Genomic DNA, 55,476 nt, shown 5'->3' with positions numbered 1-55,476 from the left:
GCTCATTTCGGCCTGTTTGCGCGCCGCCCGTTCTTGCGGAGTGGCGCAGGCGCTCAGCAGCAGTGCTGCCGCCAGTACGATGGTTGTACGCATTGCGATCTCCTTTTTTTGCGTGAATTACACTGGTTTCGAGCTTAGCGCAAGAATCAGAACACTGCTCGATCCGGCCCAATCGGACACGCCCCAGTTCGCCAGGCGAACCGCAGAAAATCGCACTGACGGCTTTCTCGGGCATGGTTTTTCTGGCAAGATCGTCCGTACAATATAAACAATAGCAGGGGGAGCGATGCGGCCAGCCCGCTGGAAAAGCTGGACCCGGCGGCTGGCATTCGCGTTGGCAGGGCTGCTCTTGCTGATGATGCTCGCTGCCTGGCTGCTGCTGCGCGCCAGCCTCGCGCAGCGCGACGGCGAGCGCACGGCACGGGCACTGGTGGCGCCGGTCACGGTCGCGCGCGATGCGGCCGGGGTACCCCTCATCCGCGGCAACAACCGCTTCGATCTTGCCTACGCCACCGGCTTCGTACACGCCCAGGAACGCTATTTTCAAATGGACTTGCTGCGCCGGACCGCGGCCGGCGAACTGGCCGCGCTGTTCGGACCGCGCGCGCTGCCGCTCGACCGTGCGCGCCGCCTGCATCGTTTTCGTGCGCGCGCCGTGCGCGTGCTGGCCTCGATGCCGCCGCAGGACCGCCTCTTCGTCGACAGGTATGTGGCCGGCGTCAACGACGGCCTCGATGCGCTCGGCGTGCGTCCTTTCGAATACCTGCTCACCGGCAGCGCGCCGCTGCCCTGGCGCGCCGAGGATACGCTGCTGGCGGTGTGGGCAATGTTCATCGACCTGCAGGGCAGCCAGGCGCCGCGCGAACTGGCGCGCGGCTGGCTGCGCGCACACAGCGATGCGGCGCAGCTCGCCTTTCTGCTGCCCGCGTTCTCGCGCTGGGATGCGCCGCTCGACAATGCCGCCGCGCCGCCGGAGGTACCCGTGCCGCCGACGGCGCCGACGTGGTGGGGCGCCGCTGCGGCCCCGCCTGCGCCGCTGGCGCTGCGCGAACGCGGCGAACTGGTCGGCAGCAACAACTATGCGATCGCCGGCAGCCGCAGCACGACCGGCGCCGCGATCGTCGCCGACGACATGCACCTCGGCCTGCAACTACCGAACATCTGGTACCGGCTGGCGCTGGCCTGGCCGGACGGGCAGGGCCGCGAGCGGCGCCTGGTCGGGGTGACGCTGCCCGGCGCGCCGCCGCTGGTGATTGCCGGCAGCAATGGTAAAGTGGCCTGGGGTTTTACCAACAGCTACGGCGATTACCTCGACCTGGTCGAAGTGCGCTTCGACCGCGCGCGGCCCGGGGAGGTGCAGACGCCGCGCGGCTGGGAGCGTCCGGCTGAATACGTCGAGACGATCGAGGTGAAAGGCGCGCCGGCGCAGCGGCTGCCGGTGCGCGAGACCGCCTTCGGGCCGCTGCGCACGGCGGGCGGCGTCACCCATGCGCTGCACTGGGTCGCGCACGATCCGGGCGCGCTCAACCTGAACCATCTGCGGCTGGAGACGGCGGACACGGTCGAGGCGGCCCTGGCGATTGCCGCCGTCGACGGCATCCCGGCCCAGAATTTCGTCGCCGGCGACAGTGCCGGTACTATCGGCTGGACGATCGCGGGCCGGCTGCCGCGGCGCGCCGCCAGCGCCGGCGATGCCAGTTTCCCCTTGCAGGTTGGAGCCATCACGCCACCGTGGGATGGCCTGCTCGCGCCCGAAGAGTATCCGCGCGTGGTCAATCCACCCGACGGCCAGCTCTCGACCGCCAACAGCCGCCAGTTGCTGGGCGCCGGGAGCAGCCTGATCGGCGACGGCGGTTTCGACCTCGGCGCGCGCAGCAGCCAGCTGCGCGAGCGCCTGCGCGCGCTGGAGCCGCGCACCGACGAAGCGGGCGCCTTTGCGGTCGCGCTGGACGACCGCGCGCTCTTCATCGCCGGCTGGCGCGCGCGGGCGCTGGCGGTGCTCGACGGGGCGGCGCTACAGGGACATCCGCGCCGCGCCGCCTTCCGCCACCAGCTCGCGACCAGCTGGAACGGGCGCGCCGACGTCGCCGCGGTCGGCTACCGGCTGGCGCGCGATTTCATGTGGGCGCTGCACGACCTTTGTTTCGACGGCGTCGATGCGCAACTGGCGGCGCTCGATCCCAAGGCGACGATGGCGCTGGCGAACCCGCGCTGGCCGGCGGTATTGGGCCGCCTGCTCGACGAACAGCCGGCCGGTTGGCTGCCCCCGGGCCGGCGTAACTGGCGCGATGTGCAACTGGCGGCGGTCGACCGCGTCATCGCCGAACTCGATCGCGCGGGCATACCGTTGGAACAGGCGACCTGGGGCGCACGCAACACGGCGGCGATCATGCATCCGATCGCGCTGGCGATCCCGGCGCTGGGAAAATGGCTGGGTGTGCCGCCCGACCAGCTGCCCGGCGACGCCCACATGCCGCGCGTGGCCGGTCCGAAGTTCGGCCAGTCGGAGCGGATGACGGTGTCGCCGGGACGCGAGGAGGCGGGGCTTTACAACATGCCGGGCGGGCAGAGCGGCCATCCGCTGTCGCCGTACTTCCGCCATGGGCATGCCGACTGGGTGCGGGGGCGTCCGGTGCCGCTGTTGCCGGGCGCGGCACGCCATACCTTGACGCTGGCGCCGGCGCGGTAGTTCAAGGCGCCGGCAAGGCCAGGCGCAGCGGTCCCAGCATCTCGGTGATGGTCTCCGCGCTCGACGGGTGGCCCAGGAAGAAGCCCTGCACCAGGTCGCAGCCGTACTGCTCGAGCAAGACCAGCTGCTCGTCGGTCTCGACCCCTTCGGCCACCACCGCCATTTTGAGGCCGTGGGCCATGGCGATGATGGCGCGCGTGATCGCCGCGTTTTCCGAATCCTGCGGCAGGCCGCAGATGAAGCTGCGGTCGATCTTCAGGGAGCGCACGTCGAAGCGCTTGAGGTAGTTCATCGACGAGTAGCCGGTGCCGAAGTCGTCGATCGAGAGATAGACGCCGATGCCGCGCAACTGTTCGAGGGTGGCCATGGTGGCGCGGGCGTCGTCCATCAGCGTGCCCTCGGTCAGTTCGAGTTCGAGCAGCTTCGGGTCGAGTCCCGTTTCGTCGAGCGCGGAGAGAACGATCTGCGACAGGTTCTCGTCCTTGAACTGCTTGGCCGAGAGGTTCACCGCGACCCGTACCGAGCGGTGGAAGGCGCGCTGCCACAGGCGCGCCTGGTTGCAGGCGGTACGCAGCACCCATTCGCCGATCGGCACGATCAGGCCGGTTTCCTCGGCCAGCGGGATGAATTCGGTCGGCGAGATGAGGCCGCGCTCCGGGTGGCGCCAGCGCACCAGCGCCTCGACACCGACGATGTCGAGCGTGCGCACGTCGAGCTGCGGCTGGTACAGCAGGTACAGTTCGTCGTTCTGCAAGGCCTTGCGCAAGCCGACTTCGAGCTTCACGTGGCTCATGATCTGCATCGTCAGCGAAGAACTGTACAGCTTGGCGTTGTTCTTGCCGCAGTTGTTGGCGTGGTACATCGCCGTGTCGGCGAATTTGAGCAGCGAATTGCAGTCGTCGCCGTCTTCCGGGAACAGCGAGATGCCGATGCTGGCCGTAACAAAGATCTCGTTGCCGTCGATGAGAAAGGGCCGGCGCATCGCTTCCTTGACCCGGTGCGCGACGTTGAGCGCATGCTCGACCCGTTCCAGGTCGGGAATCAAAATCGTGAATTCGTCGCCGCCCAGGCGCGCCAGGTTGGTGGCCGAGGTTTCGGCGACCATGGCCTCGCCGGGAAGTGCTTCGCTCCTCGACACCAGGTCGCTCGGGCGGATCGTCTCGCGCAGGCGTTCCGAGACGATTTTCAGCAGGTGGTCGCCCACGTTGTGGCCAAGTGTATCGTTGATGCGTTTGAAGGCGTCGAGGTCCATGAACAGCACCGCGAACTTCTTGTTGCCGACTTTCGAGCGCTGCAGTTCGCGCTCGAGCGTCTCGAGAAAGGCCTGGCGGTTGGGGATGCCGGTCAGGCTGTCGCAATAGGCCAGGCGCCGGATCTGTTCTTCGCTGCGTTTGCGCTCGCTGATGTCGCGCACCAGTCCCAGCACTTCGGAGGGGCCGGTGGCCACCAGGCGCGCTTCGAAATGCTGGGTGTCGCCGAAGCGCTGCAGCTCGTATTCGATCGAGCGGATCTGCTGGGTGCGCAGCACTTCGCCCAGCTGCTCCATCACGCGCCTGGCGATCTCGCGCGGCAGCACCTCGCTGATGTGGCGCCCGACGCAGCGCTCGCTGGTGAACGGCACGGCGCCGTCGCGCTCGCGGCTGGGAAAGCCGCGCCCCGGCCATTCGCGGCCCGGCTCATAGTCGAGATAAAAGCCGTCGCGGTTCATGCGGAAGAAGGTGTCCGGAATCGCGGCCAGCACGGCGCGGTTCTGGGCGTCGGCAATGCGCAGGCGCGCGATGGCGTCGCTGGCGCGCAGCACGTACAGCACCCGGTGGCCGAGGATCGGCCAGTTGATCGGCTTCGAGACGAAGTCGGTGGCGCCGGCCTCGTAGGCGCTGGTGACCGCTTCGATGTCGTCGCCGCCGGTGACCATCACGATCGGCAGCGAGGCGCCCGGACCCTCGCTGCGGCGGATCGCGCGGCAGGCGGCGAAGCCGTCCAGGTGCGGCATCTCGACATCCATCAGGATCAGGTCGGGACGGCGTTCGCGCGCGAGAAGCAGCGCCTGGCGCCCGTCCTCGGCCTCGATGCCGTCCAGCCCGACCTGCTGCAGCATCTCGAGCATCAGCAGGCGCATCACCGGATCGTCGTCGGCGACCAGCACGACACCGCGTTGTGTGGATGGGGAGGGTGGCATGGGGTTCCTTCGCTAGACGAGCATGGCGTTCAACGACTGCTGCACCGCCTGGAACTCTTCTTCCATATCGGTGAGTAAGGTGGCCGCACCCGTCACGCTGGCGTTGCGGCCCATTTGTTCGAGGTCCTTGCACAGGCGCGCCAGCGTCTCGGCGCCGACGTTGGCGCTTGAGGACTTCAGGCTGTGCGCGACCCGGCGCACGGTATCGGCGTCCTGGCCACCGACGGCCTGGCGCAGCGTGCGCAGGTGCTGGGGCGTATCGCCGACATAGGCCGCGATCACCTTCTGCACCAGCGCGTCGCCGCCTCTCTGGCTGAGCGCGCGGATGTTTTCCAGCGCGCGCGCGTTGATGACGTCGCGCTGGATCACGTCGCGCATCGCCGGCGGCAGGGTCGGCGCGGCGTCATCATGGTGGACGCTGCTGCTGAGCGGCATGGCGATCCAGCGCCCGATCACGCCCGCCAGCTCGGCCTGGGTAAACGGTTTCGACAGGTAGTCGTCCATGCCGGCGGCCAGGCAGGCTTCGCGGTCGCCCTGCAGCGCGTTCGCCGTGATCGCAATCACCGGCAACGTGCGCGGGCGGCCGGCGTCCTGTTCTTCGCGGCGGATGGCGGCGGTGGCGGCAAAACCGTCCATCACCGGCATCTGGCAATCCATCAGCACCGCCTCGAAGGTGTGGGCGCGTACCGCCTCCAATGCCTGAAGCCCGTTCTGTGCCACTTGCGCCTGCAGTCCCAGGCTCTCGAGCATGGCCTTGGCCACTTCGACGTTCACCGGGTTGTCCTCGGCCAGCAGCACGCGCCGGATGCGCGCCATCCCTTCGCCGCGTGGCGCCTGCGGCGGCGGCAGGAACTGGGCGGCGGGCGCGGTCAGGCCGCGCGCACGCGTGCCGAGGCAGCCGAACAGGTCGGCCGCGCGCGCCGGTTCGATCAACTGGTAAGCGACACCGGCTTCGCGCCGCTGTACCGGGTCGGCCGCCAGGCGCTCGGGGCTGAGCAGGATCAGGCGTGTCGGCCGCGTCAACGGGTCGGCCTTGATGGTGGCGGCCAGCAGCAGCCCGCTCGATTGATTCAGTTCCATGTTGAGGATGGCGGCGTCGAAGGGCGTGCCGACGCGCGCCTGCGCCGCCAGCATGTCAAGCGCGGCGCGGGCGCCGGCCGCCTGTTCGCAGGCCAGTCCCCAGGCCGACAGGTGGCGTGCCAGGGCGATGCGCGTGGTGTCGTCCTCGTCGACCACCAGCACGCGCATGCCGTTCAGGTTCTGCTGCCCGCCAGGCGCCACCACGCCGGGCGCGTCCGGGTCGACGCGGCGCTTGTCGAAGCTGACCGTGAACCAGAACACCGAGCCCTGCTTGACGCCGTTGTGGGTGCCGTTGTCGACGCCGATCGCACCGCCCATCAGTTCGACCAGCTGTTTCGAGATCGCCAGGCCCAGGCCGGTGCCGCCGAACTTGCGGGTGGTCGAATCGTCGGCCTGCGAAAAGGCTTCGAACAGGCGCCCGCGCGCCTCGCGCGAGATGCCGATGCCGGTATCGATCACCTCGAAGCGCAGCACCACCGCCTGGCTGTCTTCGCTCGCCACGCGCACGCGCGCCACGATGCGGCCCTCTTCGGTGAACTTGATCGCGTTGCCGAGCAAATTGGCCATGATCTGGCGCAGCCGGTTGGGGTCGCCGCAGATCGCCACCGGGATGTCGTTGGCGATGTCGAAGTCGAAGGCGATGCCCTTGTTCTGCGCCTGCGGCGTGTAGACCGTGTGGATGTCTTCGAGCAGGTCCCACAGGTTGAAGTTGATGTATTCGATGGTCAGCTTGCCGGCCTCGATTTTCGAGAAGTCGAGGATGTCGTTAATGATCACCAGCAGGTGTTCGCCCGAGCGCTTGACCAGGCGCGTGTAGTTGCGCTGGGCTTCGGTGAGGCTGGTCCCGAGCAGCATCTCGGTCATGCCCAGCACGCCGTTCATCGGGGTACGGATCTCGTGGCTCATGGTGGCCAGGAAGGCGCTCTTGGCGCGGCTGGCCGCTTCGGCGGCGTTCTTGGCGCGCTCGAGCTGTTCGGTACGCACCGACACCTGGCGTTCAAGTTCGTCGCGGTGCGTGGTCAGCGCCGCGCCGCGGCCCTCGATCTGGGCCAGCATGTCGTTGAAGCTGTCGATCAGCGTGCCCAGTTCGTCGTGGCGCGTATGCTGCACGCGCAAGGTGGTGTTCTGGCTCTCCGACACCTGTTTTGCCGCCCCGATCAGCTTCGTGACCGGATCGGTGATGCTGCGCGTGAAACGCCGCGCCAGCACCAGCGACACCAGCAGCGAGACGCACATGGCGCCGGCGAGTACGCCGACGCCGCGCAGGATGTCACGCCACATCGGCAGCAGGTCGAGTTCGATCACCAGGACGCCGACCTGGGCCGTGCCGCCGATGACAGGCCGGTACAGCCGCAGGCGCGGCGAAGTGATCCGGCTGCCGTCGAGATTGGCAGCGGCCAGCGCGGCGGCGTCCATGGCATCGAGCCTGGGCGCCGGCTTTCCGCCCGCCTGGCCAGGCGCGTTATAGGTGGCAAACAGCATGCCCTTGCGGTCGTACAGGGCGGCGCGCGAGATCTCCGGCTTCGCTTCGAGCGACACGAGCAGGGTCAGGGCCAGGGTAGGGTCGTTGAAGATGAGCGCGTCGGCGCTGCTGGTGGCCACCACGCCGGCCAGCGAGGACAGGTGGCGTCCTTCGTTCTCGCGCTTGTTGATGACCGAGGCGCTCGAGTAGGCGACGAACACGCATAGCAGCGCAGTGGCGGTCGACAGCAGCGACATCGTCGTCAGTTTGCGGTACAGGCTGGAGCGCGCGAAGTTCGGCATGGAGGCAGCTTGGCAGGAGCGGCATGGCGATACGGGCCGGCGCCAACCAGCGCGCGCATGCCCTCCTTGCAGAAATGCAAATTCCTGCAAGAAAAAATATTACGTGGGAGGGGAGGGGGTGGCTTTGCGTTGCCGCAAAGCGGGGGGAGGGGGTGTTGCAGGGTGGACGGCTGTGCCGTCCACGCGTTTCGTGCGCGGGATGGAAACGCGCGTTATCTTTATACGGAGGTTCTCCCGTGGGCACAAGTGCCCACGTTACGCGCAGCGGATGTTGCTGACGCGAAGCGTCAGCAACATCCTCCACTTCTTCCGGAACCATAGCGCGCTTCCTGCCGCTCGCGGAAGAATTCCTCGTACGTCATGACCGGCTTGTCCGGATGCTCGCGCTCCATGTGCGCCAGGTAGGTGTCGTACTCGGGCAGGCCGACCATCAGGCGCATGCTTTGCCCGAGATAACGGCCGGCCTGGGCGAGGGTGGAGAACATCACGGCACCTGCGGCGTCGGCGCAGCGACGAACGGCGATTCCTTGACCGTCGGGCTGCTGTTGTTGCGCGCATTGATCACGGTGCGGATGCCGTAGTACAGCACGGCGATCACCACGACCATGAAGAAGCCGGCCAGCGCGGCGTCGACGTAATCGTTGAAGATAATGCGGCGCATCTCGCCGAGCGACTTGGCCGGGGCCAGCACCTGGCCCTGGTCGAGCGCGGCCTGGAACTTCTGGGCGTGGGCCACGAAGCCGATCTTCACGTTTTCGTGGAAGATCTTTTGCCAGCCGGCGCTTAAGGTGCAGATCAGCAGCCAGATGGTCGGCACCACGGTGACCCAGGCGTATTTGCCGCGCTTCATCTTGAACAGCACGACCGTGCCCAGCATCAGCGCGATACCGGCCAGCATCTGGTTGGCGATGCCGAACAGCGGCCACAGGGTGTTGATGCCGCCCAGCGGATCGACCACGCCCTGGTACAGGAAGTAACCCCAGGCCGCCACGCACAGGCCGGTGGCCAGCAGGTTGGCCGGCAGCGACTCGGTGCGCTTCAGGGCCGGGGCGAACGCGCCCAGCAAATCCTGCAGCATGAAGCGGCCCGCGCGGGTGCCGGCATCGACCGCGGTCAGGATGAACAGCGCCTCGAACAGGATCGCGAAGTGGTACCAGAAGGCCATCATGGTCTTGCCGCCGACGACGTTCGAGAGGATGTTGGCCATGCCGACCGCCAGCGTCGGAGCGCCGCCGGCGCGCGAGATGATGGTGTGCTCGCCGACGTCCTTGGCCATTTGCGTGAGTGCGTCCGGCGTCACGACGAAGCCCCAGTTCGAGACGGCCGCCGCCGCGCTTTCGGCGGTGGTGCCAAGCAGCGCCGCCGGCGCGTTCATCGCAAAATAAATGCCCGGGTCGATGGTCGACGCGGCCACCAGCGCCATGATGGCGACAAAGGATTCCATCAGCATCGCGCCGTAGCCGATGAAGCGGGCGTGGCTCTCGTTCTCGATCATCTTCGGCGTGGTGCCCGAGGAGATCAGCGCGTGGAAGCCGGACACGGCGCCGCAGGCGATCGTGATGAACAGGAAGGGGAACAGGTTGCCCGACCACACCGGACCGGTGCCGTCGACGAAACGCGTCACGGCCGGCATCTGCATGTGCGGCGCGACCAGCAGGATGCCGATCGCCAGCGCCACGATGGTGCCGATTTTAAGGAAGGTCGACAGGTAGTCGCGCGGCGCCAGCAGCAGCCAGACCGGAATCACGGAAGCGACGAAACCGTAGCCGATCAGCATCCAGGTCAGCTCGGTGCCGGTGAAGGTGAACATCGGGCCCAGGGTCGGCGAATCGTGCACCCACTGGCCGCCGATGATGGCGAGCATCAAGAGGATGAAGCCGATGAAGGAAATCTCGCCGATGCGGCCGACGCGGATGTAGCGCGAATAGATGCCCATGAAGAGCGCGATCGGGATCGTCGCCATCACGGTGAAGCTGCCCCAGGGCGAGCCGGTCAGCGCCTTGACGACGATCAGCGCCAGCACCGCCAGGATGATGACCATGATCATGAAGGTACCGAACAGCGCAATGATGCCCGGGATTTCGCCCATTTCCGATTTGATGAGGTCGCCCAGCGAGCGGCCGTCGCGGCGCATCGACATGAACAGGACGATGAAGTCCTGCACCGCGCCGGCAAACACGACGCCGGCGAGGATCCACATCATGCCGGGCAGGTAGCCCATCTGCGCGGCGAGCACGGGGCCGACCAGCGGGCCGGCGCCGGCAATGGCCGCGAAGTGGTGGCCGAACAGCACGTACTGGTTGGTCGGTACATAATCGAGGCCGTCGTTGTATTTATAGGCGGGGGTCTGGCGGCCGGGGTCGAGTCCCATCACCTTGGTGGCGATGTACAGGCTGTAGAAACGGTAGGCGATCAGGTAGACGCAGACGGCGGCTGCCACCACCCACACGGCATTGATGGACTCGCCGCGGCGCAAGGCCACGTAAGCGAGCGCACCGGCGCCGAGGAGTGAGAGCGCCGCCCAGCCGAGTCGATTTCCGAGACGATTCATGATGGCTCCTTGAAGTTATTGTTGGTATGGGCGCGGCGCATCTGCCATGCTGGCGGAGCTGCCAGCGCGGGTGGAAGGGTCCGACCCCGGACTGTCGTTATTATTGCCTTATTATGTAAAAGGCAAGCGCATGATTCTAACCGCCGGGTGTGGCAATTTAGCTACGTATTATCCCTTAGTGCTTTTGTCATTATCTCGACGTCAAATGTATCCTTGTGGAAACATTCGCATTGCTTTTGGTCATTTGCTCGACTAATATTGTCTTACTACCTATTCCGAAGACGCCGATGGCCTTGCTGGACCCGACAACCCTCCCGCTGGTGCGCCTGTACCCGGTGGCGAACAGCCGTAACGAATGGGTGGCGCTGCGCATGGACCTGACGGCTGGCGCGGCGCCGGCGCACGCATCGGAGGACATCTCTGCCTTGTTCGGCGCGCCCGACCTGCTGGCGGCGATCGCCCCGCTCGACTGCGTGCTGCACCTGGCCGACCCGGCCGAGCTCACGCCCAACCAGCTGTCCCTGCTGCCGCCGCAACGGGTCGTGCTGGCGTTCGCCGGCGGCGCGCTGGCGCGCGAGGGCGCAGCCCAGCGCCTGGCCGCGCTGGCCGATGCCGGTTACCGCTTGCTGCTCGACGGCGCGCTGGCGTTCGGCAAGGCGCGTCCGCCACAGGTGCGCGCCGTATCGCTCGATTGCCGCATCGGCGCGCCCGTGGCCGGCAGCCTCGCGCCGGCCTTTGGACCGCACCTGGCGTATGGTGTCGACAGCGCGGCGCGCCTGGCCGCCTGCATGCGCGCCGGCTTCGGCTGGTTCAGCGGCGACTATCCGCTCGACCGGAGCGACGCGCGGCCGCAGGACGCCACCTCGCGCCGGCGCATCCTGGGCCTGCTGGCTTTACTGGCGTCGGACGCCGATGCGCGCGAACTCGAATTGCTGCTCAAGCAGGACCCGGCGCTCTCTTACCACCTGCTCAAACTGGTCAATTCGGCGGCCTTTGCGGTCAATACCACGATTACCGGCTACGCCCATGCGATCGCCGTGCTCGGCCGGCGCCAGCTGCAGCGCTGGCTGCAACTGCTGCTGTACGCGCGCAGCGAAGCCGACGGCTTGCCGAACCTGCTGCTGCCCCTGGCAGCGCTGCGCGCCGGCCAGCTGGAGATGCTGTGCAAGCGTGATGGCGGCGACCGCGACGCCCAGGACGTGGCCTTCATGACCGGCGCCTTTTCCCTGCTCGACCGCCTGCTCGGCATGCCGATGGCCGAGATCCTCGCCGAGCTTCCTCTGCCTGGGGACGTAAGGACGGCGCTGCTGGCGCGCGAAGGCGTACTGGGCCAGCGCCTGCTGCTGAGCGAAGCCGGTCCCGACGCCGCGCTGCTGGCGAATGCCGAGGTCGACGCAGCGGCTTGGTGGGACAGCCAGCTGCACGCGCATCACTGGGCGATCCAGGTGGCCCGCAATGTCTGACGCGCTGGTCCTCCCAACCCACGATTTCGTTGCCTGCAGCGCTGCGCTCAGCCAGGCCGTGCTGCGCCTGCGCGGCGAGGCGCTGAGCGCGGAACTGGGCCGCATCGCGCGCGCCCTGCTGGCCAGTCCCGAGGGGTGCTTCCGCCCGGTCGACCCGATGGCGCCGAACGGCGCCGAACCCTGCGTCGCGCCGCCGGGCATGCTGGTGCACGAAATCCACACCGACGGCGCCTATTACGGCTGCTACGAAGTCGGCGGGCGCGGCGACTACGACGAACAGGACCGGCGCAACCTGGCAGGCCTGGCCACGCTCACCGGCACGCTGCTGCAGGTGCACTCGCTGGCGCGCCACGCGACCCACGCCTATGCCGGCATCGAGGCGCAACTGGCGCGCCAGTCGCAAATCCTCGACCAGATCCACGAATCGGTGCTCACGCTCGACCTGATGGGCTACATCACCAGCTGGAACGGCGGCGCCGAGCGCCTGTTCGGCTATTCGTCGCTGGAGGCGGTTGGGCAGAGCATCCTGTTCCTCTATGTCGACGAGGACGAAAGCCTGCCCGATGCGTTCGCCGAAAACGGCGGGCGCATGATGGAAGTGCGGCGCCGTAAAAAGTCGGGCGAGGTGTTCTGGGCCAGCCTGTCGCTCTCGCCCCTGCGCGACATGAACGAGCGCCCGGTCGGCCTGATCGCCTACCTCACCGACATCACCGAGCGCAAATTGGCCGAAGAACGCCTGCACCACCTCGCTTATTACAACGAACTGACCGGCCTGCCGAACCGCACCCTGTTCGCGCGCCTGGTCGACCAGGCGCTGATGGTCGCGCAGCGCAACGTCGCCACCGGCTGCGTGCTGTTCATCGACCTCAATCGCTTCAAGCTGGTGAACGACACCCTCGGCCGCCGCGTCGGCGACGAATTGCTGCGCCAGGTCGCGGCGTGCTTTCGCGCCACCCTGCGCGAAGAAGACGTGGTCGCGCACCTGGCCGGCGACGAATTCGCGGTCGGCCTGTTCGACATCCGCCAGCACTTCGAGGCCACCACGGTCGCCCAGAAGCTGCAGGCCGCGCTCGACGCGCCCTTCGTCATCGACGGCCACGACCTGCGCGTGGGCGCCAGCGTCGGCATCAGCGTGTTCCCGCAGGATGGGGTGGAAGCCGAAACCCTGCTGCGCAACGCCGACATCGCCATGGCGCGCGCGAAAGAGGGCCATGCGAATCCGGACAATAGTGTCGCCTTCTACAGCATGGACATGAACCAGGGCATGCACGAGCGCATGCGCATCGAGTCCGGCCTGCGCCACGCGCTCGGTCACGGCGAACTGCTGCTGTACTACCAGCCGAAGTTCGAAATCGGCAGCGACCGCCTGATCGGCGCCGAAGCGCTGGTACGCTGGGCCCATCCCGAGCGCGGCCTGGTGCCGCCGGTCGACTTCATCCCGCTGGCCGAAACCACTGGCCTGATCGTGCAGGTCGGCGAATGGGTGCTGGAACAGGCCTGCGCCCAGGCCGCCATCTGGCAGCGCGCCGGCTTGCGCCCTTTCCGCATTGCCGTCAATGTCTCGGCGCGCGAATTCACCTCCTCGCTGCCGGCGCGCGTCGTCGCCACTCTGGCGCGCTACGCGCTCGATCCGTGCTGGCTGGAGCTGGAAATTACCGAGAGCACGCTGATGCACGACATCGACCGCGTGATCGGCATCATGGACAGCATCAACGCACTCGGCGTGGCGCTGTCGCTGGACGACTTCGGCACCGGTTATTCGAGCTTGTCCTACCTGAAGCGCTTCCCGATCCACACGCTGAAGATCGACCGCTCGTTCACGACCGGGATTCCCGCGGATTCGAGCGACTGCGCCATCGCCAGCACCATCATCAACATGGGCCGCCAGCTCGGGCACCGGGTAATCGCGGAAGGCGTCGAGACGCTGGACCAGCTCTCCTTCCTGCGCTCCTCGGGCTGCGACGAAGTGCAGGGCTACCTGTACGCGGCGCCGCTGCCGGCGGCGCGCTTCGAGCAGGGGTTGCGGGAGAACTGGTTGCTGGTGTAGGGTGGACGGCTGCGCCGTCCACGCGGTGATACGACAAATCCCTGGCACCGCGTCGAGGCAATAAAAAACCGCCCGGAGGCGGTTTCTGTTGATTTCTGGCGGAAGCGGTGAGATTCGAACTCACGAACGGGTTCCCCCGTCGGCAGTTTTCAAGACTGCTGCCTTCAACCACTCGGCCACGCTTCCTGACGTCCGGCATTATACATAAATCACTCTCTTGAGGGCAGGCAATCGGGCAGGGCACATGTGGTTTGCTATATGATCCCACCCTTCGAACCGAAAGCCCGCAATGCTCATCATCACCATCAAACAAGGCAAGGAAAAGTCCATCCTCGCCGGCGACCCCTGGATCTACCTCTCCGCCATCGACAAAGTCGACGGCAAACCGCAGGAGCGCAGCAAGCCCGGCGCCACCGCCATCGTGCAATCCTCGTCGCGCCAGTTCCTGGCCCGCGCCGCCTACAACGCCAAGTCGCAAATTGCCGCCCGCGTCTGGACCCTGCGCGAGGACGAGCCGATCGACCACGCGTTGATCAAGCGCCGCGTCCAGGCCGCCCTGCAGAAACGCGCTGATGCATGGAAAAAAGCCGACCCGCAAGCGCTGGTCCAGCTGGTCGACGGCGACAAGGATGGCCTCTCCGGCCTGCTGGTGCACAGCTATGGCGGCGCCGACGGCTACCTGGTCTGCCAGTTCAACGCCGCCGGCGTCGACCTGTGGAAGGTGGCCGTGGTGCAGGCGCTCATCAAGGAGACCGGCTGCCCCAACCTGTTCGAGCGCAGCGACGAATTGCTGCGCAAGGGCGAAGGGCTGCCGGACATCTGGCGTGCGCTGGCGGGCAACGAGCCGCCGCAGAAGCTGACGGTGCGCGAGGGTGGACGGCTGGTGCCGATGGATATCCGCACCGGCTTCGTCTATCCGCGCTAGCTCTGCGCTAAACCGCCGGTACCCGCTCGCCGGGAGCGACTGGCTCCCACGGCCGCAATCCCTGGTCCTTGGCCAGCCGGATACGGTGCAGCTTCATCGCATCGATGACGTCGGCCGTTCCCGGACTGCTCGCCAGGACCGGCAAGGTCTGGCTGGCTTCGAGGAAGAACTGGCGTTCGTGCTCAGCGCCCTGGCCGAGCCAGGCATCCGCCCACCAGTCGACGATGCGCTCGCTGGCGCGCGCCAGTCCGGCTTGCGTCACCAGCCGGTTCGACTTCTGGATGTTGATGCGACGCGCCGCCGGCATCAGGTTCCACGCATCGCCACACGGCCACGCCGCATACGGGAAGCAGTGGTCGACGTCGTAGTCCTCCTTTAAACGCGCACCCGACCAGACGCAGTACACCGGTTTGCCGGCGGCGCGGATGCGCTCGACCGCGGTGCGCGCAAGACGCGTGTCGCGCACCGGGTCGGCCCAGGCAAGCAGCGTATGCGCGAGCGCGCGCACGTCAGGCCGCAAGCGGCCGGCGTAGTTCTCCATCAGCCTGACCCATTCCGACACGAGCACGGGCTCGACCCAGACGTTGTAATGGCTCAGCGCCTGCCAGAGTTCGGACGGGACCCGGAAGTCGCCCAGACTCCACAGGAAGGGCTCGTCGATCAGGAGCCGCTCCGGCGTCGCCAGTTGGCGCCGCCGCGCGACCTCGAAGATCGGTTTGTCGCTGGCCGGCCAGCGCAGGTATTTCGCCGGCATGTCGCGGATCAACTGCGAGATCTCGGACAGGCTGCGGTGCAGATGCTTCGCCGTCTGTCCGCCGAAGACCGCGCCGATGCGCAGCTCGACCGGCGCGACCGGTTGCAGGGCGTTGAAGCTGTCGGTCACGAAGCCCGGCCCGGTACCGAGGCGCGAGGCCGGCATTTGCGGCAGGCCGTTTTCGATCAGCGGCTTGACCATCCGCATCCAGAACAGCGCTACCAGGCCGAGCGGAACGACGACCGCATCTGATTCGTAGCGCGCCAGTCCCGCCGCCGAATCGGCAATCCGGGCCAGCACCCGCAGCAGGGCGATCTTGTAGGTCGACGCCTTTTCGTCGACCAGGATCAGGTGGCGCAGCAGGGGCAGGGCGCCCAGGCCATCGTCGGGCAGGCCCAGCACGACGTTGGTCCACGACACCTCGCTGCGCCCGAGCCGGTCCGGGCTGTCGGTGGTGCGCACCACGCGCAGGCCGAACTGCACGGCGAGGCTTGACAGCTCTTCCAGCGACACCGCATGCATCGCCCGCTCGCTGTCGGGCGCGCCGAGCCGCAGGCTGATCGCAATGCGCCCCTTCGGCGCCAGCAGCGTCGCCAGTTTGCGCAGCGCGCGCTGGCGCGCCGGCGCCGGAATGTGCATCCACACCGCCGACAGCAGGATCAGGTCGAAATGCAAACCGAGGCGCCGCACCCGGGCCAGGTCAGGCAGGCTGTCGGAGAGCCAATGAATCCTGCTTGATGGGTGCAAGCGGCGCGCCTGGGCCAGCATGCCGTCCGACGGCTCGACCGCCACGACGTCGTAGCCATGTGCGGCGAACCAGGCGGCGTCGCGCCCGGAACCGGCGCCGATGTCGAGCACGGTGGCGCCGGGCGGCGGCAACAGGTCGAGCAGCGATGCGTGGACGTCTTCGAAGGCGAGCGATTCGTACTGGTCGGCCAGGCGCGCTGCGTGCTGTTCGTAGTGAGGAATAAGCGTCATCGACGGTTCGGTCATCGCAGTTGAGCTGCATATTGTAATCTGGAACTGTTCAATATCTCGGCATGCACCATGTCTGACCCTACTATCAGTACTTCCAAACACTAAACTTATTGGAAACATGTTCCCTCGCGGATATGATGCACGATTAATTTTTCATACTAGATCCGCATGCAGAAACCGGTTCGCGCCTCCGTGGCGATCCAGCGTCCATTGCGCCTGGCGACCATCACCATGCTCACGGTCAGCATCGCCGTCACCCTGACGGTGTTGCTGCACCTGGCCCTGGTCAGCCATTTCGCGCACCAGCAGGCCCGCAAGGAGGCGCAGCTACGTCTGCAGCAGTTGTCGTGGCAGATGCGCGATTCGCTCAACCGCGTCACCGGCAGCGCCGTCGTCACCGTCAAATTGCTGGCGCAACTGCCGCAGGTGCGCTCGTACGACGATCCCGAGGCTACCCGCAGCGTGCTCGAGTCGGTGCAGGATGCAGTGGCCGATTACGCCTGGATCGGCGTGGCCGATGCAGATGGCAAGGTGCGGGCGGCGACCGGGCGCATGATTGAGGGCGTGCAGGTCGATGGCCGTCCCTGGTTCCAGGCCGGGATGAAAGGCGTGCACGCCACCGATTACCATCCGGCCATGTTGCTGAACAACTTGCTGCCGAAGGCGGACGAGCCATGGCGCTTCATCGACCTGTCGGCACCGCTGGTGGGCGCCGACGGTGCCGTGCGCGGGGTGGTCGGGGTGCACATGAGCTGGCAGTGGGTGCGCAACCGCGCGCGCCAGCTGCTCACACCCGCCGTGCGCGAATACGGCGCCGAGGTGCTGGTGGTGCGCGCCGACGGTATCGTCCTGCTGGGGCCGCCCGATTTGCTGGAAACCAGGTTCGACAGCCCCAGCCTGCGCCTGGCGCAGCGCGGGCAGACCGGTTCGCTGCGCGAGCAGGGGCCCGACGGCAAGGCTTACCTGACCGGCTACAGCCAGACCGGCAGCGCCGGCGACCCGGCGACCCTGCAGTGGGCGGTGCTGGTGCGCCATAGCGAGGATGCGGCGCTGGCCCACGCGCGCGAACTGGAACAGCGGATGATCTGGCTGAGCGTGCTGATGGCCGGTGTACTGGCCGGCTGCGCGGCGCTGCTGGCGCGCCGCCTGACGCGGCCGATGGTGGCGCTCACCGGGGCGATCGCACAGGCGGTGGCGGCGACGCGGGCCGGCGGGCGTTCGGCCGACATCCCGGTGGTCGACGGCTTTCATGAGGCACAGGTGCTGTCGACCGCCATGCGCGAACTGGTGCGCAGCGAAGAAGCGCACCGCAGCGCGCTCGAGACGATGAACCAGCAACTGGAAAGCACGGTTGCCGCCCGTACCGCCGAGCTGCAAGCCCTGCTGCTGCGCGACGCCCTGACCGGCTTGCCGAACCGGCGCGCCCTGATGCAGGCCTTGCCCGAAGCCATGCATCGCGCCGCGCGCATCGGCAAGCCCTGCGCCTTGCTGTTCCTCGACATGGACGGTTTCAAGGGCGTGAACGATATCCATGGCCATGAGGAGGGCGACGAGTTGCTGCGCCAGTTCGGTGCACGCCTGCTGGCGGGCGTGCGCAAGACCGACCTGGCCGCGCGCCTGGCCGGCGACGAATTCGTGGCGGTACTGGAAGGGTTGAGCGACGTCCAGGATGCGCACGAGAAGGCCGACAGTTTGTTGTCGGTGCTGCGCGCACCCTACCGGCTCAAGCGCACGACGGTGACGGTCGGCGCCAGCATCGGCGTGGCGCTGCACCTGCCGGGCGATGCGCACGATCTCGACGGCTGGCTGGCGCGTGCCGACGGCGCCATGTACGCCGCCAAGCGCAGCGGCAAAAACGGGGTGGCGCTGGCAAGCTAAACAGTTTCTTTTCAGAAGTCAGAATGTACCTACACAAAGACGAGCCGATCTGGTCAGCCATATGTGTGACATTCGACAGATGAACTCGCTTGAGAGGGGTAATGTAGAGGCGTAGGAGGGATACGCCGATGCTCAAGTCGTTCGTTACGTTTGCAGTGCTGGGAGGAAGTGCCGCGTTTGCCTGCGCACAGGGCGGCGTGACTACGCATGGCATCAGTGCTTATAGCGTCGTCGATCCCGGCGTCCAGGGGCACGCACAAGCCGGCAACACCGAAGCCATCTTTGCCGCCGAGAGCGGCGTGCGTGTCGATACCGGCCGCGCCGACCCGCATGCGCGCCTGCACGAACGCCTGTATGGGCGCCAGGCATACGTCGGCCTGGCCGGCGAATTCGGCGCCATCACGGTCGGGCGCCAGTACAACCTGCAATACCTGGCGCTGAGCGACGTCGGCGATCCGTTCAAGGGCGGCATGGCCGGCAATGCGGGCAACCTGATCGGTGGCGGGCGGCGCGCCGACAACAGTGTCCAGTACTATGGACCGCTGCTGCGCGGCATCTCGGCCGGCGCCTCGTACGCATTCAAGGACGAGGTTGATACCTCGCCCGCCGGACGGGCATGGGGCATGACGGTCGGCATCGAGGCCGGACCGCTGACGGTACGCGCCGCGCACCAGAACCTGAACGCCGTGCGTGTCCAGCTCAACAGCAAGACCAGCAACGACACCGTGGCACGCAACTCGATCCTGGCGGCCAACCTGCGCCTGGGCTGGGGCACGGCCTATGCAGCCTACAGCCTGAGCCGCGGCTGGGCCGCGTCGCCGCTGTTCAATCCCGACAATCCGTACAGTGCCGGCCTGGCGCGCACCCCGTCGAGCAACAGCCGCGACGGCCTGTTCGGATTGGCAATGCCGCTCGGCCAGGGCACGACCCTGCTTGCTTCCTACATCACCAAGGACGACCGCGACCTGGCCAACCAGGACGCTACCCAAGTCGCCTTTGGCGCCAGCCACTCGGTGTCGCGCCGCACCGATTTCTATGCGGCCTACTCGCGCATCGAGAACCGCAACGGCGCCGGCTATACGGTCGGCAATGGCGGCGCGCGCGGCAACGGCAATTCGGCCATCAACGTCGGCATGCGCCACGCCTTTTGAATGCGGTCTGCGCTGCGACGTGGATGGCCGATTGCCTGTAGCCTGACACTATCTTTCAACTATCCGACAACCATTTTCACGGAGGCATTATGACTGGTACTAGCACCCTTGATCCGGACAACTTCCCGGAAAGCCCGGACCGCAGCCTTGGCAAGGGCCACGGCATCGACGCGCTGGGACCGAGCGACATTTCCGATACCGGCAGCGATGTCATCGGCGGCCCCGGTTTCGCGACCAACCTCGACGACGACCAGGTGCTGCACCTGGACGAAGGCACGACCTCGGACCTGGAAGCGAGCCACGCCGGCGACACGGCCGGCCCCGACGTCGGCGACGCTAATTTTTCCGGTGACAGCGACATGGGCGGCACCGGCGAACGCGCTGCTGCCGGCCGCGACACGGTCGTCAAGGATGGCGCCGACATCGACACCGACCACATCGAGTCGATTCCCGACCTGCCGCTGACGGAAGACGACACGGATTTCCTGGCGAGCCGGCCGCCGATCGATCCTGACGACAAGAAGTAATTTCCTGTGGCCCGTGATCGGGCGCAACTTATAGGGTGGGCTCTCGAGCCCACGCGGTCGTGCCTCAGCATGCCGCACCGCAACCGAAGACGCATCGGTTTGAAGGTCACGGCATTCGATTCAGGAAACGTCGCGGTATGCACGCGTACAACCGCGTGGCACAAGTGCCCACCCTACGACAAAAAGGCGCGCAACATTGTATTGCGCGCCTTTTATCATCCAAGCCGCAGCCTGACGCCGGCGCATCAGCGCGGCTGCGTCAGTTTCCATGCCGCGAACAGGGCGCCGCCGCCCAGCAGTGCGGTCAGCAGCGGTTTCTTGTTCAGGCTGAGCGTGGTGTAGGCCGAGCTTTCCTTGACGCTGCGTTCGGTCATGCCCTGGCGTTCGCGCAGTGCATGGGTCGGGTCCGGTGCGTGGAGGGCGTCGGGGCGGCCCGGCAGCTTGTCGTACTTCGACTTTTGCTGGCCGAACATGGTCGCGCGGATCAGGCTGTCGGTCAGGCGCGGCATGTGCGCGTGGCTGGCGGAAATGAACTTCGAGGCGCCGCCGACGAACACTTCGCGCTTCGGATGGGTCGCGCAATGCAGGATGGCCTTGGCCACGATCTCGGGCGCATACACGGGTGGCGGCAGCACCGCTTCCTTGTCCATGTAGTTCTTGGCGTGCACGGCGAACATGGTGTCGATCGCGGCAGGCTTGATCAGGCTGACCGAAATCGGCGCCTCTTCCTTCTGCAGTTCCATGCGCAGCGATTCGGTAAAGGCTTTCACGGCGTGCTTCGAGGCCGAGTACATGCCTTGCAGCGGCACCGGTGCATCCGACACTTCGCTGCCGACATTGATGAGGGTGCCGCCGCCGCGCAGCTTCATGCGCCTGACCGCTTCCAGCGAGCCGTTCACGACGCCCCAGAAATTGGTCTGGAACAGGCGCTGGTGGTCTTCGAGGGCGATGTCTTCGAGGCGCCCGAAGGTGCCGACGCCGGCATTGTTGACCCAGGTATCGATGCGGCCATAGCGGTCGATCGCGGTCTGGCCGATGCGCTCGACGTCGGCGACGTCGCCGACGTCGGCGGCGACGGTCGCCACCTGGCAGCCCTGGCGCCGCAGTTCGCTGGCAAGCTGGTCGAGCGCCTCGCCGTTGCGCGCGGCAAGGACGAGCTTGGCGCCCTGTTCGGCGGCCATGCGGGCGGTGGTGAGGCCGATGCCGCTGCTGGCGCCGGTAATGACGATCACCTGTTCGTTGATGTTGCGAAGTTTTGCTGACATGAGTGCTTCCTTTCCACGGGTTGGTACGGGAAGGACTACATGCTCCGCAGCATGATGATGCGTGCGGAGCATGCAGGCCGCGACTTATCAAATCAACACAGTCGTGGCCATCTCATGGATTTCAAGTCATTTTTTGCCGGGTTGATAAACCTGGTCGAAGACGCCGCCATCGGCGAAGTGGGCTTTCTGGGCGTTGGTCCAGTTGCCGGCGACCTGGTCGAGGGTGAACAGCTTGATGTTCGGGAACTGGGTGGCGTACTTGCGCGAGAACTTCTCCACCGATGGACGATAGTAGTTCTTGGCGATGATGTCCTGGCCTTCGTCGCTGTACAGGTATTCCAGGTACGCCTGGGCCACCGGACGGGTGCCGCGCTTGTCGGCGACCTTGTCGACCACGGCGACCGGCGGCTCGGCCAGGATGCTGACCGATGGCGCCACGATCTCGAACTTGCCCGGACCCAGTTCGCGCAGGGCCAGCAGCGCCTCGTTTTCCCAGGCCAGCAGCACGTCGCCGATGCCGCGTTCGACGAAGGTGGTGGTAGCGCCGCGCGCGCCCGAGTCGAGCACCGGCACGTTCTTGTACAGCTTGTTGATGAAGTCGCGAGCCGAAGCTTCGTTGCCGCCCGGCTGGCGCAGCGCATAGCCCCAGGCCGCGAGGTGGTTCCAGCGCGCGCCGCCCGAGGTCTTCGGGTTCGGGGTGATGACGGACACGCCCGGCTTCACCAGGTCGCCCCAGTCCTTGATGCCTTTCGGATTGCCTTTGCGCACCAGGAACACGATGGTCGACGTGTACGGGGCGCTGCGGTTCTTCAGCCGGTCTTGCCAGTTGTGCGCGATAAGGCCGCGTTCACTGATAGCATCGATGTCATACGCCAACGCCAGGGTGACGACGTCGGCCGAGAGGCCGTCGATCACTGCGCGCGCCTGCTTGCCCGAGCCGCCATGCGACTGGCGCACGGTGACGTTGTCGCCGGTCTTGGCTTTCCAGTGCTTGGAAAACGCCGCGTCGAAGTCCTGGTACAGCTCGCGCGTCGGGTCATAGGACACGTTGAGCAGGGTAACGTCCGCCGCAAACGCGGCGGGCTGGACCAGCAGTGCCGGCAGCAACACGGCGGCAGCCAGCGAGGAAGCGATTTTTTTGAACATACGTTTCTTTCAGATGAGTTGAGACACGGTTACCGCTAGGGTAGGTCTGCATGCATCGGAAGAAAACGAATGATTTCAGCTATGGTTATGCGAATTTCAGTGTTGGCACATTGGCAGTGTGAACGGACAATGTGCCGCCGACTTTGGCTGATAATGGCTTAGCGGGACTTCGACAGAATCAGGAGCCAGCGGCCGAACAACAGCACTTCGACGTGGCCGGGTTCGACGCCGGTATCGCATTCCATGATCGGGTTGATCGGGTAGAAGCGTTTGCGGAAGTCGCGGGTGAGCAGGATTTCACGTTGTCCGATGCGCATAAGAAAAGGTGCAGGAGCGTATTCCAGGCCGAAAGAGTTGTTCAGAGTGGTCATTGACGTTTCCCTTGTTTGAATTATGTTGGTCAGTGAAAACAGAATAGCATAACCACTGTATAAATCCACAGTTACTGTACATAAGCACAGTAAAATTTTTCAACTGTAGTTTTTTTGCCATCGCAGCATCGCTTCATGACAAAGTCCTTGACCAACCGCCTGCAGCACTTCGCCGCCGCCCGTTTTTCGCCGCAGGAAGCCTTCGGCCTGCACCTGACCCTGGGCGTGCTGGCGCTGCTGCTGGCCATGGCCGGCTTCGCGCGCATTGCCGGCGCGGTGGTGAACGGCGCCCCAATCACCGAGCTCGACCTGCGCCTGGCCGCCTGGCTGCACGCCCATGCGCACGACAGCGACGTGCTGCGCACCTTCCTGCTGGGCGTCACCCACCTGCACAGCACGCCCGGCGTATTGAGCCTGACCGCGCTGGCCGGCTGGTGGCTGGTACGGCGCGATGCGCGCCACTGGATGCTGACCCTGCTGGCGGCGGTGCCGGGCGGCATGCTGCTGAACGTGGCGATGAAGCACACCTTCGAGCGTGCGCGCCCGCATTTCGACGAGCCGATCCTGACGCTCGGCACCTACAGTTTTCCAAGCGGCCACACGGTTGCCGCGACCTTGCTGTACGGCGTGCTGGCCTGCTACCTGACGCGCCACGCGCGCAGCTGGCAGGCGCGGGCGGCGATCGTGCTGGGCGCCTGCGCGATGGTGCTGCTGGTGGCCGGCTCGCGCCTGTACCTCGGCGCCCATTACCTGTCCGACGTGCTGGCGGGAATGGCCGAGGGCTGCGCCTGGCTGGCGATCTGCGTCACCGGCGTCGCCACCCTGCGGCGGCGCCAGCGCGGGCGCGCTTAAGAACCGAATATTGATTACCGAGGAACCCTGATGCGAACCTTAATCCATCTGTCCGATCTGCATTTCGGGCGTGTCGACCAGACCCTGCTGGGGCCATTGCGCGAGCTGATCCATTCGATCGCGCCGAGCGTCGTGGTCATCTCCGGCGACCTGACCCAGCGCGCCCGCAGCGAAGAGTTCGAAGCGGCGCGCGCCTTCCTCGACACCTTGCCGGGGCCGCAGATCGTCGTGCCCGGCAACCACGACATTTCCCTGTACAACGTGTTTCGCCGCTTCGCCAAGCCGCTCGACCGCTATAAACGCTATATCACCGACGACCTCGACCCGATCTATGTCGACGACGAGGTCGCCGTGGTCGGCGTGAACACGGCGCGCTCGCTGACGATCAAGGACGGGCGCGTCAACAAGGAGCAGGTCGCGAAGATCCGCGAGCAATTGGCCGGGCTCGATCCGAACATCACCCGCATCGTTGTGACCCACCATCCGTTCGACCTGCCCACTACTTTCGAGGAACAGGACCTGGTCGACCGCGCGCCGATGGCGATGGAAGTGTTCGCCGAATGCGGCGTCGACGTGCTGCTGGCCGGGCACATGCACGTCAGCCACGCGGCCAGCACGGCTTCGCGCTACCAGATCGATGCCTACGCGGCGCTGGTCGTGCAGGCCGGCACGGCGACCTCGACGCGGGGCAGGGGCGAAGTCAATTCCTTCAATCTGCTGCGCGTCGAGCACGAGCGGGTCGAGGTGGACCGTTACGGGTGGGATGCGTTGACGAATACCTTCCGGGTGATCCTCACCGAAAAGTTTTTGCGCAGCGGGAATGTGTGGGCGCCGGCGGTGGAAGGGATGCTGGCTGCGGGGTTATAGCCGGCAGGTAACGGACCGTAGGGTGGGCTCTCGAGCCCACGCGGTACCACAGGGGCATCTCGAAACGCATAAAAGAACCCGCAGCGGACGCACGCCGATGTTTTCAAACAGTGCAATTTGCCACGGTACGACCGCGTGGGCACAAGTGCCCACCCTACGGTCCCGCTGGCCTTTGCCGATTAAATCCAGTATTCCGTCAACCGCGACGCCCATTCCTTGACCCGGTCCGCCCACGGCCGGTCGCGCCATTGCTCGAGCGTGACTTCCTTCGAGCTGCGCAGGTCTTCGTTAAAGGCGCTCTCCATGTCGCGCCCGAATGCCGGATCGATCACCACCACGTTCAGCTCGTAGTTGTGGATGAAGCTACGCCGGTCGATATTCGCCGAGCCGATCGTCGACCAGGCGCCGTCGATCACCGCCGTCTTGGCGTGCAGCACCGCGACCTGCAGCTGGAAGATGCGCACGCCGCCCGCCAGTAGCTGCTCATAGAAGGCCTGGCCGGCGTACATCACCAGGCCATGGTCGGACACGCCCGGCAGTACCAGCTTCACGTCGACCCCGCGTTTGGCCGCGGCGATCAGGGCGTCGACGATCTGCTGGTCGGGCACGAAATAGGCCGAGGTGATGTGCACCGAGCGCTTGGCCTCGTTGATCGCGACCATCAGCGACTTGTAGATTTCCGAGTGGCCATTCGGCTCGGTGGCGAGCACGCGCACGAACTTGTCGCCGGCGGGCGACAGGCGTGGGAAGTAATCGCGCTGCGACAGTTCGCCGCCTTCCTGGCGCACCCAGGCATTGACAAAAGCCCATTGCAGCGTCGCCACGGCGGGACCCTCGATCTTGACGTGGGTATCGCGCCAGCCGACCTTGTCCTTGTCGACGTTGTCCGGTTTGCGGCGCGAGCGGAACAGCGAGCTGTTGGCGTAGTCGGCGCTGATGTTGATGCCGCCGGTAAAGGCGATGCGGCCGTCGACCACCATCAGTTTGCGGTGGTCGCGGTTGTTGATCGACCAGTTGCCCTTGGCCTTGGCCGGGTTGACCGGATTGAACGCCACCATGCTGATACCCGCCTCGCGCATGCGGTCAAAAAACGCCTGCGGTGTGCCGAGGGTGCCGACGCTGTCGTACATGACGTTGACGGCCACACCCTCGCGCCGCTTTTCCATCAGCAGTTCGGCGAACTGCAGGCCGATCGGGTCCTGGTCGAAGATATAGGTTTCGAGGTTGATGGACGTCGTGGCATTGCGCGCCGCCGCCATCATTTCGCGCATCGTTGCCGGACCGTCGAACAGCAATTGCACCTGGTTGCCGGCGATCAGGGGCACGCCGGTCGCCTGTTCCTCGAGCACCGCCAGCGCCTTCAGGTCGCCGGTCGCATTCGCCCAGCGCCGCTGCAGCAGCGCCGAGGTCTGCCCCTTCGACAGCGTGCCGCGCGCGTTCTCGACTGTGGGGTTGGTCCTGAGCGGCGTGTCGGGCAAGGTGTTGGCGTCGGGCAGGGTGCGGCAGGAAGCCATGACCCCGATCAGGGCCAGCGCGGCGAGGCACCATTTGATGCGTTGCTTGTTCATTTATTTCCCCTTGTGGAATTCGGGAATGTCGATCACGTCGGGATCCCTGGGCCCGATGAAGAAGTCGAGCGGCGCATACGCGAAGCGCCGCCCGAGTGCGCGCAGCAGCAGGATGCTGCGGGTGAAAACGATGTTGCGGGCGCGCAGCGCCACCCACAGCGCCAGGTTGAAGCTGACCAGCAAATTGACCGCACCGATCAGCGCCACGCCGAGCACGGCATTGAGCACCATCGGGAAATTCATCTGGTAATCGAGCCCGACCAGGGCGGTGGCGAAGTTCGCCGTCGAGAACGTCACGTGGCGGATGTCGAGCGGCAGGCCGAGCAGGAAACCGACGGTGCCGGTGGTGCCGAGCAGGATGCCGAAGAAGAAGTTACCCATCAGGCCGCCGAGATTGTCCTCGACATAGCGCGACAGCCGGTCGCGCCGTTCGACCCCGAGCAGGGTGCCCAGCCAGCGCAGCTGGCGCACGCGCTGGCCCATGCGCGTGTAGAGCGCCTTGTTGTCGTAGTAGCCGGAAATCAGTCCGGCGACGAACAGCCAGACGCCGGCGACGGCCGCATAGAACAGGGCCGGGGTGCCGAATGGGTCGATGTCGTGCAGCAGGTGATAGGCCTTGTCGGGCGAGACCAGGTGGTGGCCGGTCATCTGCTGGTAAGCGATGGCGATCACCAGCGCGGTCGGGAAGGCGACCACCACGTTGCCGAGCACGGCCACGATCTGGGTGCGAAACACCTTGTTGACGAGCTCGGCCATGCGATCGAAATCGATGCTGCGCCCGTCGGGCGTATGCAGGCCGGCGGCGATGCGCTGGGCGGTCATGGCCGGCTGCTTGGTGGCGATGGTCCACTGCAGCATGTGCACGAGCATGAAGCCGAGCGAATAGTTCATGCTGAACAGGAAGGCTTCGACCAGCGGCGCGGCGCGCAGGTAGCCCAGCAAGATCTTGAACATCGCCATGAAGCCGACGATGAAACCGGCGCCGGCGGCGGCCTTGAACATGTGGCGCAGCTGGGCCCGGCTCTCGGCGATGTAATGCTCGCCGGTGCGGCTGGCGTTTTCGGTAACGTTGCGCGCCAACAGGTGGATGTTGTCGCGGAACAGGCCGATCACGCGGTATTTGGTGTTGTGGGCTTCGATCAGTTCCTGGGCCAGGGCGAGGGCCGCGGCCCGTTGCGCGCTCAGCGGCTGCTCCGCCGGCGGCGGCGTGGTCACCAGCGCGCGGCTGCTGGACGGCGGACCGGCGAAGACCTCCGGCGCAGTAGCCAACAGCTCCGGCGCCGCTATCGGAGTCGAACCGACAGCCGACTCGCTGACGTCGACCAGGAACAGCAGCTTGCGCAGCCGGCCGATGCTCTGGCCGATGGCCACCAGTACGTAGGTGAGGGCGACGCTGGTGCCGAAGGTGCGCGCGCTGCGGCGGATCTTGGCGACCACCTCCTCGCACTGGTCGAGCATCACCAGCAGGTGGCGCGGGTCTTCCGGACGGGCCACGCTGCCCTCGAGGTAACGGCTGTATTCGTCGAGGTAGGCGTTGACCTCGATGTTCTGCATCAGGAAGGGCGAATCGAAATCCTCGATTTCGCTGTAGCTGTGCACCAGGCGCGGCTCCAGGCCCAGCGCGCAGACGCGGCAGGACAGGGTGCGGATGGCGTCGAGCATCCCCATCGTCGTCACCAGGCGCGCGCGGTCCGGGGTGGCGTCGTTCGGCGGCGGAGCGTCGGCGACGACGTCGAACAGGGCCAGCCAGTCGGCATCGGGCACCGAGCGGATCCAGCGGTGGTCTTCTTCGGCGTACAGCACCTGGTCGAGCGCATCGGACAGGTACAGGTCGTCGAGCGCGGGCGGCAGCAGGCGCCAGGCGATGCGGCGCATGAGTTCGGTGAAGAAGCCATCGTTCGACAGGATGCCGATGTCGCTGTACAGGCTCGTGTGGCGGCGGTTTTCCAGCAATGTGACGATGTAGCTGCGCAGCGCCCAGGCTTGCGCCGGGTTCCCCTTCAATAGCTGCGTCAGCGTGCGCACGGCCGCGCGCGCATGGCCCGGATGGCGCCGGCGCGGCCGCAGGCAATCGACCAGCTCGATCAGCAAATCAATGCGGTCGCTGCGCGGGTCGATGCGTTCAAGAATGTCAAGCATACAATTTCCGTTTCCTCGTAGTCGACAGTGTACGCGCTGGGGCCGCCGGAAATGGTTCGGCAGCGTACACAGCGGGGATGAGGATGCGGGAAGGAAGACAGATCAGCCCGTAGGGTGGACGGGTTTCCCGTCCACGCGTTCAGCCAAGGCAAGCGCAATCGAACGGGGTGATCGAACATGCGAACGCGTGGACGGCAGAGCCGTCCACCCCTACCGGTACGGTAAGGTCAGGTAAACGCCAGCAACAAACTGGTCAGCACGAATCCCGCCATCCAGCACAGGAAACCGCACACGGCCGCCAGGCCCAGCGCGCCATTCCAGCCGCGCCGTGCGTAGCGCCGTCCGAAGCGGCGCCGCACCAACCGCCACTGCGGCGCCGCGGCGGCAAGCAGCCACAGGCCGAGCCAGGCCAGCCCGATCAGCTGCGCCAGCGGCGAGCGACCGTTGACGCGGTCGTTGACGGCGGCGGCGCACAGTTCCAGCGCCAGCACCGCCATGCTTGCCAATAGCCAGCGCCGCGCCGTGCGGGCGGCGCGCGCTTGGCCCAGCACGCGCCAGTTGTGCATCAGCAGCCAGGACCCGAACACCGGCGTGAACAGCAGGCTCCAGGCGGCGACGGCCGAGGGCCGCCACAGGGCAGGCGCATCGTCGACGGCAGCGGGCAGGAAGACAGTGCGAGTGTCTGGCATGATGAAGGATGAAAAATGTTGCCGAAATGAAGCAACACTATCCCGCCGTCACATGCAGTTGGTTTTGCGCAGAGTCGAACGGGTCCGAGGCGGAGGTAAAAAAAGCCGCCCGGCATACACCGGGCGGCTTTCGCCGATATGTTACTGCTTAAGTTTTACTTATGCACCGAGACGGTCCATTAGCAAAACTGAACCAGGCAGATCAACCGCGGCCCGGTTCGGCAACGTAGATCTCGACGCGGCGGTTGCGTGCGCGGCCGCTGTTGTCGTTGTTCGAGGCGATCGGCTCGCGTTCGCCACGGCCTTCGATCGTGATGCGGGCCGGATTGACGCCGCGGCCGGCCAGGTAGTCGCGGGTGCGGGCAGCGCGGTCGACCGACAGCGGCTGGTTGATGCCCGGGTTGCCGGTAGCGTCGGTGTGGCCGATGATGACGACGTTGGTCGCCGGATTCTCGTTGAGCGTGGTGGCGAAGCGCTCGAGCACCGGCTGGAAGTTCGGCTTGATGTCCGAGCGGCCGGTATCGAACGAAATGTCGCTCGGGATCTGCAGCTTCAGGCGGTTGTCCGCGGTCTGGGTCACTTCGACGCCGGTGCCGCGCGTGGCCTGTTCCATGGCCTGTTTCTGCTTCTCCATCCGGTTCGACCAGATGTTGCCGACGACGGCGCCGGCGGCGGCGCCAAGGACTGCGCCGCGGGCGGTACGGCCGGAGCCGCCGCCGCTGGTGGTGCCGCCAATCAGGGCGCCGAGGGCCGCACCGGCGCCGGCGCCGGTGGCGGTGCCGCGCTGGGTCGCGCTCATGTCGGCGCAGCCGGCGACGCCCAGGGCGAGGATGGTGGCGACGGCGGTGGATTTGATGAAGTTTCGCTGCATGGTGATCTCCTTGAAAAAAAGAAATCCGTTTCGTAGGCGCGCCCAAGGGGCACGACCACGAAACGGATTGGTCAATCTACTTCGGGTAGTGCTTGTTGGGTACCTGGTAATACGTAGCTTGGCGCCGCGTACGACCTGGTACAACCAATATGGTACCGCATGTGGCGTTCTATATGCCTCGACCGCTGATCAGGCGCACCAGGATCATGATGACGGCAACGACGAGCAGGATGTGGATGAAGCCGCCGATGGTGTACGAAGTCACCAGGCCGAGCAGCCACAGAACGACCAGGACAATAGCGATGGTATAGAGCATGATGAGTCTCCTCACTGGGGGTTTGCGCCATGGTGGCGCCGTGAATCCAGTATCGCGCTGCGTGCTCAACAAAACCGTTCGCTGGCGTACATTATGCGCGAGATTTTTGTTCGCTTTGCAAGCCCGGGTGCAGCCCTGCCTTGTGCAAGCCTGGAATCCACCCCATGAAGCCGAGCAGGCCGACGATGCCGATCAGGCAGGTGAGCAGTCCGCCGCTGACGAGGAAGATAACGTCGTGCGCCGCCAGTTCGTGCGGCAATCCGCCCGCCTGGTCGAACGGCGGCGTGGCCGAGAAGAGTCCGAAACCGGTGACGACCAGGCCCCAGGCGATGATGCCGATCCATGCAAGGCTGTTCATGAAGCTCCCCTTTCTTTGCGAAGTTGGAATAAGCGATAAGGACGTGCAGGCGCTTGTGTGGCGCTCATCCATTCTCGGGGTAGCTCAGCAGTAATTCCGTGCGGTGGCGCACATTGCCCTTGGGAAATTATCAAAGCCTGGTAGCGATGGCGTTGGTTGCGGGCGGGCGAGTTATGAAAAGGCGCTGTCACCGTTCGCTATGGATGAGGATTGAACTGCTGAGCTCTTGCACGGTCGAACCCGTATCGCCAACGATATGGATCTGCCATGAAAGCGCCAGGGTTCAAGAAGTGGTTCGCGGCATTGCCGACACTGAATCAGCCGCAGCGGCTACGGGTGCTCGATGCCTTGCGGCCGGCGGCCGGATTGCAGCAACTGCTCGCACTGATCGAACAATTGCGTGGCCCCGAGCGCCGCTGCCCGCATTGCCGCTGTCCCGGCTAGCACCGCCATGGCTGCGCGAACGGCCTGCAGCGCTACCGCTGCCGCGGGTGCCGGCGCACCTTTAACGACCTCACCGGCACGCCGCTGGCACGGCTGCGGTTGCGCGCCAAATGGCTCGATTACCTCGATGCGCTGCGCGCGTCGCGCCCGGTGCGCGCAACGGCAGAGCACGTGAAGGTGCACCGGAATACTGCATTCAGATGGCGCCACCGGTTTCTCGACCGAGTCAAGGACGACCGGCCCGCCTGCCTGAACGGCATCGTCGAGGCCGACGAAATGTTTCTACGCGAGTCGCAGAAAGGATCGCGCAAGCTCGACCGGGCGCCGCGCAAGCGTGGCGGCGCGGCGGCAAAGCGCGGCATCTCGCGCGAGCTCGACTGCATCCTGGTGGCGCGCGACCGCAGCGGCCAGACCATCGACGCCGTGACCGGGCGCGGCGCCTTGAGCAAGGCGCAACTCGAGCACCACTTGCTGCCCCACCTCGACCGGCAAGTGCTATTGGTTACCGACGCGCATGCGGCCTACCGCGCGTTTGCGCGGGCGCACGGGATTGCGCACCAGGCCGTCAACCTGCGCACCGGCGAACGCCTCCGCCGCGAGGCCGCGGGCGCCATTCATGTGCAGAACGTGAATGCCTGGCATCGCCGCTTTCGTGAGTGGCTGGCGCGGTTTCATGGGGTCGCGTCGCGTTATCTGCCGAATTACCTGGGCTGGCGCCGCGCGCTCGATGGTGGAAAGGTTACTTCCGCCGATCAATTGCTGCGTCTGACCATCGGCCCCATCAACAGCGAACGGTGACAGCGCCTATGAAAAAGCCCGGCGGTCCTGTTGGACGGCCGGGCTTTGGTGCAGCCTGGTGTTGGATCAAGCGGCGCGCAGGCGGCCCTTGACGATGCGCACGCGGTCGCCGCTGCGCCATTTCGGCTCGCTCGATTGATGGAAGGTGCGCAGGCTGCCATCGTCCAGGCGCACCCGGATCTCGTAGCTGGTGGTCGCCTTCATGTTGCCTTCGACCTGGTTGCCGACCACGGCGCCGCCGACCGCACCGGCCACCGTCGCCAGTTGGCGCCCATGGCCGCCGCCGATCTGGTTACCCAGCAGGCCGCCGAGGACGGCGCCGCCGGCCGCGCCAAGGCCGCTGCCCTGGGCGCGCTGCTTGATCGCACGCACCGATTCGATGTTACCGCAGTTGCCGCACCATTTCGGTTCGGCCGCGGCGACCTGCACCGGCTTCGGTTTGGCGGTCGCGCGCACCGGCGCCGGTTCGGGTTCAAGCTCGGGTGCTGCGACCTGGGCCGGGGCATAGGCCTGGCTCGGCGCCGGCGCGTAGGCTTGTGCCAGCTGCTGCGGCGGGACGGCAGGGGCGGCCGCAACCGGGGCTGGCGCATAGACGCCTTGCGGCGCCATGGCCATGGCCGCTGCCGGCGGCACGGCCTGGCCCGCGGGCGGCAGGCTCGACGCCAGTGCGGCGCGCTCGGCCTCGTTCAGCTGGCGGTTCGAATTGCCGCCGATCGAAGAGGGAATCCAGCCCATGATGGCGGCCGTGCCGACCAGGCAGAACAGCACGACGGCGAGCGCGGCGATCAGCAGTAAGGGGTGCTGCTGGGCGCGTGCCGGTGGAGGTGGAATGTTGTTCATGGCTTGCTCTCCAAAGGTTGCGAAAAGTCAGGTGCATTTCGCCCCGGCGGGCAGGGCGCCGACCGATGTAAAGATTGTCCCTAGGAACAACAAGGTATTCCGTGCGTCACCGAACATACACCCCCTATCAGAGCATTTAACCTGATCCAAATTGTTTGCAAATGTATCCGTCACGCGGTCCGGCACCTGCCGGGCGCGTCCGGACTTCCTATTTCACCGCGAGGGTTCGATGAACTTTGCTGCTTCTCCCGACGTCGCCGAGCACAACGCCAACTTGCTGCTGGCCGCGCTCCCGCCGCAGGAGCTGGCCCAAGTGCTGCCGATGCTCGACCAGGTCCATGTCGAGGCCGGCGAGGTGCTGGGCGAGGCCGGCAATCCGGTCCGCCATATCTATTTTCCACACGATTGCCTGATCTCGCTGCTGGGCGTGGCCGGCGGGCGCATGACGCTCGAGGTCGGCCTGGTCGGACGCGAAGGCATGCTGGGCGCCACTGTTGCCCTCGGCCACGAAACGGCGCAGGTGCGCGCCGTGGTCCAGCGTCCCGGCAGCGCCAGCCGCATGGACAGCGCCGCCTTCCGCGCCGAATTCGCGCGCAACGCCGCCCTCCAGCGCGTGCTCTACCGCTACACCGATACCCTGCTGGCGCAGGCGATCCAGATCGCCGTCTGCAGCCGCTTCCACGTGCTCGAGGCACGCCTGGCGCGTTCGCTCCTGATCACGCGCGACCGCCTGCAGTCCGACAAATTCCACCTCACCCACGAGTTCCTGGCCCACGCCCTGGGCGTGCGCCGCGTCGGCGTCACCAAGGCGGCCAGCGCGCTGCAGCAGCAGGGACTGATCATCTACAGCCGCGGCAATATCGAGATCCTCGATGCCGAAGGGCTGGCGGCGGCGTCGTGCACCTGCTACGAGATCGTCAAGGATGCGGGGGCGGGCGCCTTGTCGAGCGCGTTTGTGTAGGGTGGGCCGGGCCGCGCATGGCACCGCCCACGCGTATGTGCTGATGCGTGCCTGTACGCCTTCATCGACCCCGGGGCACGTGGGGTGCGATCCGGAATCTGCAACCGCACGTACGCGTGGACTCGGGAGTCCACCCTACGAGGTTGTGAAAAAATCGCCATGGCGGCGTTGCGCCGCCTTGCCGTACCCACGTACTGTCTTCGGCGGCGCGCCGGGCGGCCGTATCCCTTGCCCTGACGATTTTTTCACAACCTCTACGGTACGCAACTATCATCGACAAATCCATCATCCCGACAAAACCGTTCCCACAAACGTCACGCCCCGCTTGCGCAGGACGCAAGCGGGGCGTTTCGTGTGTTTGCCTGGGGGTACTACAGGGATAAAACTTAGTTGGTCTTGCCGGTCTGGTTGCCGATGACGCCGCCGACAGCTGCGCCGCCGACCGTGCCCACGGCGCTTCCGCCCGTCAGGACGCCACCGACCACGGCGCCGGCGCCGGCGCCGATCGCGGTGTTGCGGTCCTGCTGCGACATGCCGGAGCAACCGGTCAGGCCCAGGGTCAGGGTGGCGAGAGTGGCGGCGACTGCCAGGTGTTTGATGTTTTTCATACTAATCTCCATGGGTGGGTTCACTCTACTTCAGGCGCAGGTCATTCCTGACCGATTTCACGCCCTTCACTGTGCGTGCAACCGATGCTGCGGTTGCCACGTTTTCCGCCGAGCCGACATAGCCGCTCAGCTGGACAATGCCTTCGCGGGTGGCGACATCGATGTCCGCCGCCACCAGTTCCGTACTGCGGCCGATGGCTTCCCTGACGCCTGCCGTGATGGTGGAATCGTCCACCACCGCGCCTGGCGCCAGCAGGGCGCCGCTGCCGCCGCAGCCTGCGAGCGGTCCCCCGAACATCAGGGCCGCCAGCAAGGCCAGGGCCGGTTTCCAATGCGTCATGCGTTTCCTTGATGCCGTATTCCTGTGTCAGCGATGCATCCAGAGTAAAGCCGGCGTGGGGTAGAGTCTGTTCGACAACACACACACGGCCAGCTTTACTCATCAGTGCCGGTCAGCGCGCGTTCAACGCGTCTTGGCCTTGCCCGGCGCCGGCGCCGTCGGTTTTTCCTTGGCCAGCGCCATCAGGCGGCCACACTCGCTGCTCTCGCCCGGTCCGGTATTGATCAGCGGGATCAGCGCGGCGACCGGCGCCGCGGCGGCGGCCAGCACGGCCGCGCCGCCGGCCTTGAGCGCCAGCACGCCCTTGTCGACCGACACGTCGGGCTTGCTGAACGGACCGCGCACGTACAGCGGGGCGCGCAGCGTGAACAGGCGCAGCGCCTTGGTTTCGGGGCGGATCGTCAAGTCCATCTGCTCGTTGGCCAGGTTGACGTTGCCGTTCACGCGCACGATCGCTTCCGCGGTGTCGAGCACCAGTACCTGCGACTGCATCACCCCCTTGTTGACCTCGAAATCGGCGGCCAGGCAATTGAGTTGCACCGGCTTGTCGCCGAACAGCTTGGTGATGATGATGTTGCCGACGTTCAAGCCCATCATCTCGAGCAGCATCTTGTTGATCGTGCCCTGGTTGACCAGCGCCTTGACTTCGCCGTTCGACGAACCGAGCAAGGCCGCAACCGAGGTGCCGGTGGCCGACAGCTGGGCGTCGCCGTTGACCTGGCCGACCGTCGCCTGCATCTGCTCGATGGTCGGGAACAATTGCTTGAGCTGGATGTGGCGCGCGCTGACCTTGGCGGTGGCCGCGATCGTGTTGCCCTTGGCGCCGCTGCCGTCGAGGCGGATGGTCGAGCGCAGCGTGCCGCCGGCCACGCCGAAGTCGAGCGGGGCGAGCGTGATCACGCCATCCTTCATGATCAGGTGGGTCGAGAGCTTGTTGATCGGCAGCGTCTTGTCGCGGCGGATCTTCTCGGCCGTGTAGCGCACGTCGGCATCGATCGCCTTCCAGCGCTCGGTGCGGAACGCTTCGACCGGCAACACCTTGCCGCCCGGCTGCACGACGTCGACGCCGCGCGCCTTCTTGCTCTCGTTCGAGTCGCCGCCGATCAGCGGGGCGAGGTCGGAGAACAGCAGCAGGCGCGTCGCCACGTTGCCCGAAAGCTTGCCGCGCGGCTTGCCGCCTTCGTAGACGAGCTTGCCGCCGATGTCGCTCGAACCGACCTTGCCCTTGAAGTCGTCGTAGGTCCAGCGTCCGTACTCGCGGTCGAGCTCGCCCTTCAGGCGGCCCGAGGTGGAAAACGCGGGCGTTTCCGGCAACGTGATGCCGGTGAAGTTGTACAGGCGCGCCATGCTGCGTCCGGCCAGTTCCAGCTGCAGGTCGACGGCTTTGAGCTTGGCCGGGCTGGTGACGGTGCCTTCGACCGCGATCCGGCTCGGGCCGCTGCGCATGTCGGCCTGGACCGGGTAGGGCATGTTCTGGTCCTTCAGCGACAGCACCTGGCCGACCTTGCCGCCGCCGGTGACCTCGGCGCCGTTATAGGTGCCGGTCACCTTGAAGCCGACGCCATACTTGGTGTCCTTGCCCAGGGTGCGCACGTTGGCGGTGATGTCAGCCTTGGTGACGGCGTCGACGACGCGGATCACGCCGTCGGTCAGCACCACGCGCTCGAGGTCGAGTTCCCACTTCGATTCCTCTTCCTTCTTCCTGTAGGCCCAGTTGTAGTGGGTGCTGTCGGTGCGCTGCAGTTCGACGTAGGGCGCATCGAAGCGCAGGACAGGGATGCCGATGCGGTGCTGCAGCAGGCCCAGCGGATTGAGCGAGAACGAGAACTGGCGCACGCGCGCCATGTCCATCTGCTTCATGTTCGCCGGATTGCCGACGTGTACGTCGTTGGCGATCAGGTGCGGCCAGGGCAGCCAGTCGCGCAGGTGGCGTTCTTCCTTGCGCATGCGCCTGGCCGGGACCTCCCATTCCACCGCGAGGTTGCCGCGGATCGCGAACGGGCGCTCGATCGCTTCGCTCACCTTCGCATTGAGCCAGGGCCTGGCCTTGTTCCAGTCGAAGGTAAGGATAAAAATGATGGCGATGATCGGGATCGCGATCAGGGTGGCCAGGAAGCCGAGCAGGATTTTCTTCTTCTTGCCGCCGTGCTTGTGGCCGGCGTCGTGTGGGGTCGTGGTATCGGGCATGACGATCCTTCGATGGGTATCGGTCTTGCGGCCAGCTTAGCGCAAAGGAGAGGGTCATCAATGTGCGGTGTCGCACGGTGCGGCGGATGAGCTGCGTACGATCTTCTCGATGTGCAATCTATGTGCGGCAGCGAACCGAACTCGACCAATAACAAGTTTATAACGTTAATATGTTGCTTACATTCACAGGAGATCCACATGGACATGAACCGTTCGATGCACCAGCTGGGCCGCCTTGCGGCAGTCGCTGCCGTGCTGGCGCTGGGCGCCTGCGCCAGCCAGAAGGCACCGGCCACGGCTGACGTCGCCGTGTCGCGCAACGCCGTCGAGAACGCTGTGCAGGCCGGCGCCGCCGACCTGGCTCCGGCCGAGATCACCGCGGCACGCGCCAAGATGATGCGCGCCAACGAAGCACTTGCCTCCAAGGACTACAAACTGGCGCGCGAACTGGCGATGCAGGCCCAGGCCGACGCCCAGCTGGCGCAGAGCAAGGCCGCTTCGGCCAAGGCCACCGCGGCCTCGAACGCACTCAACGAAGACCTGCGCGTGCTGCGCCAGGAAGTCGACCGCGCCAACAGCCAGTAATTGCATGAAGGGGAAAAGATCATGACACCACGCTTTCTGAAACCGGCCGTGCTGGCCAGCGCCATCCTGCTGGCCGCCTGCAGCACCACGCCGACCACGACGCCGCAATTGGACCAGGCCCGCGCCGATTTCGTCGCCGCCAATAACAACCCGCAGGTGGCGAGCTACGCGCCGCTGGAATTCAAGCAAGCCAGCGATGCGCTGAATGCCGCCAACATGGCTGCTGCCAAGAAAGAAAGCCTGGACGACATCGACCGCCTGGCCTATGTGGCCAAGCAGAAGATCGCCACCGCCCAGGAAGTGGCGCGCGCCAAGGCGGCCGAGGCGAACATCGCCGACGCCGCGCGCCAGCGCACCGAAATCACGCTGGAAGCGCGCACCGCCGAAGCCGAGCGCGCCAAACGCGAAGCCGCCGCAGCCCAGGCCGCCGCAGCCGCAGCCCAGCAACAGGCGGCAACGGCCCAGCAGCAGGCCGCGCTGGCCCAGGACCAGACCCGCATGATCGCAGAACGCGCGGCAAAACTCGAAGCGCTGCTGGTCGAGCTGCATGCCACCAAGACCGAGCGCGGCATGGTCGTCACCATCGGCGACGTGCTGTTCGCCACCAACGAAGCGAACCTGACCCCGAACGGCATGTCGACCCTGCGCAAGCTGGCCGACGTGATGGCGCAGAACCCGGAGCGCTCTGTGCTGGTCGAAGGGTTTACCGACAGCACCGGCAGTTCGAGCTACAACCAGGACTTGTCGCAGCGCCGCGCGAATGCGGTGGCCACGGCCCTGGGCGGCATGGGCGTGCCGCGCGAACGGATCGCCATGAAGGCGTATGGCGAAGCCTTCCCGGTGGCCGCCAACGATACGGCGCCGAACCGCCAGCTGAACCGCCGCGTCGAGATCGTGCTGTCGAACGACAACGCGCCGATTCCGCCACGCACGGCCGCGCGTTGATCTACTGAGCTTTTTTAAGGAAACGTCATGGAACAAAGCAAGACGCCCCTGGCGCATGGCTTCGACGTCGAGGCCATCCGCCGCGCCGCGGCCAACCTCGACGACGGCGCCGTCACCGCGGGCTACGCGGCCGACCGCGAAGCGGTCATCGCCATGCTGAACGACGCGCTCGCCACCGAACTGCTGTGCGTGCTGCGCTACAAGCGCCACTACTACACCGTCAGCGGCCCCAACAACGGCGCCCTGAAGGCCGAGTTCCTCGAGCACGCCCAGCAGGAACAGGAGCACGCCGACCGCATCGCCGAACGCATCGTGCAGCTCAACGGCTCGCCGAACTTCAACCCGGCCACGCTGACCGCACGCAGCCATGCCGAGTACGACGATTCGACGGACACGCAAGCGATGGTGCGCGCCGACCTGATCGCCGAGCGCGTCGCCATCGAATCCTACCGCCAGATGATCCAGGCGATCGGCGACAAGGATCCGACCACCCGGCAGATGCTGACCGAGATCCTCGCCGTCGAAGAAGAGCACGCCGACGACATGCACGATTTCCTCGTGCCGTAATGTAGTTTGACCACCCAACACCAACAACAGGAGTTCACCATGCTAGACACCACCCGCACCAGCCGCGCAATCGACAACACCATCGACAGCGCCAGCGCCGACATGAAAGTCCTGATGAAAGACGCGCAAGCGCTGCTGACCGCCGCCGCTTCGATGACCGGCGAAAAGGCCGATGCGCTGCGCACGCGCGGCATGGAGTTGCTGGACCGCGCGATGGGCAAGGCTGGCCAGTATCAAGGTCAAGCAGTCATCAAGAGCAAGGAACTGGCCGAGACTGCCGATGTCTATGTTAAAGACAACCCATGGCGTACCGTAGCCGCCGCGGCGAGTGTCGGCCTGCTGGTCGGCATTTATCTGGGTCGTAAATAATTCGCGCCGGAGAGAACGCCATGGAAAAGACAGAAACCGTCGTGCATGGGCCTGGACTCATGGGCGGCATCTCCGGCCTGGCAAAGAACCTGTTCGGCCTCATCGTGTCCCGCGTTGAACTCGCGGCGCTCGAGATGTCGGAAGTGCGTAACCACGCGATCGAACTGGTGGCGATCTTTGCCGGCGCCATTCTCGCAGTGTGGTTTGCATTGGCCTACGGCACTGCGACGATCGTGATGCTGGCCTGGGATAGCTGGGGCTGGAAGATCCTGCTGGTGATGTTCCTGGTGTTTCTGGTGATCACGGCCGTACTCGTGATGCGCGGACTGGCGCTGCTCAAGCAGGGCAAGCTCGCCTTCCCGGAAACGATGCGGGAACTGCGCAACGACCGCGATGCGCTGATGTAAAGCGGCCACCTACAGGGGAGAGAACATGGAACAACACGACCATAAAAAGCATCACGACGAGCCGACCGGACTGGCTGGCCACAAGCACAGCACCGACCCGGTCAAGCGCAAGGCCGAGCTGCTGCGCGAAGGCGAGTTCTATCGTGCCGGCGTTACCTATGCCAAGGCACAGGTAAAGCACGGCGCGCGGCCCGAAGTCATGCTACATTCTGTCATGGACCACGCAACGTGGGCTTTGCGGGCACGAGCTGATGCTCTGCTGAAACCCACGGGAACGAGCGTGTCGGTGCTGCTGCCATACGCGATGACCGCATTCAATTTCGTGCGCCAGCGCCGCATGGGCAAGCAAGCAGTGGCGGGCGCCGTGTTGATGGGCGTTGTCAGCTGGTATATGAAGAAAAAGCGCGCCCGGCAGGAAATCTGAGGCAAGCCGATGGCGGCGCCGGTCGCCATCCGGATGTTTTTTCGGTAGCGCAAGCCTGTTGCTTGCTGCTACCGAATGCATTTGCAAGGCGAAAGACTGAATGATTGGTAGCGGCTGTATTCGTTATAAATCGTTTATGCGATGGGGCGCCGGGCTCCGTCACCGGAGCCGATGGACAAAGAATATGGTGGGGCTTGAGCGGCGTCGCAATCATTGATTGGACGCCGTCTTTTTTTGTGCGCGGCTAGCGTGTCTGCGTCGCCGCCTGCGTTCCGGCCTCGGCGCGTGCGCTCGCCATTTCTTCCTTCCATGTATCTTGCGCCGCCTTCAGGCAGCCCTGGCGCTGCGCCGCCGGACCCTGGCGGCAGGCGTTCTTCGCTTCGTCGAGCGCCGCGCCGATTTCTTTCTGGCGCGTGCGCCAGCGCTGGCCGCTGGTGGCATCCTCGCGATACCAGCGCGCCGGATCGCCGCGCGCAATTTCCTGGGCCTGCTTGCTGGCCGCGGCCGGCGCAACCATGGCGTCGTTGCTCTTCGGCGCAGGGGGCATGTCGGCGCCGCTCTGGGCGGCGGCGATGGCGCCGGCCGACGCCAGCAGGGTAGCAATCAGGTGCTTGATTCCGGTATGCATTCTCATGTTTCCCTCCACAAAATAGAAACGGGCCGGCATGGCCGGCCCGTTGCTTCAGGCAATGTACACGGCGCAGCGAGTGCTCCCACGCCGCCGGCGTGGCGCCCGGTACGATGTGCGCAAGGCGTTGCCGACTGGGGCGTTCACACTCGCTCCGTAGCGATCAGTGCCGACGAATTAGTACCGATACACGCGGCCGTCGACCAGGCGCACGCGGTTGCCCACGCGCAGGTCGTAGACGCTGTCCTGGACCACGGTGCGGTATTCGCCGTTATCCATGCGCACATTGACTTGGTACATCTCCTGGCCGCCGCCTGCATTGCGGTTCTTTTCGATGTTGTTGCCGACCAGGGCGCCGCCGACGCCGCCGGCTACCGTGGCGGCGGTACGGCCGCTGCCGCTGCCGACCTGGTTGCCTGCGAGTGCGCCGACCAGGGCGCCGACCACCGCGCCGCCACCGCTGGTGCGGTTGTCGGCCTGGGTCACCTGAATCGATTCGATGGTGCCGTAGCCCATCGATGCGGTGTTGTAACCGCCGTAGTTACCGCCATTGCCGCTGTTATAGGACGGCGAGCTGGCGCAGCCCGAGAGCAGGGCGACGGCGGCAACCGCTGCGGCGGCGAAGGTACGTGGTGCTTTCATATTGTTCTCCTGGCAAATGGTGTACGCCAAGAATAGGGACCTGCCCGTAGGAGGTCTGTGCGATGACGCACTGTGTATTGCTAAATTAATATTATCGATACGACATCTCCTGTTGTGTTCGACAGCGTACAGAGTCGGACGCGCGAAGGGCGTAAAACATCATGGAGGACTACGCCACACGGAGAACAAGAATATGACAAGCAGATTAAAAAACGTCCATGCCCTGATGATCGTCGGCGCCGCCCTGCTGTGGTCGGCCCACAGCCGCGCCCAGACGACAGCGCCAGTCGTGCAGGCGGCCACGGTGCCGGACGCCAAGACCGCCTGGAACACGGCGCGCGACACGGCTGCCGCCAGCTACAAGACGGCGCGCGCCCGTTGCGACGCCGTCACCGGCAATCCGCACGACGTCTGCGTTGCCGAGGCCAAGGCCGAGCGTGTGCGTGTCGAGGAAGAAGCAGGCGCCGCCTACAAGAACACCCTGAAAGCCTATACCCAGGCGCGCATGCGCATTGCCGACGCGAACTACGACCGCGACAAGGCGCGCTGCGGGGCGGTAACGGGCAACAACCGCGATGTGTGCATCAAGCAGGCCAAGGCGACCCTGATCGCGGCCCGCGCCGATGCCACCGCGGATCGCAAGATGATCGAAGCGCGCAGCAATGCGCGTGAAGACAAACTGACGGCGGAATACCGGGTCGCACTCGAGAAGTGCGACGCGTTTGCCGGCGCGGCGAAAGACCAGTGCGTCGACGCCGCAAAAACCGCGTACGGCAAGTAACGTACCGGAAACGCTCACTTGAGCACATTGACTTTGACCATTAACAGAAAGGGATACATCATGAAAATCACCCAACGCCTCGCCACCGCCGTCTTCGCCGGCGCACTCGCTTTCACCATGGTCGGCTGCTCCTCGGGTCCACAAAAGGCAAGCGCAGGCGAATACATCGACGACAGCGTGATCACCGCCAAGGTGAAGGCTGCCTTCGCAGCCGACCCAACCGTCAAGGCGACCGAGATCAACGTCGAAACCTTCAAGGGCGACGTCCAGCTGTCGGGCTTCGTTGCCCAGCCAGGCGATGCACAGCGCGCAGTTGAGCTGGCACGCGGCGTCAAGGGTGTGACCGCGGTCAAGAACGACATCCGCGTGAAATAATCCCCGCCACCGGGCGGCGGTCCGGCAACCATTTATTTTGGCAAACACATGCATCTCGCCAGTCCTGGTTCGGCACCTGCCGATCCGAACAAGCCCGCCGCCCCGGAGGCCCCGCCGGTCATCGTCAATGAGATGACCGGCGTTGCTCCCCCCGAGGTACACGTCGAACCCGGCGATGTCACCCTGACGTCCGGCGGCCTGCGCCTGCCGATCCACGTCAACGCCCGCGGCCTGTCGCTCGGCATCATGGCCACGGTCGCTTTCGTATTCGCCCTGCAATGGGCACAAAAATTCTTCGTGCCGCTCCTGCTCGGCATTTTCATCGCCTACACGCTCAGCCCGGTCGTGCGCTGGCTCGAGCGCGTCCACATCAAGCGCATCATCGGCGCCAGCCTGGTCACGGCGGTCCTGATCGGCGGCCTCGGCGCCACCATGTACCGCCTGCAGGACGAATTCTTCAACATCATCGACGAGCTGCCGACGCTCACCCAGAAGGTGACCAAGCTGGTGAGCAGCGCCGTCACCGGGCAAGGTTCGACGATCGAACAGATGCGCCGCGCCGCCGCCGAAATCGAAAAGGCCACCGCCGGCGTCGGCGAGAACAAGGACGCACGCCTGATCCAGCGCCGCCCGACCCTGTCGCAGCCGCAGTCGCCGGCATTTCGCATCACCGACTGGCTGCTGGCCGGCTCGGTCGGCCTGGCCGCCTTTATTACCCAGGCCACGATGGTACTGTTCCTCGTGTTTTTCCTGCTGCTGGCCGGCGACACCTTCAAGCGCAAGCTGGTCAAGCTGACCGGCCCCTCGCTGACGCGCAAGAAGGTGACGGTGCACATCCTCGACGACATCAACACCTCGGTCCAGAACTACATGTTCATGCTGCTGGTGACCAATATCCTGCTGGCGCTGATGATGTGGGTGGCGCTGCGCGCGATCGGCCTGAACAATGCCGGCGCCTGGGCGATCTTCGCCGGCGTCGCCCACATCATGCCGTACTTCGGCCCGCTCCTGATCACGGTCGCCACCGGCCTGGTCGCCTTCATGCAGTTCGAGTCGCTGCGCATGGTGATCCTCGTGGCCGGCGCCTCGATGGGCATCGCCACCCTGGTCGGGATGGTCGTCACCACCTGGATGACCGGCAAGATCGCCAAGATGAACCCGGCGGCCGTGTTCGTCAGCCTGCTGTTCTGGGGCTGGCTGTGGGGCATGTGGGGGTTGTTGCTCGGGGTGCCGGTGGTCGTCATTCTCAAGACGGTGGCCGAGCGCGTCGAAGGGATGGAAGTGGTGGCGGAGTTGCTGGGCGAGTAGGGTGGGCTCCGTCCACGCGTGAACGATCAATCATCGGGAAAGTATAAAAACCGGCGCGGACCAACATGGTTTCGCGCCGTTTTACTTTGCCTTTTTACGCCTTCGTCGGCGGGGTGAAACGGTCGGGTATTCGTGGACACGTAGACGCGTGGACGGAGTCCACCCTACGGTGCCCGGCGGTTCGTAGGGTGGAGTCCTGACTCCACGCGTGAACGATCAATCATCGCGAACGTATAAAAAAACGGCGCGGACCCCATGGACCCGCGCCGTTCTGCTTCATCGAACAACCAACTTACGCCATCCGCTTCACATTCCTGGCCCCGGTCTCATGCCCCGGCTTGTGCCGCAAACTCCCCAGCTGCAGCGCATACTGGCGGGCGAACTCGGCGCCGAGGAAGAAGATCTGGGCCGAGTAATACACCCACAGCAACAGGGCGATCAGCGAACCGGCGGCGCCGAAGCTGCTGGCGGCGCCGCTGTTGCCGATGTACAGGCCAATCGCGAACTTGCCCAGGGTGAACATGGCGGCAGTGCCGAGCGCGCCGATGGTCACGTCATGCCAGGACAGGTGGATGCGCGGCAGCAGCTTGTAGATCGTACCGAACAGCGTCGCAATGACCAGGAAGCTGATGCACGACGAAATCCAGCCGATGACGATGACGGATTCTTTCCACATGCCGCCGAAGTAGTTTTCCAGCACCGCCATCGCGGCGCTGACCACGAGCGACACCATCAGCAGGAAGCCGAGCACCAGGATCAGGCCGAACGACAGGACGCGGGTGCGCACCGTGTCCCACCAGCCCGCGTCTTTCGGTACCGGCACGTCCCAGATTTCGTCCAGGCTGTCCTTCAGTTCGGCAAACACGCTGGTGGCGCCGACCAGCAGCAGCACGGTGGCGATGATGGTCGCCAGTTTTCCGCTCTCCTTGTCCTGCGCACCGGCCAGCACCGACTGGATGGTTTCGGCGCCTTCCTTGCCGACCAGGCCGCGCAATTCGTTGAGCAATTGGCCTTGCGCCGCTTCGGCGCCGTAGAAGAAGCCGGCCACGGCAATCACCAGCACCAGGATCGGCGCCAGCGAAAACAAGGTGTAGAAGGCGAGGGCGGCGCCCTTGCTGGCAGCGCGGTGCGCGAGCCATTCGGTCACCGCGCATTTCATGATGTGGACAATCTGGCGCGAGTAGGGAAACCATTGTTTTTTGTCTTTATCGACTGTATCCATACAGATTCTCCGAAAAAAGAAAAGGGGCACCTGGCCCGATCGAACGCGTGCCTGAACACGCGCTCGACCGGGCGAAGTACCCCTCAGGCCGCATCACGCCATTCCACGCAAAGCGAAATGGCGGATGAGAACTGGATTACTGGACGCGCTTTTCGATCGTGATCTGCTCGACCTCGACGCGGCGGTTTGGTTCCAGGCAAGCGATCAGCGCGGCACGGTTCTTGTCGTTGCAGGTGACGACAGGGTTGGCTTCGCCCTTGCCGATGGCGTTCAGGCGGCTGCCGTCGACGCCTTTGCCGATCAGGTATTCACGCACGGACTGTGCACGACGCTCCGACAGCTTCTGGTTGTATTTTTCCGAGCCCAGGCGGTCGGTGTAACCGGTGATGTCGACGTTGGTGATGCTGGTGTCGGCTTGCAGGGCGGCGGCGATTTCGTCCAGGCGTGGCGCCGGCATGACCAGTTTGGCCTGGTCGAATTCGAACATCTTGGTGGCCGACAGGGTGACTTTCTCGAAGCGTGCTGGCGGCGGAGCGACCGGTGCCGGTGCTGGTGCCGGAGCCGGTGCCTCGACGACTGGCGCCGGTGCCGGAGCAACGTATGGGGCTGGCGGCGGGTTGAACGCGTAGTTCACGCCGATGGTCAGGTACTTGTTGTTTGGCTTGTTGAAGCCATACAGCTCGTCGTGACGCAGGTTGCTGCGCACCGAGCGCAGGTCGACTTGCAACGACAGTTGCGGCATCAGGTCAGCCTGGACACCGATACCGGCGGTCCAGTATGGGGAGTTCTTGCTCACGCGGCGGAACTGGTTCTCTACCTTGTCGCGTTCGGCACCGATACCGACCAGAACGAATGGACGGACTTTGCTGCGCGACAGCATCAGCAGGCCGTCGACGCCGATCAGGGTCTGGCGATAACGGGCGCCGCCGTCTTCAGCACGGACGTGGGAGCCGCCGATCTGGACGTCGAAATGCTGGTTGATGCTCTTGCCGAACTTCAGACCACCGCCCCAGTCTTTATCGTCCACGCCGAAGTCCGCGTCAGGCTTCATGCCGACGATGCTTGGCTGGATGTACCAGGACGGGTTGATTTCTTGGGCCAGCGCGGTGCCAGTAGCGCAGAGCATGGCGACAGCCAGGGCGATCTTCTTCGTATTGTTCACAGGAAACTCCCATAAGTGATGAAAAGGTAGGGTGACATCGCGTGCTTTGACAGTGATGTTGGAGTGAAGAATACGAGGTGGAGTTCAACAGGGTCGGTGCGCTAGCGCACCTACACATACTGCTGAGTGACAGATTTACAACGGTTTTCAGGGGCAAAAAGCCATTCCCTTATATAGAGTGGATAAAGTAGTGTAATTTCTGCAATAAATTCACTGAAAAAATAATTGTCATAAATCGTTGTGTTTTTGCGACAAGTGGTGAGTTCGCAACAGGGTATGACTTTCCGCAAAGACATTTTTAACAAAATGCTCGCTGGAATTTTGCCAATGTGGGATGGCGCACAGACCGCCCGGTGTGACGCAGGCAATCTTGAGGCCAGTTAAGCGGAACCCGAGGTGTTGTCAGAGTGTCAGACCACACACAGCGACCCGGACCTCCCAGTCTCTCTCTCTATTTGGAGTACACCAACATGCATGCAACGACTCATCACAACGCGGTGCAAGGCGACATCGGCGCAGTGCACACTTCCAGCAATTCAGCGCTGATCGAACGCGTCCCGCCACAGCCAACCGAACGCGCGCCCATTTCGCTGGCGCCGATCGAGCGCGTGCGGTCGACTTCTGCCACGCAGCGTCGGATCGAAAACATGCAAAAGCTGATCAACGAATTGTCGACCCACGAGATGCTGGCCGACGAAATCGCCTGGTTCCTGAAGTTCTCGCCATCGGGCGCGCGCAAGTACATCCGCGACCTGCGCGAAGCCGGCGTGATCGAACTGGCGCGCTACATCGAAGGCACCGCCACCTACCTGGGCAAGGCCGTCTACCAGATCTGCCCCGACCAGGAACGCGTGAAAGCCTTCCTCGCAGCGATCTGCCAGCCGAAGCGCGAAGGCGTCGCCCCGCGCAAGGAGCGTCCTGGCCTGCGCGAGCAGAGCATGGCCGGCAGCGGCCGCCACTTCCACATCCTGGCCGACGACACCCATTACGCCATCCGCGTGAACCGCAGCCCGGTCACCCGCGATCCGCTCGTCGCCGCCCTGTTCGGCCCGGCGCCCAGCCAGATCGGCAAGTAAACCTTCCTGACGAAGCGCGCGGCGGTGGAGACCCGAAGCGCACTTTCGTAACCGACGATCGCTGTCGTCAAGCAAATGCCGCGCACCGCGCGGCATTTGTCGTTAACACGCCCATGCACGCCCATGCACGCCCATGCACGCCCATGCACGCCCGCCAAAACGGCAACGTTGAAAACCCGGCAACAGACCCCACCTGCGCTCGAAGGCGATCCTGCCGTATCCTCGCTGTATTCTTATTCTGCAAAGGAGTTCCCATGCTGCCAACTGCCGCATCCCTGGAAGGCCAGCCCGTACCGCAGGTCACGTTCAAGGCGCGCCCCGACAATCAATGGCGCGACCTGACGACGGACGAGTTGTTCAAGGGCAAGACCGTGGTCGTGTTCTCGTTGCCGGGCGCGTATACGCCAACCTGTTCCTCGACCCATCTGCCGCGTTTTAACGAGCTGGCATCGGTGTTCAGGGATAACGGCATCGACGATATCGTCTGCTTTTCGGTCAACGACGCCTTTGTGATGAACGAGTGGAAGCGCGGCCAGGACGCCGACGGCATCACCTTCGTCCCGGACGGCAATGGCGATTTCGCACGCGGCATGGGCATGCTGGTCGACAAGCGCGAGCTTGGCTTCGGCATGCGTTCCTGGCGTTATTCGATGCTGGTACGCGACGGCATCATCGAGAAAATTTTTATTGAAGACGACGGCGACGAAGAGGATGATCCCTTCCACGTGTCCGACGCCGACACCATGCTGCGCCACATCAACTCCGAGGCGCGCGCGCCGGAACCGATCGTCATGTTCTCGCGTCCCGGCTGTCCGTTCTGCGCGCGCGCCAAGGCGGCGCTGGCCGAACGCCGCCTGCGCTATACCGATTTCTCGCAAGACCAGAAGATCAATACCAGCGTGTTGCGTGCGGTGAGCGGGCACCTGACCTGGCCCCAGGTCTTTATCGGCGGACGCCTGATCGGCGGCGCGGACGAACTCGACGCGTACTTGTCCAACGCATGAACCCCCATCCATTTGCGGGAGCGGTGTAATGGAAGCCCTGTTGACCGTGTCGGCCCTGGTGGCCGCGGGCCTGCTGGCCTGGGCCGTCCCGCGCTGGCGTTTGCGGCGCGCACTGGCGCGGCCGCTGGCGGCTTCCGAACTGGCGATCCTGGAACGCAATGTCGACCAGTACCGGGCCATGGACACGAACCAGCGCGCCCGCCTCGAGCGCCTGGTGCGGCGCTTCCTGCATGAGAAAAGCTTTGTCGGCTGCGCCGGCCTCGAGATCACCGAGGAGATGCGCCTGACGATTGCGGGCCAGGCCTGCCTGTTGCTGCTGGGCGCGCGGGACGAGGCGGTGTATCCGACCCTGAGCGCGGTGCTGGTCTACCCGGGCGCCTTCCTGGTGCCGCGCCGCCAGGTCGACGCGGCCGGCGTCGTGACGGAGGAGCGCCAGGATTTGCTGGGCGAGTCCTGGGGCGACGGCCGCGTGATCCTGTCCTGGGACCACGTGCGCCGCGCGGGAATGGAAGAGCCCCCCTCGCATAACGTGGTGCTGCACGAATTCGCCCACCAGCTCGACAGCGAATCGGGTACCACCAACGGCGCGCCCTACCTGGGCAGCCAGGAGCGTTACCGCAGCTGGTCGGAAGTGCTCTCGCGCGACTTCACGGCGCTGCGCCACGACGCCTGGTTCGGCCACGAAGGCGTGCTCGACCATTATGGCGCGACCAACCCGGCCGAGTTCTTCGCGGTCGCCACCGAAGCCTTTTTCGAGCAGCCGCACCGCCTGGCCGTGCGCCATGCGGCCCTGTACGAAGAGTTCCTGAAATACTACCGGGTCGATCCGCGCGCCTGGCAGGCGCCGCCGCAACTGGAGCCGGACTACGGCGTCGTGTACGGGCAATGGCAATAGACTGCGTGCGTTTGCGTACAGAATGTGCAGCCCAGCAGGAGCAAGCTTCTGATAACCAACGATAACAACGGAGAAACCATGTCCACGATTATTGCAGGGCATTTCCAGACCCAAGACGAAGCCGACGCCGCCTCGCGGGCGCTGGCCGAGGCCGGCTTCGCCCAGGAACGCCTCAGCACCTTTTATTTGAGCCAGGCCGGCCAGCACGACATGACGCCGATCGGCGGCGATAACCTGCATTCCCCTGGCGCCAAGGAAACGCCGGTGGGTGTGGTGCAGGGCGGCGCCACGGGCGGGGCGATCGGGGCCGTGGTCGGCGCCGCCACCGCGCCGGTCACCGGCCCTGCCGGTCCGATCGTCGGCGGCCTGGTCGGCGCCCACGTCGGCTCGCTGTTCAGCTTCAGCAAGATGAAAGACGCCGGGGAAGGCGAGGAGGGTGGCCGCGCGCCGATCGAGCAGCGCAAGGCCGGCATGCTCGTTGCCGTCGCCTTCGACGATGCCGCGGTCGAGTCGCGCGCGGTGGACGTATTCCGCCGCCTCGGTGCGGTGCAGATCGAACGGGCGCGCGGCAATATCGTGAACGGCGACTGGGCCGACTTCGACGCCTCGCAACCGCCGGATATCGTGCGCTGAGCGGGGAACCGCGCAGGCCGTGGCTGCAGGCACTGCCTTGTAAACCTTGATCCATGTCAAAGGCGTCCTCGTGTGGACTCCTAGACTTGTCGCTTTCGGCCATCCGGCCGATATTGACGAGGGGATAACATGGAAGAGAACAAGGTTGCGCTGGTAACGGGCGGGATGGGCGGACTCGGCACGGCGCTATGCCGCCGGCTGGCCGATGCGGGCTTCACGGTGGCCGTCACCTATTCGCCGTCGAACGCCGCACCCGAGGGTTGGCTGGCGGCGCAACGCGACGACGGCTACCGCTTTCGCGCCTGGCGCCTCGACGTCACCGACGACCGCGCCTGCGCGGCCATGATGGCGGCCCTGTTCGCCGAACTCGGACGCATCGACGTGCTGGTGAACAATGCCGGCATCACGCGCGACGCCAGCCTGCGCAAGATGACGCTCGACGACTGGCACGGGGTGCTGCGCACCAACCTCGACAGCGTATTCCACATGAGCCGCCATGCGATTGGTCCGATGACCGCGCAGCGCTGGGGCCGCATCGTCAACATTTCCTCGGTCAATGCCAACAGCGGCGCCTTCGGCCAGACCAACTATGCGGCGGCCAAGGCCGGCATGCATGGTTTTACCAAGGCACTGGCGCTGGAGACGGCGCGCCATGGCGTGACCGTGAACACGGTCTCGCCGGGTTACCTGCGCACCAGGATGGTCGAGGCCGTGCCGCAGGAAATCATGCACACCAAGATCCTGCCGCAGATCCCGCTGGGACGGCTGGGTGAGCCGGACGAGGTGGCGTCTCTGGTCGCCTACCTGGCGTCGGATGCCGCCGGCTTCATTACAGGCGCCGACATTGCGATCAACGGTGGCCAGCACATGCGCTAATGGTCAGGACTCAGCAGCGTTTCTCCAGGCGCGTCTGGCAACCGATGCACAGGCGCGCCTCGGGGCGTGCCTGCAGGCGCGAAAAGCCGATGTCGCCGCCGCATTCCTCGCACAGGCCGTAGCTGCCGTCCGCGAACTTGGCCAGCGCCTGGCGCAGCACCTGCATCCGCGCCGCATGGTGGCCGGCGGCTTCGAGTGCGAGATCGTTGAGCAGGCGCACGGTGGCCTTGTCGGCGGGGGAGGTTTCGACTTCGGAGACGGGCAGGTCGCGCGCGCCGTCCGCCGCCTGCGGCTCGTCGGTGCGGGTGAGGGCCGCCAGCTGCGCCTCGAGCGCGGCGCGCAACTGGGCCAGCTGGCCGGCGTCGAGGGCTGTCATGGGAAGGCTCGTGCGTCTAGGTGCGGGCGGCGGGATGCCGCGCGGCGGGCCGCGGTTGAAGCCGAACATGACGCTGGTCTGGGCCGTTCATCGCGCACTCCCACATGCACTGGTGTGGGGCCAGTGTAGCGCGATGCGCGCGCCATGAACATGGGCGCACGCGCGCTGGCGAAAGTGCTTCAGGCGGGCTTGGCAGGCGCCTTGGCGGCGTCGATGGCTTTCATGTGGGTATTGATCTTGTCGAGCGCCGTGATGACCGAGGCCGCCTGGCCGGTCGCGGCGGCGCCGGCCAGTTGCAGCAGGCCGCCGACCAGTCCGGTGATGTCACCGATCAGTGCAATCTTGCGGATCTTCTCGGCCGCGGCCGTGGTCAGCGCGACCACCACCTGCTGCGACTTGCCCAGCGATTTCACCACGTAGGTGGCGGCGTCGGCATATAGCCCGTTGGCGCGCTGGCGCAGCACCAGCTCGTCTTCCAGCAAGGCACGCGCGGTGGCCTGCACGTGGGCGGGCACGATGCCGCCGTCGTAGGCGCGGATGTCGCGCATGATGCGTTCGTGCAGCTGGTCGGCGCAGGCCGACAACTGGTCCGCCAGTTCGACGATCTGCGGCACGCTGGCCAGGCCGCCGTTCGCGCTGGCGGGCGCAGCCTTGGCGACGGGGGGCGACGCCTTCGGAACGTCGGCGCTGGCGGCATCGGTCTCCTCGGGCTGGGCCTCGCGCGTGACGGTGCTGGCGACCGCGCCGGCAAAGGCATCGATCGCCATGTCGGTTGCGTCGCCTTTCGGTTTCGTTTCTTTCGCCATGTTGTTCCCCTGAAAATTATTCGCTCGCGAGGCCTTCGCGGATGATCCGCAGGTCGCGTCCGTAATTGCTCAGCATGCGCTTGACGTCGTCCTGCGTCAGCTTGTGCAGGTTTTCGCGCAGCTTCTGGTGCCCGAGCGCCACCTTGGTCAAGCCCTGCAAGGCCAGGTCGTAGCGGCGGTCGATGAGCTTGTACTCGCTTGCCTTGTTCAGGTAATGCACCTTGGCCAGCGTGACCAGCATGCGTTCGTCGCGGCCCTTGGCAAAAGGCAGCTCGACGTCGAAGATGCCGAGGATGGTCTTCTTTTCATTTTCGTTGGTCTTGTAGTAAAGGCGGGTGAGCGAAATCATCGCCTCCAGCAGCGCCTGGACATCGGCGTCGCCGTCGCGCACCATGGTTTCCACGCTGCGGTTCTGGTAGCCCGAGGCGATCACCCGCGTCAGCAGGCGCGTCAGGCCGGTATACGCGGCAATATGGCGCTGCTGCAGGCCGGATTCGGCATTTGCTTTCAGGCCATTGCCGAGGTCGTCGATGCGTTCGGTGAGGTCGTAGCGGGTGTCGCCGGCCAGCAGGCTCAGCGTCTGCATGTAGAGCACCAGCGCCTTTTGCACGCTGACGAAATCTTCGTAGACGGCGCGCCGCTTGGCGTCGTTTTCGCGCGCCAGCCGGTCGCTCGATGCGGGCAGGTAAGGCTGTTCGCGCTCGTAGGTGTCGCGGTAGCGGCGCGAAAGTTCGGAATAGCCGCCGAGCTTGGCCGAGGCATCGGCGAATTCGCGTACTTCGACCAGGCTGACCGAGCCGGTGGTCGCGGCGCAGCCGCCCAGCACCAGGTTGACAGCCAGCAGGCAGCCGGCGAGGGCAAAACGGAAGGGTGTCATCGGATCCTCTCGGACCGGCGAAATGCCGGACGGAAAGATCCCATTCTCGCAAACGCCGCTGCGGGCGGCGTTGCATTTGATCAATTACTGGAAGCGGTCAGGCGACCTTGCTACGGTCGAAGTGCGGATTTTCGATAATGCCGAACAGGTTGCCGTCCGGGTCGCGCACCGTGGCGACGCGGATGCCATCACCCACGTCCGCCAGCGGCGCGTCGACCGTGGCGCCGAGGGCTTCCAGGCGCGCCAGTTCCGCCGCCGCATCCTGCGTGCCCCAGTAAGCGGTCGCGCCCGCGCTGCCCGGTACGCCATCGGGAATCAGGCCCAGTTCGAAGCCGCCGACCTCGAAGCCGACATAGAAGGGCTGCTCGAAATAGGGCGCCTTGCCCAGCACCTGGCGGTACCATTCGGTTGCTTCAGTCAATTGCGTGACCGGATAGATGACGGTGCGCAGTCCCTGGATCATGGCGTTCTCCTTGTTAGTGAAGAGGCAATGGTGCCGCAGCCGGGCAGGCTTGTCTAGCTGTGCGTTATCAGGGATGTGTGCTGCGCACCGCGCCAGCCGAGGCCGTCGAGCGTCGCGCCGGCCGGGGTGTACTCGCAGCCGATCCAGCCGTCGTAGCCGAGCTCGTCGAGCACGTGAAACAGGTAGGGGAAATTGATTTCGCCCGTGCCCGGTTCGTGGCGGCCCGGCACGTCGGCGATCTGGACGTGGCGGATCAGCGGCAACAATTCGCGCAGCGTATTCGCCAGGTCGCCTTCCATGCGCTGCGCGTGGTAGATGTCGAATTGCAGGAACAGATTGTCGACAGCGCATTCGCGGATCACGCCGGCGGCCTCGCGCGCGTGCGTCAGGAAATAGCCGGGCACGTCGCGGTCGTTGATCGGCTCGATCAGGAGGGCGAGTCCCCGTTCTTTCAGCGCGGCGGCGGCGAAGCGCAGGTTGGCGACATAGGTGGCGTGGGCGCGCTCGCGCGGCACGTGCGGCGGCAGGATGCCGGCCATGCAATGCAATTGTTTCACGCCGAGTTCGTCGGCGTAATCGAGGGCAAGTTCGACGCTGTCCTGGAATTCGCCGATGCGGCGCGGATCGCAGGCCAGGCCGCGGTCGCCGCCCGGCCAGTCGCCGGCAGGGAAATTGTGGAGCACGAGTTCGAGTTGATAGCGGGCCAGGCGGCCGGCGATCCATTCCGGTTCGCACGCATACGGAAACTGGAATTCGACCGCGTCGAACCCGGCCTCGCGCGCCGCCGCGAAGCGGTCGAGAAAGCTGAGCTCGGTGAACATCGTGCTCAGGTTGGCTGCGAATTTGGGCATGGCGGTCTCGAATGTTGTCAGCCCGCTATCGTAGCACTGTGGCGCAGAAGTCGCAGGCGTGACCCAATCGTGCGTTCGGTCGGAGGGACGTCAGGTGGGCGGCGCCGCAGCCGCGCAACCACAAGCGTTTGGGTGGAGCCGCCCACTTTACGGGTCTGCCGGACACGGAACGGCCGTCGAAAAAAAACAGCCCGGATATACCGGGCTGCTCTTATGCGAAACGCGAGACCGCTTAACGGCCGCGGCCACCGGTACGCGGCGCCGCGGCGCTGCGCGGACCACGGCCGCCATCGCCGCCGCGATTGCCGCCACCGGCCGCAGCCGGACGGCCACCGCCGCCATTACCGGCAGGACGGGCACCGCCCGCAGGCGCCGCTCCGCGCGGCTGGCCCTGGCCACGGCCAGCGCCGCCACCACCGCCCGGACGGCCACCGCGGCCGCCGTGACCCGGCGCGCCGCTGCGCAGCTGGATCGGCTGGGCCTTGGCATTCAGGTCCGGCTCGAAGCCCGGGATCACGTGACGCGGCAGCGTCTGCTTGATCAGTTTCTCGATGTCTTTCAGCATCTGGTGTTCGTCGACGCAAACCAGCGACACGGCTTCGCCGGTGGCGCCGGCGCGGCCGGTACGGCCGATGCGGTGGACATAGTCTTCCGGCACGTTCGGCAGGTCATAGTTGACCACGTGCGGCAACTGGTCGATGTCGATGCCGCGCGCGGCGATGTCGGTTGCCACCAGCACCTGCAGGCTGCCGTCCTTGAATTCGGCCAGCGCCTTGGTGCGCGCGGTCTGGCTCTTGTTGCCGTGGATCGCCATCGCGCCGATGCCATCCTTGCCCAGCTGTTCGACCAGTTTATTCGCGCCGTGCTTGGTGCGGGTGAACACCAGCACCTGGCTCCAGTCGTTTTCCTTGATCAGGTGCGACAGCATCGGGTGCTTCTTGTCGCGGTCGACCGGGTGGATCTTCTGGGCGATGACTTCCACGGTCGAGTTGCGGCGCGCCACTTCGATCGAGGCCGGGTTGTTCAGCAGCTTGTCGGCCAGGGCCTTGATCTCGTCCGAGAAGGTGGCCGAGAACAGCAGGTTCTGGCGCTTCGGCGGCAGCAGGGCCAGCACTTTCTTGATGTCGTGGATGAAGCCCATGTCGAGCATGCGGTCGGCTTCGTCCAGGATCAGGATCTCGATCTTCGACAGGTCGACGGTGCGCTGGCCGGCGTGGTCGAGCAGGCGGCCCGGGGTGGCGACGAGGACGTCGACGCCGTGCTTCAACAGCTTGATCTGCGGGTTGATGCCGACGCCGCCGAAGATCACGGCGGAATTCAGGTTGGTGTACTTGCCGTACAGGCGCACGCTTTCCTCGACCTGGGCCGCGAGTTCGCGGGTCGGGGTCAGGACCAGGGCGCGGATCGCGCGCGGGGTGCTCTTGCTGGTCAACGCGGCACCGACCTTGTCGGTCGACAGGCGCTGCAGCAGTGGCAGGGTGAAACCGGCGGTCTTGCCGGTGCCGGTCTGGGCGCCGGCCAGCAGGTCGCCACCGCCGAGCACGGCAGGAATCGCCTGTGCCTGGATCGGGGTTGGCGTGGTGTAACCTTGTTCAGCG

At 65.5% G+C, this 55,476-nt stretch carries 53 protein-coding genes, 1 tRNA gene and 1 pseudogene (2 of these 55 cut by a window edge); 25 read left to right on the top strand and 30 right to left on the bottom strand.

Features of this window, described 5'->3' with window-relative positions; translation table 11 throughout:
• Nucleotides 1-93, bottom strand: partial view of a hypothetical protein gene (locus tag AC56LG_RS00760; RefSeq protein ID WP_497164237.1) — the beginning only. The gene continues 189 nt to the left of window position 1, outside the view; only the first 93 of its 282 coding nucleotides appear in the window; its start codon is at nt 91-93; the stop codon falls past the left edge of the window.
• Between the two features lie 193 nt (nt 94-286).
• Between AC56LG_RS00760 and AC56LG_RS00755 the strand changes: the two genes are divergently transcribed.
• Complete coding sequence (locus tag AC56LG_RS00755; protein WP_497164236.1) at nt 287-2,689, top strand: penicillin acylase family protein; 2,403 nt, start codon at nt 287-289, stop codon at nt 2,687-2,689.
• Nucleotide 2,690: 1 nt separating this feature from the next.
• Here AC56LG_RS00755 and AC56LG_RS00750 read toward each other — a convergent pair whose 3' ends face one another.
• From AC56LG_RS00750 to AC56LG_RS00735, 4 genes are all read right to left on the bottom strand, one after another.
• Entirely contained in the window at nt 2,691-4,868 is a 2,178-nt protein-coding gene (locus tag AC56LG_RS00750; RefSeq protein ID WP_497164235.1) for a putative bifunctional diguanylate cyclase/phosphodiesterase, read from the bottom strand.
• Nucleotides 4,869-4,880: 12 nt separating this feature from the next.
• Nucleotides 4,881-7,712, bottom strand: coding sequence for a response regulator (locus AC56LG_RS00745; protein WP_497164234.1), 2,832 nt, complete (start codon nt 7,710-7,712; stop codon nt 4,881-4,883).
• Nucleotides 7,713-7,999: 287 nt separating this feature from the next.
• Nucleotides 8,000-8,197: a YbdD/YjiX family protein gene (locus tag AC56LG_RS00740; RefSeq protein ID WP_497164233.1), complete on the bottom strand. Its 198-nt coding sequence runs from the start codon at nt 8,195-8,197 to the stop codon at nt 8,000-8,002.
• The gene (locus AC56LG_RS00735; RefSeq protein ID WP_497164232.1) at nt 8,197-10,263 is read right to left on the bottom strand and encodes a carbon starvation CstA family protein; all 2,067 of its coding nucleotides are present in this window, start codon (nt 10,261-10,263) and stop codon (nt 8,197-8,199) included. The genes AC56LG_RS00740 and AC56LG_RS00735 overlap by 1 nt, the downstream gene beginning before the upstream one ends.
• Nucleotides 10,264-10,550: 287 nt before the next feature.
• Between AC56LG_RS00735 and AC56LG_RS00730 the strand changes: the two genes are divergently transcribed.
• Both AC56LG_RS00730 and AC56LG_RS00725 read left to right on the top strand, forming a co-directional pair.
• Nucleotides 10,551-11,726, top strand: a complete 1,176-nt coding sequence (locus tag AC56LG_RS00730) for an HDOD domain-containing protein (protein ID WP_497164231.1) — start codon at nt 10,551-10,553, stop codon at nt 11,724-11,726.
• The gene (locus AC56LG_RS00725) at nt 11,719-13,773 is read left to right on the top strand and encodes a putative bifunctional diguanylate cyclase/phosphodiesterase (protein ID WP_497164230.1); all 2,055 of its coding nucleotides are present in this window, start codon (nt 11,719-11,721) and stop codon (nt 13,771-13,773) included. Before AC56LG_RS00730 ends, AC56LG_RS00725 begins: the two co-directional genes overlap by 8 nt.
• 96 nt (nt 13,774-13,869) lie before the next feature.
• Here AC56LG_RS00725 and AC56LG_RS00720 read toward each other — a convergent pair.
• Nucleotides 13,870-13,959 (bottom strand) — tRNA-Ser (locus AC56LG_RS00720).
• 103 nt (nt 13,960-14,062) lie between these two features.
• Between AC56LG_RS00720 and AC56LG_RS00715 the strand changes: the two genes are divergently transcribed.
• The gene (locus tag AC56LG_RS00715) at nt 14,063-14,698 is read left to right on the top strand and encodes a class I SAM-dependent rRNA methyltransferase (protein ID WP_497164229.1); all 636 of its coding nucleotides are present in this window, start codon (nt 14,063-14,065) and stop codon (nt 14,696-14,698) included.
• Between the two features lie 7 nt (nt 14,699-14,705).
• Here AC56LG_RS00715 and AC56LG_RS00710 read toward each other — a convergent pair whose 3' ends face one another.
• Nucleotides 14,706-16,430, bottom strand: coding sequence for a class I SAM-dependent methyltransferase (locus AC56LG_RS00710; protein WP_497164228.1), 1,725 nt, complete (start codon nt 16,428-16,430; stop codon nt 14,706-14,708).
• Between the two features lie 168 nt (nt 16,431-16,598).
• Between AC56LG_RS00710 and AC56LG_RS00705 the strand changes: the two genes are divergently transcribed.
• The 3 genes from AC56LG_RS00705 (at nt 16,599) to AC56LG_RS00695 (ending at nt 19,986) form a co-directional block, all read left to right on the top strand.
• Nucleotides 16,599-18,308, top strand: a complete 1,710-nt coding sequence (locus AC56LG_RS00705) for a sensor domain-containing diguanylate cyclase (protein WP_497164227.1) — start codon at nt 16,599-16,601, stop codon at nt 18,306-18,308.
• Nucleotides 18,309-18,436: 128 nt separating this feature from the next.
• The gene (locus tag AC56LG_RS00700; protein ID WP_497164226.1) at nt 18,437-19,459 is read left to right on the top strand and encodes a porin; all 1,023 of its coding nucleotides are present in this window, start codon (nt 18,437-18,439) and stop codon (nt 19,457-19,459) included.
• An 89-nt stretch (nt 19,460-19,548) separates the two neighbouring features.
• A complete protein-coding gene (locus AC56LG_RS00695; RefSeq protein ID WP_497164225.1) occupies nt 19,549-19,986 on the top strand; it encodes a hypothetical protein in 438 nt (145 codons plus the stop codon).
• A gap of 245 nt (nt 19,987-20,231) precedes the next feature.
• Here AC56LG_RS00695 and AC56LG_RS00690 read toward each other — a convergent pair whose 3' ends face one another.
• The 3 genes from AC56LG_RS00690 to AC56LG_RS00680 all read right to left on the bottom strand — a co-directional run bounded on the left by AC56LG_RS00690 (nt 20,232) and on the right by AC56LG_RS00680 (nt 22,768).
• Nucleotides 20,232-21,251: an SDR family oxidoreductase gene (locus AC56LG_RS00690; RefSeq protein ID WP_497164224.1), complete on the bottom strand. Its 1,020-nt coding sequence runs from the start codon at nt 21,249-21,251 to the stop codon at nt 20,232-20,234.
• A gap of 126 nt (nt 21,252-21,377) precedes the next feature.
• The gene (locus AC56LG_RS00685) at nt 21,378-22,397 is read right to left on the bottom strand and encodes a sulfate ABC transporter substrate-binding protein (RefSeq protein ID WP_497164223.1); all 1,020 of its coding nucleotides are present in this window, start codon (nt 22,395-22,397) and stop codon (nt 21,378-21,380) included.
• Nucleotides 22,398-22,555: 158 nt separating this feature from the next.
• Nucleotides 22,556-22,768 (bottom strand): hypothetical protein, encoded by a 213-nt coding sequence (locus tag AC56LG_RS00680; RefSeq protein WP_192055002.1) that lies wholly within the window; start codon nt 22,766-22,768, stop codon nt 22,556-22,558.
• Nucleotides 22,769-22,903: 135 nt separating this feature from the next.
• Here AC56LG_RS00680 and AC56LG_RS00675 point away from each other — a divergent pair, with 135 nt between their 5' ends.
• The gene (locus tag AC56LG_RS00675; protein ID WP_497164222.1) at nt 22,904-23,620 is read left to right on the top strand and encodes a phosphatase PAP2 family protein; all 717 of its coding nucleotides are present in this window, start codon (nt 22,904-22,906) and stop codon (nt 23,618-23,620) included.
• A 30-nt stretch (nt 23,621-23,650) separates the two neighbouring features.
• On the top strand, nt 23,651-24,487 hold the full coding sequence (locus AC56LG_RS00670; RefSeq protein ID WP_497164221.1) for a metallophosphoesterase family protein: 837 nt from the start codon (nt 23,651-23,653) through the stop codon (nt 24,485-24,487).
• A gap of 179 nt (nt 24,488-24,666) precedes the next feature.
• Here the strand turns inward: AC56LG_RS00670 and cls are convergent, their stop codons facing one another.
• From cls to AC56LG_RS00640, 6 genes are all read right to left on the bottom strand, one after another.
• The gene (gene cls / locus AC56LG_RS00665) at nt 24,667-26,055 is read right to left on the bottom strand and encodes a cardiolipin synthase (RefSeq protein WP_497164220.1); all 1,389 of its coding nucleotides are present in this window, start codon (nt 26,053-26,055) and stop codon (nt 24,667-24,669) included.
• Nucleotides 26,056-28,194, bottom strand: coding sequence for a site-specific recombinase (locus AC56LG_RS00660; protein ID WP_497164219.1), 2,139 nt, complete (start codon nt 28,192-28,194; stop codon nt 26,056-26,058).
• A gap of 227 nt (nt 28,195-28,421) precedes the next feature.
• Entirely contained in the window at nt 28,422-28,883 is a 462-nt protein-coding gene (locus AC56LG_RS00655) for a hypothetical protein (protein WP_497164218.1), read from the bottom strand.
• A gap of 202 nt (nt 28,884-29,085) precedes the next feature.
• A complete protein-coding gene (locus AC56LG_RS00650; RefSeq protein WP_497164217.1) occupies nt 29,086-29,754 on the bottom strand; it encodes a YiaD family glycine zipper/OmpA-like lipoprotein in 669 nt (222 codons plus the stop codon).
• Nucleotides 29,755-29,923: 169 nt separating this feature from the next.
• Nucleotides 29,924-30,070 carry a lmo0937 family membrane protein gene (locus AC56LG_RS00645; protein WP_305822721.1) on the bottom strand — a complete coding sequence of 49 codons (147 nt, stop codon included), beginning with the start codon at nt 30,068-30,070 and terminating at the stop codon, nt 29,924-29,926.
• Nucleotides 30,071-30,161: 91 nt separating this feature from the next.
• A complete protein-coding gene (locus tag AC56LG_RS00640) occupies nt 30,162-30,428 on the bottom strand; it encodes a hypothetical protein (protein ID WP_497164216.1) in 267 nt (88 codons plus the stop codon).
• Between the two features lie 267 nt (nt 30,429-30,695).
• Between AC56LG_RS00640 and AC56LG_RS00635 the strand changes: the two are divergent.
• Nucleotides 30,696-31,670, top strand: a pseudogene (locus tag AC56LG_RS00635) (IS1595 family transposase).
• A 66-nt stretch (nt 31,671-31,736) separates the two neighbouring features.
• Here the strand turns inward: AC56LG_RS00635 and AC56LG_RS00630 are convergent.
• A complete protein-coding gene (locus AC56LG_RS00630) occupies nt 31,737-32,510 on the bottom strand; it encodes a glycine zipper 2TM domain-containing protein (protein WP_497164215.1) in 774 nt (257 codons plus the stop codon).
• A 229-nt stretch (nt 32,511-32,739) separates the two neighbouring features.
• Between AC56LG_RS00630 and AC56LG_RS00625 the strand changes: the two genes are divergently transcribed.
• Complete coding sequence (locus tag AC56LG_RS00625) at nt 32,740-33,471, top strand: Crp/Fnr family transcriptional regulator (protein WP_497164214.1); 732 nt, start codon at nt 32,740-32,742, stop codon at nt 33,469-33,471.
• Nucleotides 33,472-33,857: 386 nt separating this feature from the next.
• Here AC56LG_RS00625 and AC56LG_RS00620 read toward each other — a convergent pair whose 3' ends face one another.
• The 3 genes from AC56LG_RS00620 to AC56LG_RS00610 form a co-directional block, all read right to left on the bottom strand.
• Nucleotides 33,858-34,079 (bottom strand): YMGG-like glycine zipper-containing protein, encoded by a 222-nt coding sequence (locus AC56LG_RS00620; protein WP_497164213.1) that lies wholly within the window; start codon nt 34,077-34,079, stop codon nt 33,858-33,860.
• Nucleotides 34,080-34,104: 25 nt separating this feature from the next.
• A complete protein-coding gene (locus AC56LG_RS00615; RefSeq protein ID WP_497164212.1) occupies nt 34,105-34,419 on the bottom strand; it encodes a BON domain-containing protein in 315 nt (104 codons plus the stop codon).
• Nucleotides 34,420-34,542: 123 nt separating this feature from the next.
• Nucleotides 34,543-36,606, bottom strand: coding sequence for an AsmA family protein (locus tag AC56LG_RS00610; protein WP_497164211.1), 2,064 nt, complete (start codon nt 36,604-36,606; stop codon nt 34,543-34,545).
• Nucleotides 36,607-36,810: 204 nt separating this feature from the next.
• Between AC56LG_RS00610 and AC56LG_RS00605 the strand changes: the two genes are divergently transcribed.
• From AC56LG_RS00605 to AC56LG_RS00580, 6 genes are read left to right on the top strand one after another with little or no spacing between them, the layout of a single operon-like run.
• Nucleotides 36,811-37,191, top strand: a complete 381-nt coding sequence (locus AC56LG_RS00605; protein WP_497165002.1) for a DUF4398 domain-containing protein — start codon at nt 36,811-36,813, stop codon at nt 37,189-37,191.
• Between the two features lie 21 nt (nt 37,192-37,212).
• On the top strand, nt 37,213-38,136 hold the full coding sequence (locus AC56LG_RS00600) for an OmpA family protein (RefSeq protein ID WP_497164210.1): 924 nt from the start codon (nt 37,213-37,215) through the stop codon (nt 38,134-38,136).
• Nucleotides 38,137-38,163: 27 nt separating this feature from the next.
• The gene (locus tag AC56LG_RS00595) at nt 38,164-38,703 is read left to right on the top strand and encodes a ferritin-like domain-containing protein (protein WP_497164209.1); all 540 of its coding nucleotides are present in this window, start codon (nt 38,164-38,166) and stop codon (nt 38,701-38,703) included.
• A gap of 6 nt (nt 38,704-38,709) precedes the next feature.
• Nucleotides 38,710-39,072, top strand: coding sequence for an ElaB/YgaM/YqjD family protein (locus AC56LG_RS00590; RefSeq protein WP_497164208.1), 363 nt, complete (start codon nt 38,710-38,712; stop codon nt 39,070-39,072).
• A 20-nt stretch (nt 39,073-39,092) separates the two neighbouring features.
• Complete coding sequence (locus AC56LG_RS00585) at nt 39,093-39,479, top strand: phage holin family protein (RefSeq protein ID WP_497164207.1); 387 nt, start codon at nt 39,093-39,095, stop codon at nt 39,477-39,479.
• A gap of 25 nt (nt 39,480-39,504) precedes the next feature.
• Complete coding sequence (locus AC56LG_RS00580) at nt 39,505-39,903, top strand: hypothetical protein (RefSeq protein ID WP_497164206.1); 399 nt, start codon at nt 39,505-39,507, stop codon at nt 39,901-39,903.
• A gap of 244 nt (nt 39,904-40,147) precedes the next feature.
• Here the strand turns inward: AC56LG_RS00580 and AC56LG_RS00575 are convergent, their stop codons facing one another.
• Together AC56LG_RS00575 and AC56LG_RS00570 are read right to left on the bottom strand one after the other, a co-directional pair.
• Entirely contained in the window at nt 40,148-40,537 is a 390-nt protein-coding gene (locus AC56LG_RS00575) for a hypothetical protein (protein ID WP_497164205.1), read from the bottom strand.
• A 171-nt stretch (nt 40,538-40,708) separates the two neighbouring features.
• Nucleotides 40,709-41,173, bottom strand: a complete 465-nt coding sequence (locus AC56LG_RS00570) for an outer membrane lipoprotein (protein WP_497164204.1) — start codon at nt 41,171-41,173, stop codon at nt 40,709-40,711.
• Between the two features lie 193 nt (nt 41,174-41,366).
• On the opposite strand from AC56LG_RS00570, the gene AC56LG_RS00565 reads away from it, so the two are divergent.
• The 3 genes from AC56LG_RS00565 to AC56LG_RS00555 are packed head-to-tail and all read left to right on the top strand — an operon-like array spanning nt 41,367 to nt 43,637.
• Nucleotides 41,367-41,954 carry a hypothetical protein gene (locus AC56LG_RS00565; RefSeq protein WP_497164203.1) on the top strand — a complete coding sequence of 196 codons (588 nt, stop codon included), beginning with the start codon at nt 41,367-41,369 and terminating at the stop codon, nt 41,952-41,954.
• A 60-nt stretch (nt 41,955-42,014) separates the two neighbouring features.
• Nucleotides 42,015-42,329 (top strand): BON domain-containing protein, encoded by a 315-nt coding sequence (locus AC56LG_RS00560; protein ID WP_497164202.1) that lies wholly within the window; start codon nt 42,015-42,017, stop codon nt 42,327-42,329.
• 48 nt (nt 42,330-42,377) lie between these two features.
• Entirely contained in the window at nt 42,378-43,637 is a 1,260-nt protein-coding gene (locus AC56LG_RS00555) for an AI-2E family transporter (RefSeq protein ID WP_497164201.1), read from the top strand.
• A gap of 292 nt (nt 43,638-43,929) precedes the next feature.
• Here AC56LG_RS00555 and AC56LG_RS00550 read toward each other — a convergent pair whose 3' ends face one another.
• Both AC56LG_RS00550 and AC56LG_RS00545 read right to left on the bottom strand, forming a co-directional pair.
• Entirely contained in the window at nt 43,930-44,859 is a 930-nt protein-coding gene (locus tag AC56LG_RS00550; RefSeq protein ID WP_497164200.1) for a YihY/virulence factor BrkB family protein, read from the bottom strand.
• 136 nt (nt 44,860-44,995) lie between these two features.
• Nucleotides 44,996-46,021, bottom strand: coding sequence for an OmpA family protein (locus AC56LG_RS00545; RefSeq protein WP_497164199.1), 1,026 nt, complete (start codon nt 46,019-46,021; stop codon nt 44,996-44,998).
• Between the two features lie 470 nt (nt 46,022-46,491).
• On the opposite strand from AC56LG_RS00545, the gene AC56LG_RS00540 reads away from it, so the two are divergent.
• From AC56LG_RS00540 to phbB, 5 genes are all read left to right on the top strand, one after another.
• Nucleotides 46,492-47,097 (top strand): winged helix-turn-helix domain-containing protein, encoded by a 606-nt coding sequence (locus AC56LG_RS00540; RefSeq protein WP_192055053.1) that lies wholly within the window; start codon nt 46,492-46,494, stop codon nt 47,095-47,097.
• A 254-nt stretch (nt 47,098-47,351) separates the two neighbouring features.
• The gene (locus AC56LG_RS00535; RefSeq protein ID WP_497164198.1) at nt 47,352-48,101 is read left to right on the top strand and encodes a glutathione peroxidase; all 750 of its coding nucleotides are present in this window, start codon (nt 47,352-47,354) and stop codon (nt 48,099-48,101) included.
• 28 nt (nt 48,102-48,129) lie between these two features.
• Nucleotides 48,130-48,996, top strand: coding sequence for a M90 family metallopeptidase (locus tag AC56LG_RS00530; RefSeq protein WP_497164197.1), 867 nt, complete (start codon nt 48,130-48,132; stop codon nt 48,994-48,996).
• Nucleotides 48,997-49,074: 78 nt separating this feature from the next.
• Entirely contained in the window at nt 49,075-49,629 is a 555-nt protein-coding gene (locus AC56LG_RS00525; protein WP_497164196.1) for a hypothetical protein, read from the top strand.
• 129 nt (nt 49,630-49,758) lie between these two features.
• On the top strand, nt 49,759-50,505 hold the full coding sequence (gene phbB / locus AC56LG_RS00520) for an acetoacetyl-CoA reductase (protein ID WP_497164195.1): 747 nt from the start codon (nt 49,759-49,761) through the stop codon (nt 50,503-50,505).
• A gap of 10 nt (nt 50,506-50,515) precedes the next feature.
• Here the strand turns inward: phbB and AC56LG_RS00515 are convergent, their stop codons facing one another.
• The 6 genes from AC56LG_RS00515 to AC56LG_RS00490 all read right to left on the bottom strand — a co-directional run.
• Entirely contained in the window at nt 50,516-50,881 is a 366-nt protein-coding gene (locus tag AC56LG_RS00515) for a TraR/DksA family transcriptional regulator (protein ID WP_497164194.1), read from the bottom strand.
• A gap of 179 nt (nt 50,882-51,060) precedes the next feature.
• Nucleotides 51,061-51,687, bottom strand: coding sequence for a hypothetical protein (locus AC56LG_RS00510; protein WP_497164193.1), 627 nt, complete (start codon nt 51,685-51,687; stop codon nt 51,061-51,063).
• Nucleotides 51,688-51,703: 16 nt separating this feature from the next.
• Nucleotides 51,704-52,564 carry a hypothetical protein gene (locus tag AC56LG_RS00505; RefSeq protein WP_497164192.1) on the bottom strand — a complete coding sequence of 287 codons (861 nt, stop codon included), beginning with the start codon at nt 52,562-52,564 and terminating at the stop codon, nt 51,704-51,706.
• A gap of 97 nt (nt 52,565-52,661) precedes the next feature.
• Nucleotides 52,662-53,027, bottom strand: coding sequence for a VOC family protein (locus AC56LG_RS00500; protein WP_497164191.1), 366 nt, complete (start codon nt 53,025-53,027; stop codon nt 52,662-52,664).
• Nucleotides 53,028-53,080: 53 nt separating this feature from the next.
• Nucleotides 53,081-53,878, bottom strand: coding sequence for a hydroxypyruvate isomerase (hyi, locus tag AC56LG_RS00495; protein WP_497164190.1), 798 nt, complete (start codon nt 53,876-53,878; stop codon nt 53,081-53,083).
• A 232-nt stretch (nt 53,879-54,110) separates the two neighbouring features.
• Nucleotides 54,111-55,476, bottom strand: partial view of a DEAD/DEAH box helicase gene (locus tag AC56LG_RS00490; RefSeq protein ID WP_497164189.1) — the 3' portion only. Its footprint extends 47 nt past the window's final position; only the last 1,366 of its 1,413 coding nucleotides appear in the window; its start codon lies off the right edge, out of view; the stop codon is at nt 54,111-54,113.

The organism is Telluria sp. ZB2R32 (assembly GCF_059685715.1).
This window is presented reverse-complemented; position numbering and strand designations above follow the sequence as displayed.

Excerpts from the sequence above, each read along its gene's own strand:
- AC56LG_RS00600 (WP_497164210.1), top strand. The coding sequence starts at position 37,213 with ATGACACCACGCTTTCTGAAACCGGCCGTGCTGGCCAGCGCCATCCTG.
- AC56LG_RS00725 (WP_497164230.1), top strand. The coding sequence starts at position 11,719 with ATGTCTGACGCGCTGGTCCTCCCAACCCACGATTTCGTTGCCTGCAGC.
- AC56LG_RS00585 (WP_497164207.1), top strand. The coding sequence starts at position 39,093 with ATGGAAAAGACAGAAACCGTCGTGCATGGGCCTGGACTCATGGGCGGC.
- cls (WP_497164220.1), bottom strand. The coding sequence starts at position 26,055 with ATGAACAAGCAACGCATCAAATGGTGCCTCGCCGCGCTGGCCCTGATC.
- AC56LG_RS00645 (WP_305822721.1), bottom strand. The coding sequence starts at position 30,070 with ATGCTCTATACCATCGCTATTGTCCTGGTCGTTCTGTGGCTGCTCGGC.
- AC56LG_RS00570 (WP_497164204.1), bottom strand. The coding sequence starts at position 41,173 with ATGAAAGCACCACGTACCTTCGCCGCCGCAGCGGTTGCCGCCGTCGCC.
- phbB (WP_497164195.1), top strand. The coding sequence starts at position 49,759 with ATGGAAGAGAACAAGGTTGCGCTGGTAACGGGCGGGATGGGCGGACTC.
- AC56LG_RS00750 (WP_497164235.1), bottom strand. The coding sequence starts at position 4,868 with ATGCCACCCTCCCCATCCACACAACGCGGTGTCGTGCTGGTCGCCGAC.
- AC56LG_RS00565 (WP_497164203.1), top strand. The coding sequence starts at position 41,367 with ATGACAAGCAGATTAAAAAACGTCCATGCCCTGATGATCGTCGGCGCC.
- AC56LG_RS00580 (WP_497164206.1), top strand. The coding sequence starts at position 39,505 with ATGGAACAACACGACCATAAAAAGCATCACGACGAGCCGACCGGACTG.
- AC56LG_RS00715 (WP_497164229.1), top strand. The coding sequence starts at position 14,063 with ATGCTCATCATCACCATCAAACAAGGCAAGGAAAAGTCCATCCTCGCC.
- AC56LG_RS00550 (WP_497164200.1), bottom strand. The coding sequence starts at position 44,859 with ATGGATACAGTCGATAAAGACAAAAAACAATGGTTTCCCTACTCGCGC.
- AC56LG_RS00730 (WP_497164231.1), top strand. The coding sequence starts at position 10,551 with ATGGCCTTGCTGGACCCGACAACCCTCCCGCTGGTGCGCCTGTACCCG.
- AC56LG_RS00650 (WP_497164217.1), bottom strand. The coding sequence starts at position 29,754 with ATGCAGCGAAACTTCATCAAATCCACCGCCGTCGCCACCATCCTCGCC.
- AC56LG_RS00595 (WP_497164209.1), top strand. The coding sequence starts at position 38,164 with ATGGAACAAAGCAAGACGCCCCTGGCGCATGGCTTCGACGTCGAGGCC.
- AC56LG_RS00685 (WP_497164223.1), bottom strand. The coding sequence starts at position 22,397 with ATGTTCAAAAAAATCGCTTCCTCGCTGGCTGCCGCCGTGTTGCTGCCG.
- AC56LG_RS00620 (WP_497164213.1), bottom strand. The coding sequence starts at position 34,079 with ATGAAAAACATCAAACACCTGGCAGTCGCCGCCACTCTCGCCACCCTG.
- AC56LG_RS00575 (WP_497164205.1), bottom strand. The coding sequence starts at position 40,537 with ATGAGAATGCATACCGGAATCAAGCACCTGATTGCTACCCTGCTGGCG.
- AC56LG_RS00540 (WP_192055053.1), top strand. The coding sequence starts at position 46,492 with ATGCATGCAACGACTCATCACAACGCGGTGCAAGGCGACATCGGCGCA.
- AC56LG_RS00630 (WP_497164215.1), bottom strand. The coding sequence starts at position 32,510 with ATGAACAACATTCCACCTCCACCGGCACGCGCCCAGCAGCACCCCTTA.
- AC56LG_RS00640 (WP_497164216.1), bottom strand. The coding sequence starts at position 30,428 with ATGAACAGCCTTGCATGGATCGGCATCATCGCCTGGGGCCTGGTCGTC.
- AC56LG_RS00690 (WP_497164224.1), bottom strand. The coding sequence starts at position 21,251 with ATGTCAGCAAAACTTCGCAACATCAACGAACAGGTGATCGTCATTACC.
- AC56LG_RS00560 (WP_497164202.1), top strand. The coding sequence starts at position 42,015 with ATGAAAATCACCCAACGCCTCGCCACCGCCGTCTTCGCCGGCGCACTC.
- AC56LG_RS00755 (WP_497164236.1), top strand. The coding sequence starts at position 287 with ATGCGGCCAGCCCGCTGGAAAAGCTGGACCCGGCGGCTGGCATTCGCG.
- AC56LG_RS00510 (WP_497164193.1), bottom strand. The coding sequence starts at position 51,687 with ATGGCGAAAGAAACGAAACCGAAAGGCGACGCAACCGACATGGCGATC.
- AC56LG_RS00680 (WP_192055002.1), bottom strand. The coding sequence starts at position 22,768 with ATGACCACTCTGAACAACTCTTTCGGCCTGGAATACGCTCCTGCACCT.
- AC56LG_RS00610 (WP_497164211.1), bottom strand. The coding sequence starts at position 36,606 with ATGCCCGATACCACGACCCCACACGACGCCGGCCACAAGCACGGCGGC.
- AC56LG_RS00515 (WP_497164194.1), bottom strand. The coding sequence starts at position 50,881 with ATGACAGCCCTCGACGCCGGCCAGCTGGCCCAGTTGCGCGCCGCGCTC.
- AC56LG_RS00695 (WP_497164225.1), top strand. The coding sequence starts at position 19,549 with ATGACTGGTACTAGCACCCTTGATCCGGACAACTTCCCGGAAAGCCCG.
- hyi (WP_497164190.1), bottom strand. The coding sequence starts at position 53,878 with ATGCCCAAATTCGCAGCCAACCTGAGCACGATGTTCACCGAGCTCAGC.
- AC56LG_RS00675 (WP_497164222.1), top strand. The coding sequence starts at position 22,904 with ATGACAAAGTCCTTGACCAACCGCCTGCAGCACTTCGCCGCCGCCCGT.
- AC56LG_RS00740 (WP_497164233.1), bottom strand. The coding sequence starts at position 8,197 with ATGTTCTCCACCCTCGCCCAGGCCGGCCGTTATCTCGGGCAAAGCATG.
- AC56LG_RS00615 (WP_497164212.1), bottom strand. The coding sequence starts at position 34,419 with ATGACGCATTGGAAACCGGCCCTGGCCTTGCTGGCGGCCCTGATGTTC.
- AC56LG_RS00555 (WP_497164201.1), top strand. The coding sequence starts at position 42,378 with ATGCATCTCGCCAGTCCTGGTTCGGCACCTGCCGATCCGAACAAGCCC.
- AC56LG_RS00670 (WP_497164221.1), top strand. The coding sequence starts at position 23,651 with ATGCGAACCTTAATCCATCTGTCCGATCTGCATTTCGGGCGTGTCGAC.
- AC56LG_RS00525 (WP_497164196.1), top strand. The coding sequence starts at position 49,075 with ATGTCCACGATTATTGCAGGGCATTTCCAGACCCAAGACGAAGCCGAC.
- AC56LG_RS00605 (WP_497165002.1), top strand. The coding sequence starts at position 36,811 with ATGAACCGTTCGATGCACCAGCTGGGCCGCCTTGCGGCAGTCGCTGCC.
- AC56LG_RS00625 (WP_497164214.1), top strand. The coding sequence starts at position 32,740 with ATGAACTTTGCTGCTTCTCCCGACGTCGCCGAGCACAACGCCAACTTG.
- AC56LG_RS00530 (WP_497164197.1), top strand. The coding sequence starts at position 48,130 with ATGGAAGCCCTGTTGACCGTGTCGGCCCTGGTGGCCGCGGGCCTGCTG.
- AC56LG_RS00505 (WP_497164192.1), bottom strand. The coding sequence starts at position 52,564 with ATGACACCCTTCCGTTTTGCCCTCGCCGGCTGCCTGCTGGCTGTCAAC.
- AC56LG_RS00535 (WP_497164198.1), top strand. The coding sequence starts at position 47,352 with ATGCTGCCAACTGCCGCATCCCTGGAAGGCCAGCCCGTACCGCAGGTC.
- AC56LG_RS00735 (WP_497164232.1), bottom strand. The coding sequence starts at position 10,263 with ATGAATCGTCTCGGAAATCGACTCGGCTGGGCGGCGCTCTCACTCCTC.
- AC56LG_RS00500 (WP_497164191.1), bottom strand. The coding sequence starts at position 53,027 with ATGATCCAGGGACTGCGCACCGTCATCTATCCGGTCACGCAATTGACT.
- AC56LG_RS00700 (WP_497164226.1), top strand. The coding sequence starts at position 18,437 with ATGCTCAAGTCGTTCGTTACGTTTGCAGTGCTGGGAGGAAGTGCCGCG.
- AC56LG_RS00660 (WP_497164219.1), bottom strand. The coding sequence starts at position 28,194 with ATGCTTGACATTCTTGAACGCATCGACCCGCGCAGCGACCGCATTGAT.
- AC56LG_RS00705 (WP_497164227.1), top strand. The coding sequence starts at position 16,599 with ATGCAGAAACCGGTTCGCGCCTCCGTGGCGATCCAGCGTCCATTGCGC.
- AC56LG_RS00655 (WP_497164218.1), bottom strand. The coding sequence starts at position 28,883 with ATGCCAGACACTCGCACTGTCTTCCTGCCCGCTGCCGTCGACGATGCG.
- AC56LG_RS00745 (WP_497164234.1), bottom strand. The coding sequence starts at position 7,712 with ATGCCGAACTTCGCGCGCTCCAGCCTGTACCGCAAACTGACGACGATG.
- AC56LG_RS00710 (WP_497164228.1), bottom strand. The coding sequence starts at position 16,430 with ATGACGCTTATTCCTCACTACGAACAGCACGCAGCGCGCCTGGCCGAC.